Source organism: Amycolatopsis samaneae (genome assembly GCF_039541975.1).
GTDB classification, from domain to species: Bacteria; Actinomycetota; Actinomycetes; order Mycobacteriales; family Pseudonocardiaceae; genus Amycolatopsis; species Amycolatopsis samaneae.
In genome coordinates, this window is sequence record NZ_BAABHG010000001.1 from 747999 (window position 1) to 805669 (window position 57671).

Genomic DNA, 57671 nt, shown 5'->3' on the forward strand with positions numbered 1-57671 from the left:
CGTACAGCTCACCGACGATCCCCGGCGGCACCGGAAGCAGGAACGCGTCGAGCACGTAACACCGGCCACCCGCGATCGGCGTCCCGATCGGGACCACGTCCCGGCCCGCCACCAGCGGCGTACTCATCGCCGCGCACACGGTGGCCTCGGCCGGGCCGTAGGCGTCGACCATCCGCCGCCCCGCCGACCAGCGATCCACGAGGTTCGGCGGACAGGCCTCCCCCGCCACCACCACCGTCTCCAGCCCGTCCGGCAGGGCGTCGGCGGTGCCCAGCACCGACGGCGGCACCGTCACGTGCGTGACCTGCCACCGTTCCAGCGCCTCGGCCAGCGACACCCGCGGCGGCAGGTCCGCCGCCGGCGCCATGACCAGTGTCGCCCCGGACAGCAGCGCCATCAGGACCTCCGACACCATGGCGTCGAAGCCCAGCGCCGCGAACTGCAGGACCCGCGACGACGGCGTCACGGCGAACCGGTCGATCTGCGCCGCGGCCAGATTGCCCAGCCCCGCGTGGGAAACGACGACACCCTTCGGCGCCCCCGTCGACCCGGACGTGTACATCACGTACGCCGCGTGACCCGGGCCCACCGGCGGCAATTCCGTGCCCGGATCCCCCGCCAGATCGACCTCGTCGGCCACCACCAGCCGATCCGCGAACTCCGCCGGCACCGCGGACCGGCTGCTTCCCACACACAGCACCGAAACCGGGTCGGCGTCGGCCAGCATCCACCGCACGCGTCCGGCCGGATACGCGGGATCCACCGGCACGAAGGCGGCACCCGCCAGCGTCACGCCCAGGATCCCGACGACCCACCACGACGACCGCTCCACCACCACGGCCACCCGGCGCTCCGGCCCTGCCCCGCGAGCCCGCAGCACGGCGGCCAGGCCCACCGCCCGCTCCCACACCTCCCCGAACGACAGCTCACCCTCGCCGTCCACCACGGCCACGTCGTCCGGCCGCTCCGTCACGACCCGCTTCACCAAGGCGGGCAACGACTTCCCCGTCACCAGCGCCGGAGCCGGGTCGTGCGGGCGGCCCGCGCGCACACCGGCCCGCCCCACCGGCCCGGACGGATCGGCGACCAGCGCGGCGAGCGCGTCGACGAACCACCGCAGCGCCGAACCGGCGACGTCCTCCCGGACCTGCCCGCGCCAGTAGCTGAGCTGGACGCGGAACCGCTCTCCCGGGATGACGCCGAGGGTCAGCGGGTAGTGGGTTCCCTCGATCGTGCCCAGATACGCGAACGGCCCGGCGAAGTCGCGCGGGTAGTTCTCGAACACCAGCAGCGTGTCGAACGTCGCGCCGGGCCCGGCCGCCTTCTGGATCTCCGGCAGTCCCAGATGCTGATGCGGCATCAGGGCCGACTGCCGGCGCTGGAGGCCGGAGAGCATGTCCAGCACCGTCTGCCCGCCGTCCAGTGGCACCCGGACCGGCACCGTGTTCATCATGAGGCCCGGCATCGACTCCACCCCGGCGAGTACCGCGGGACGGCTGGCGGCCGTGGCGCCGAAGACCACGTCGGTCCGCCGCAGCAGCCGCGCCAGCACCATCGCCCACGCGCCCTGCACCACCGTGTTCAGCGTCAGCCCGTGGTCGCGGGCCAGCCGCGTCAGCCCGGCGTACAGCTCCGGCGGCAGGTGGTCGACATGGTGGTCGTAACCCGCCGCGGCGGCCGCCGTCGCGACCAGCGCGGGCTCGTCGAGTCCGGACAGCTCCGCGCGCCAGGCCACCCGTGCCGCGTCTGCGTCCTGCCGGTCCAGCCAGGCCAGGTAGTCCCGGTAGGAGGCGACGTCCCCGCGTTCGGGGAACCGCCCCCCGGCCGCGTAGGCCTCGGACACCTCGTTGAGGATGACCGCGATCGACCAGCCGTCGATCAGGGTGTGGTGGATGACGACCAGCAGGCGGTGCCGGTCCTGGCCGATCCGGGCCAGCACCAGCCGGGCCAGCGGCGCCTCGGCGAGATCGAACCGCTTTTCCTGCTCTTGGGCGGCCAAGGCGTCGACGGCCGCGTCGACGTCGCCCGCCCCCGACAGGTCCACCTCCCGCCACGGCAGGGTGACGCGCTCGTGGACGACCTGCACCGTCCGGCCCGACGGAAGCCGGTGGAAGCTCGGCCGGAGCTGGGCGTGCCGGGCGAAGACCGCTTCCCAGGTGGCCCGCAGCCGGGCCACGTCCAGCGGTCCGTTCAGCTCCAGGACCCAGTGCACCTGGTAGATGTCGAGACCCCGCTCGTCGAGCGTCGACTGGAAGAACAGCCCCTCCTGGAGCGGCGCCAGCGGCCAGACCTCCGCCGCCTCCGGGACGACGCGCGCCAGCTCCGCCTCGTCCTCCGCGGTCAGGGTGATCAGCGGCCGGTCGTCGGGCCGGTCGGCCGGCACGGCACGCGCCACGGCCGCCAGCCGGGCGGGGGTCTGCTCCTCGAGGATCTGGACGGGGCTCAGCAGCAGCCCGGCCTTGAACGCCCGTGCCGCCAGGCGCATCGCGACGATCGAATCCCCGCCCACCTCGATCAGGCCGTCGTCGACACCGACCCGGTCCAGGTCGAGCAGCTCCGCGAAAAGCTCGCACAGGACGCGCTCCGCCTCGGTCACGGGTGCGCGACCGGCCGCGTTCGCGGCGAACTCGGGCGCGGGCAACGCCGCCCGGTCCACCTTGCCGTTGGCGGTCAGCGGCAACGCGTCCAGCACGATCACCACGGCCGGGACCAGGTGCTCCGGCAGGACCGCCCCGAGCCGCTCGCGGACGAGCACGGGATCCACGTCCCGATCCGCCACCACGTAGCCGATCGGGCGCTCGTCGATCGCCACCAGCACGGCGTCGTGGACACCCGGCTGGGCGATCAGCGCGGCCTCGATCTCGCCGGGCTCGATCCGGAACCCGCGGATCTTCACCTGGTTGTCGGCCCGGCCCGCGAACAGCAGCTCACCGTCCACGGTCCACTGGGCGAGGTCCCCGGTCCGGTACATCCGCCCGCCACCCACCGTGTCGCCGGGTGCGAACGGATCGGCCACGAACCGCCCCGCCGTCAGGCCCGCCGCGTTCAGGTAGCCGTCCGCCAGCCCGGCACCGGAGAGGTACAGCTCACCGACCACCCCCGGGCCCACCGGCCGCAGCGACGCGTCGAGCACGTGCACCCGGCGGCCCGACAGCGGCTGTCCGAGCGGCAGCACCGGACCCGCCACGTCACCGGGTTCGAGTAGCTGCCACGTCGCCCACACCGTCGCTTCCGTCGGGCCGTACAGGTGCCGGACCCGCACCCGGGGGCAGGCCGCCCGCACCCGCTCCACGGCGTGCGCGGGCACCAGGTCACCGCCGGTCTGCACCTCACGGAGTCCCGCGAACGATTCCGGCGCGTCCTCGGCCACCGCGCGGAAGAGCCCCGCGGTCAGGTACACCCGCGTCACCCCGGCCGCGACCAGTTCCCGCAGGCGCCGGGCGTCCACCGGTCCCGGTCCGGCGATCACCACCCGGGCACCCCACGCCAGCGGCACCCAGATCTCGAACATGGACGCGTCGAAGGCGTACGGCGCGTGCATGAGGACCGCCTCGCCGGGATCCATCGCCCAGCCGGAACTCGTCACCAGTTCGGTCAGGCTCCGGTGCGGGATGGCCACCCCCTTCGGGGTACCCGTCGAGCCGGAGGTGTACATCACGTACGCCAGGTCGCCCGGACTCGCGGTGACGGCCGCCGCTTCGCCCGCGTCCTCACCCGGGGCGGTGTCCGGCTCGATCGACTCGATCCCCTCCGGTACGCGGTCGCGCGCGGCGGCCGAGCACACCATCAGGGACACCCGCGCGTCCGCGACCATGAACGCCACCCGAGGGGCGGGATAGGAGACGTCCACCGGCACGTACACCGCCCCGGCCTTCCCGATGGCGAGCAACGTCACCAGCAGGTCCGCCGAACGGTCCATCATGACCGCGACGCGATCACCACGGCGGACACCGCGGCCGGCCAGCCGCCCGGCCAGCCGTCCCGCGAGCTCGTCGAACTCCCGATAGGTGAGCACCCGGTCCCCGTCGACCACGGCCACCGCGCCGGGTGTACTGGCCACGTGCCGGGCGAACAGGTCCAGCACGGTCGGGGTGGTCTGCGCTGCCGCGGAATTCATCGTTCTCCTTCACGAACCAGGTGGTGCACCAGCCCAGGCCCGGTGCCGTTCGGTTCGGCCCCGTTGCTTCCCGGCGTGACGAACTGCGTGTGGTAGAGCTCGGCGTAGAGACCGCCCCCGGCCAGCAGCTCGTCGTGCGTCCCGCGCTCCCGCACCCCGCCCCCGTCGATCACGAGGATCTGGTCGGCCTCGCGGATCGTGGACAACCGGTGGGCGATCACCAGCGAGGTACGGCTGCGCAGCGCGGTCTTGAGCGCCCGCTGGACGGCGGCCTCCGATTCGGAGTCCAGGTGCGCGGTGGCTTCGTCGAGGACGACGATGGTGGGTTCCTTCAGCAGCAGCCTGGCGATGGCCAGCCGTTGTTTCTCCCCGCCCGACATCCGGTAGCCGCGATCGCCGGTGACGGTGTCCAGCCCGAGCGGGAGAGAGTCGATCAGGTCCCAGATCTGGGCACCCCGGCACGCCTCGATCAGCTCGTCCTCGGTGGCGGAAGGGCGGGCGTAGAGCAGGTTTTCCCGGATCGTGTCGTGGAAGAGGTAGGCGTCCTGGCTGACCACGCCCACCGTTTCGCGGAGCGAATCGAAGGTGAGGTCCCGCAGGTCGTGTCCGCCGACGCGCACGCTCCCGGCGTTCGGGTCGTACAGCCGCGACACCAGGTGGGTGATGGTGCTCTTCCCCGCGCCGGACGGGCCGACGAGCGCGGTGAGGGTTCCGGCGGGCACGTGGAAACTCACGTCGCGCAGGACGTCCGGCGTCACTTCCCCGCGCTCCCGCTCGGCCCGCAGATGCTCCAGCGACGCCAGCGAAACCTCGTCCGCGGTGGGATAGCGGAACGACACCGCGTCGAACTCGATGTCCGGCGCCTCGTTCCTCGCGAGCCCGACCGCGCCGGGGCGTTCCTGGATCAGCGGTTTCAGATCGAGCAGCTCGAAGACCCGGGAAAAGCTCACCACGATGGTCTGCGCGAGTTCCTGCATCCCGGACAGCTGGGTGATCGGCCCGAACAGCCGTCCGAGCAGGGTGGCGATGGCGACCAGCGTGCCGAGCTGGAACGCGCCGGCGAGTACGAGCCCGCCCCCGATGCCGTAGACGAACGCCGTGGCGAGCGAGGCCACCAGCGCCATCATGACGAACGCCAGCCTGCCGTAAACCGCGAGACTCACGCCGATGCCCCGGATCTTCCTGGCGCGATCGGTGTATTCGGCCATTTCCTCGGACGGCCTGCCGAAGAGCTTGGAGAGCATCGCCCCCTGGACGTTGAACCGTTCCTGGAGAAGGCCGCCGAGGCCGGCGTTCGCGTCCATCAGCCGTCCGGTGCGCCGCTGGATCACCCGGCCCGCGTGGATCCAGGGCACGAGGAACAGCGGGATCAGCACCAGCGTGATGACGGCGACGAGCCACGAAAGGACGAACAGCTCGATCAGCACCACCACGACCACGACCAGGCTGGTGACCGCCATGAGCAGGCCGGTGAACTGCTGCCGCGCCATGATCAGTTCGGTGTGCAGCCTGCCGACCAGCACCCCGGTCTGGGTGCGGGTGAAGAACGCGATCGGCAGCCGCCGGACGTGGTCGAGCGCCTGAACGCGGAGATCGTAGGTGACCCCCTCCCCGATCCGCCCGGAGATGTAGCCGGACACCAGCGCCAGCGCCGCGCTCAGCACGGCGAGCCCGGCGGCGAGGGAGGCCGTCAGTATCACCACCCCGAGATCGTTCTTCGCGATTCCGCTGTCGACGAGTTCCTTCAACAGCAACGGAGTCGTGACGACGATCAGCGCCTCCAGCACGGCGACGAGAACGAAGAGCGTCACCTTGCCGACGTGCGGGCGGAAGTAGGCGAGCACCCGGCGCACCGTCCCCTTGCGGACCTTGGTCACCCAGGGGTCGGGATCGTCGGCGCTCCTCTTCACACCCCCGTAGCGCAACACAACGTCCATCCGGGCCACCTCTCTCGCACGCCGAGCCGGTGATCTCCATCGTGCTGAATCGCACCGGTGTCCACGAGTGGGTCCAAGCGAACATTCTTGGCACTTGGACGTATTCGCCCGCACCGGCGCCGCAGCACGGGTGTCCACTACGGACACAACGGGTTCGGCCGCCGTCCCGGTGGCGATTCGCGCGCCGCCACCGAGGTGTTTTCCGGGAATCCGGCCGGATCAGCCGGGAATTGTCATCGGGAACGCGTCGCCCCGGCCGGTGACCGCTTCGGCCCCGATCTCGTTCGTGCCCGTACGACGCCGGATCTATGGCTTCGCGGGACCCGCCGGATTCCGGCCGGGAACGGGCGGGACGTGCCAGCCGTGGAACCGGAGTGTCCCGGCGAGCCGGTCGGCGTCCTCCGGGCGCACGGACAGTTCGGCCACCCCGAGCGGCTGCCCCGTCGAGTGTTCCAGCCGGACGTCCTCGATGTTGATCTCCGCCAGTCCGGCCGCGTCGAACACCCGGGCCAGCTGCCCCGGCCCGTCCCGCAGCACCACCTGGACCACGGCGTAGTCGCGCACCGGCCCGCCGTGCTTGCCGGGGATGCGGCCGTGGCCGTGCACGCCGCGCCGCAGCAGGTCCGTCACCCCGTCCGGATCACCCGAGCGCAACGCCGACGCCGCCGCGGCCAGATCGGCCGCGATCTCGTCGAGCACCGCGGCCACCGGCCGGGCGTTCCCGGCGAGAATGCTCCGCCACAGCAAGGGATCCCCGGCGGCGATGCGCGTCACGTCGCGCAGCCCCTGCCCCGCGAGGCCCAGCGCGACGCCGCCGGCGCCGGCCAGGCGCGCGGCCACCGCCGACGCCGCCACGTGCGGGGCGTGCGACACCAGCGCCACCGCCGCGTCGTGCTCGGCCGGGTCCACGGTGACGGCCTCCGCCCCGCACAGCGACACCAGTTCCCGCGCCAGCCCGAGGGCGCCCGCGTCGGTCCCGGGACCGGGGCAGAGCGCCCACGGCCTGCCGAGGAACAGGTCGGCGCGGGCGGCGGCGGGGCCGGAGCGTTCCCGCCCGGCGAGCGGATGCCCCGGTACGTAGGAGCCCGGATCGCACCCCAGCCGCTCCGCGTCGGCGATCGGCCCGGCCTTGACACTGGCCACGTCGGTGTAGGCCCGCGCGACCCCCCGTTTCTGCAGGTCGGCCAGCCGCTGTCCGATCAGGTGCGGCGGCACGGCGAGCACCGCCAGGTCCACGGTCTCGCCGTCCCACTCCCGGCCCGCGCCCAGTTCCGCCGCCAGCCCGGCGGTGGGCGGGTCGATGTCGGAGAGGTAGACCGTCACGTCCATCTCGCGCAGGGCCAGCGCGGCCGAGGTACCGATCAGCCCGGTGCCGACGACGAGCGCCTTCTCGATGGTCACCGCTTCTTCTTAGGCCGCGTACCGGGCGATGTCCAGCCGACGGTCCTGAGCAGGTGGACAGGGGAACCCACGCGCGAACGACCGCGGCGAAGAGGTTCGGTGGTGGGGTGGACCAGGGGAATTCCCCGGCGGGCGAGCGGGCCGGGCCGGATGTCTGCTTTGGCGGAATATCCCCAAAAAACGGTACTTAGCGACCGCTCACCTACAATGGTGGGGATCACCGGGCCTGTCAAGCCCGTCCGGTGACACGCTTTGTTCGGGAAGGATCCGCGGATGACCATGTCCCTGTCGGCCGAGCTGTGGCCGGACGTGCAGCCGGAGACGGCGCGCCGGCTCATGCTGGCCGGCGTCGAGTCCTTCGCCGAACGCGGATACCACGCCACCACCACCCGGGACATCGCCGGCGCCGCCGGGATGAGCCCCGCGGCGCTGTACGTGCACTTCCCGTCGAAGGCGGCGCTGCTGTTCGCGATCAGCCGCAGCGGCCACGAGCAGACGCTGTCGCTCGTGCGGAGCGTCATGGCGAGGACCGACGACCCGGCGGAGCGGATCCGCCGGATCGTGGAGGACTTCGTCGCCTGGCACGCCCGGCGGCACCGGGTCGCGCGGGTGGTGCAGTACGAACTGCACGCGCTGCCGGACGAGGAGTACCAGGTCGTCGCCGGGCTGCGGCGCGAGATCGAACACATCGTCCGCGACGTGATCACCGCGGGCGCGGCCACCGGCGTCTTCACCGTCGGCGACCCGAGGACCGCGGCCAGGGCCGTGCTGTCCCTCGGCGTCGACGTCGCCCGCTGGTACACCGAGCGCTCCCGCAAGAGCCCGAAGGCACTCGGCGAGGAGTACGGGGAGCTGGTGCTCCGCATGCTCGGCACCGACCCCGCCTGACCTGCTCGACGGTCCGTGGGGGCCTCCTTGAGGGACCTGGAGTCCCTCAAGGAGGCCCCCACGGACGATCAGCGGTCAGCGCACGCCGGCGAGTTCCTTCGGCGCACCGGCCCGTCCCCGGACCGCGGAGCAGACGGCGGCGAGCGCCATGATCCCCGTCATCGCGTAGAACGCCGCGCGCAGACCGTCGGTGAACGCCGTGGCGAGGTCCCCGTGCAGGCTGCCGGTGCCGACGAAGATGGCGAACGCCAGCTCACGCGGGATGGCGGCCGAGGCGACCAGGATCGCGGTGGTGAACGAGAACACCATGCCGATGCTGGAAAACGTCCGGAGTACCCCGGAGGCGATCCCCAGCGACTCCGGCGGGGCGGCCGTCATCACCGCGGAACTGTTGGCGGGGTAGAAGAAACTGCCCCCGACCATGATCACCACGTTGCCGATCGCGGGCAGCCAGAGGCTGCTGGACGGGGTCATCCGCGCGAAGATCACCAGCGCGACGACGGAGATCCCGAGCCCGGCGGTCGCCGGGATCACCGGCCCCAGCCGGTCGGTCAGCCGTCCGGCGAGCGGACCCGCCGCCGCGCCGAGCACATACCCGGGCACGAGCAGCAGGGACGCCTCGACCGGGTCGAGTCCGCGCGGCCCCTGCAGGTACATGATCACCAGGAACAGCACCGCGAAGCTGCCCAGCCCCTGCAACAGCGCGGCCAGCAACGACGGCGCCATGCCGGGCACGCGGAACAGGGACAGGTCCAGCATCGGTTCCGGATGCCGCAGCTCGACGACCACGAACACCACCAGCAGCACGGCGCCGCCCGCCAGGCACGCGAGCGTCGTCGCGTCCGGCGGCCCGGCGGCGAGCCGGGTCATCGCCCACAGCACCCCGAACAGGCCGGCCCCCAGCGTGATCCCGCCCAGCGGGTCGAACCGCCGGTACCCGCGCCCGCCCCGGTCGGACAGCACCCGGAACGCCAGTACCAGCGCGACGACGCCGATCGGCACGGTGCTCCAGAAGATCCAGCGCCAGGACACGGAGGTCACGAGCACGCCGCCGAGCAACACCCCCGCCACCGAGCCCAGCGAGAAGCCGACGGCGTTGAGGCCGTAGGCGCGGCCGCGTTCGGACGGCGGGTACAGCTCGGCGATCACCGCGCCGCTGTTGGCGGCGATCAGCGCGGCGCCGACGCCCTGGATCACCCGGGACACGATCATGCTCGGCGCGTCCCAGGACAGCGCGCAGCACACGGAGCCGAGCACGAGGATCACGAACCCCGCCTCGTACATCCGCACCCGGCCGAACAGGTCGCCGAGCCTGCCCAGCTGGGTGGCGAGCACGGTGACCACCAGCAGGTAGCTGACCACCACCCAGGTGACCGAGGCCAGCGAAATGCCGAGACCCGCCTGGATCGCGGGCAGCGCGAGGACCACGATCGTGCCGTCGACGCCCGCGATGAGCACCCCGGCCAGCACCACGGCCATGCCGAGCCCGCGCCGCGCCGCCGTTTCCCCCATGGACGCGCTCATTTCGCCAGTGGCGCTTCGACACTCCACTGACGGCCGTCCGGATCGCGTACGACCATCCGCTGGGTCCCCCAGTGCGTTTCCTCGAACGGGCTGACCACCTCGACGATCGGGTCCGGGCGGAACGCGGCGGCGTCCTCGACCCGCAGCACGAGCTGCGCCTCGGGCTCCTGGTCCTGGGGCACCTCGGCGACGACGAAGTACGGCCCGTTCTCGTGCCGCAGCGTCCCCGACCCGTGGTCGGTGGTGAACTCGATCTCGTATCCCAGCGCCTCCAGGAACTTGGCGGTCTTCCCCCAGTTGCGTGTGTGCAGGTAGACGCCTTCGACACCCTTGGTCGTCATGCTTTCTGCTCCCCTTTCACGAACGTTCTTCGTCCTGTTGGTGGGCGGCGAGATGCGCACGCAGCGCTTCGGTGACGAGCGCCGACAGCGACATCTCGTGGTCGATCGCGAAGTGCTTCACCTGCCTGATCAGGTCGACCGGCAGGTAGACGTTGAACTGCTTCACTTCGGCACCCATGTGAGCATGCTAGCAATCTAGATTGCTCGCCGCCAGTGGCCCCCGGCATCCGCCTCCGCAGTCCACTGTGGACAGCCGGCGGCCGGGGAGACGTTGACCGTCCGCTGCCGGGTCACTACCGTCGGCCCGGAGGTCTCCAGCGAGGAGCGCGATGCGGGCGAAGCTCACCAGCGGCCAGTTCCGGGACTGCTTCCCCATGCTCGCCGACACCGTCCACCTGGCCAGCTGCAGCCAGGCCCCGCTGTCCGCCGAGCTGACGGCCGCCCTCACGGAGCTGACCGGCCGGATGCGGGAACACGGCGCGCCGTGGGCGGCCTGGATGGCGGAGGTCGAGCAGGCCCGGCGCCGGTTCGCCGAGCTGGTCGGGGCCACCCCGGACGAGGTCGCGGTGCTGCCCTGCGCCTCCGACGGCGCCGCCCAGATCGCGTCCACAATGGACTGGTCGGCGCGGCCAGTGGTCGTCACCACGGACATGGAGTTCCCGTCGATCGGGCAGGTCTGGCTGGCCCAGCGGGCCCGCGGCGCCGAGGTCACGCACGTGCCGGTGCGGGGCGCCACGGTCGAGGAGGACGAGCTGACCGCCGCGATCGGCGAACGCACCGGGCTGGTGTCGATCCCCCTGGTTTCCTACCGCAACGGCGCGCGGCTGCCGGTCGAGGCGGCCGTCGCCAGGGCACGGGAGGTCGGCGCCCGGGTGTTCGTCGACGCGTACCAGGCCGCCGGCGTCCTTCCCCTCGACGTGCGCGCCCTGGACTGCGACTACCTCGTCTCCGGCGCGCTGAAGTACCTGCTCGGCCTGCCCGGCGTCGCATTCCTCTACGTCCGCGCGGGCGTGGCCGACGACGTGCCCCCACAACACACCGGCTGGTTCGGCCGGGTGGACCCGTTCAACTTCGACCCGCGGGCCCTCGACCACCCCGCGCAGGCCCGCAGGTTCGAGACCGGCACGCCGGGGATCCCGGCGGTCTACGCCGCCAACGCCGGGATGCGCCTGCTGTCCCGAGTGGACCCGGCACAGGTCGCCCGCCACGTCACCGCGATGGCGAGCCGGACCGCGGAACGCCTGCGGGCCATGGGAGAACGGCTCTGGGCACCCGCGCCGCCCGCCGCGCCCGGCCCGCAGGTCGCGCTCGCCGACGACGAGCCGGAGCGGCTCGCCGCCTTCCTCGCCGGGCGCCGGATCTTCACCGCGCCACGCGGCGAGCTCCTGCGGCTGTCGTTCCACTACTTCACCGACGAGTCCGATGTGGACGCCGTCTGCGCGGCGATCGCGGACTACCGCGCCGCACCGGGATCGGGAAAGTGAGGCGGGGTAACTAGACTTCGCCGGTGTCACGCCGACGAGGAGAGAGTGGCCGATGACGGATACGGACGGGCAGAGCCCGCGAGAGCGTTACCGGGCGCTGGTGCGCGCGGAGATCAAGGAACGCGCGTGGGAGCAGATCGCCACGGCCGGGGTGCCCGCGCTGTCCCTCAACGCGATCGCCAAGCAGGTCGGCATGAGCGGCCCCGCGCTGTACCGGTACTTCGCCAGTCGTGACGATCTGCTCACCGAGCTCATCCGCGACGCCTACCGCAGCCTCGCCGACACCGTCCGGGCGGCCGCCGCCTCCGGCACCGACCCGGCCGGGCTGGCCCGCGTCTTCCGGGACTGGGCACTCGCCGACCCGCAGCGGTACTTCCTCATCTACGGCACGCCGGTGCCCGGCTACCAGGCGCCCGCGGAAACCACCGCGATCTCGGCCGAGGTGATGGCCGTGCTGCTCGAAACCTGCGGCGCCGTGGCCACCGGCGGGCCCGCCACCCCGTTCGACACCCACCTGGAGACCCACCGCGACTGGGCGGGGGACAGCGAACTGCCCGCGACGGCGCTGCACCGGGCCCTGTCCTTCTGGACCCGGCTGCACGGCGTGCTCTCGCTCGAACTCGCCGGGCACTTCACCGGCATGGACATCGATCCCGCCCTGCTGTTCGAGGACGAGGTGACCAGCCTGCTGACACCGTGACCGCCGCGAGCGTGCTCGCCCGATCCAGCCATGAAACGAGCCCCGCCGGACTTCCCCGGCGGGGCTCGTTCGCGCGGGCAGGCTCTCGACAGTTATAGGTTCTCACTTTAACTATTGACACTCACCTGGCATGGTTATAGGTTCTAACCATAGCAAGGAGCACTCACCAGTCACTCGTCCAGGAGGAATCCATGTCCACCGCCCCGAACCCCCGCCGCCGCGCCGCCCTGTTCGCGCTCCCGCTGGCCGTCGCGGGTCTCCTCGGCACCGCGGCCGCCGTCCCCGCCCAGGCCGCCACCACCGGCCAGGACGGCCGCGCGTCCTCGCTGACCTGCCAGGGACAAGGCGTCGACCCGGCCGCCAAGGTCCGCTACCGGACCGAGACCCTCGTCAAGGCACCACTGCGCACCATCTGGAACCTGCAGACCGACGTCGAGGGCTGGCCGTCCTGGCAGGCGCCGGTCGCCACCATGAAGCGCCTGGACCCGGGCCCGCTCCACCGGCACTCGCGGTTCCGGTGGACCACCCCGATCCCGGCGAACCCGGCGGGCCCGGCCACCACGATGGTCATCACCTCGACCGTCCAGCAGCTGCAACGCGGCCAGTGCGTCCGGTGGACCGGACCGGCGGACGCCGACGGGATCCACATCGACGGTGTCCACGTCTGGAACTTCACCCGGGTCCGCGACGGCGTCCTCGTCCGCACCGAGGAAACCCACACCGGCCCCCAGGTCGACGCGAACGTGCCCGCGGCCACCGAGATCCTCAAGACCGGCCTCGAATCCTGGTTGCGGGATCTCAAGGCCGCCGCGGAGAACAGCCCCTGCGCCTCCTCCGACGAGGGCTGACCGGGGGAGCCGCATCGGGTCCGATGTGGACGGAGAGCGGCTATCCACTGTGGATAGTGCCGCAGTGACCCTCCCGGTCTCCGATGACGCCGTGAATCCAGTCCAGTTGCCGGGAAACGTCTCCCGCGGCCGCGATGCTTTCCCGGTCCGATTCGTCGAAAACCCCGACAAGGGTGTCTTCGTCGGCTCCCGTGCCCATGACCGGACCGCCGGAGTCCCCGCCCGCGGGAATCCCGGAGAAGCTCCCCGCGCAGAAATCGGTTCCGCCGGGGACGGCGTACCGCGCGCATCGCTTGTCCCCGGCGGGAAGAACCCGCAGATCGGCCTGTTTCAACACGTCCGACTGGCACGAGTTCTCGTCGCCGGAGCAGGTGGCGCCCCAGCCGTACTGCCGGAGGAGCCGCCCCGGCGGTACCGGTTCCTGGCCGGGCAGCTTCGCGGGCGTGAGGTCCGCCGGGGGCACCTTGATCAGCATCATGTCGGCGACCGGGCTGCCCCGCCTGCTCTCGCGCACCGGGTGGACCGGGGTGCCGGATCGCTGGTCCAGGCTGCCGATCCGGAATTCGATGCGGGCGTCCGCGACGGGCGCGGCCTGTTCGAAGAAGCAGTGCGACGCGCTGAGGATCCACTCGCGAGTGATCGCGGTTCCGGTACAGAGGGGCTTGCCGTCGACGAGCATCCGCACCGCCCACGGACCGCGGGTACTCACCGAGCCACCGATCACGGCGGAGGCCGTGGGCACCGGCGCGAGCACGGCCAGCGCCAGCAGCGGCAGCAGTACGGCCGCCCGGCGAAGACGAGTGGTCATGGTCGCTCCTTTCCCGGAGGCGATCGGGCCCGTCGCGGGACACGCCCGTCGCTCCCCCACCCACTTTCACCGAACCGGGCCGCGTCGGCAGAGCCGATACCGCGTTTTCCGGACGATTCACTCCGAAGACTGCCCGTTGTTACTCCCCCGGCTGACAGGGATGACACCGCCCCGCGGTTCTCCGAGGTCACGAGCCCGAAGCGCGACGCGCTCATGGCGGCCCCTTCGGGCATCTCCTGCCTTTTCGGGCAACCGGGCATGTACTACAGGCAGTGTCCGGTCGCTGTTCTATTTCTCGCCGCCGCCGACGGGATACGCTCCTCACGAGCATCGAAACGGGGGTAAAGAGGTAGCCGGAATCGCACGTCCAATGCGGGGAACCAATCGGATCGCGCACGCACCGGCAGCCATCGTCACCCCTTTCTTCCTGAAACGCACCCGCCGATTCGCCCGTGAACGGCGGCCATTCTCACGAAAAGGAACAGTCACTGTGCGAAAGACCCTGAAGCGGATCACCGTCGGCGGCGCGGCCGCCGCCGCCCTGTTCGTCGCCGTCCCGGCGAGCCCCGCCTTCGCCATCAACTCGGTCGCCTGCGGCAACCGGACCGACCTGGTGAAGCTGGACATCTCGTTCGGCAACGGGATGGGCACCAACCGGTGCTTCGCCAACGCCGGTGTCACCGCCGTGAACTTCGGTGGCGTCTACAACGTTTCGGCGGGCAACAACAAGGTGACGGTCAACTTCGAACGCAACGGCCGCTACGAGACGCGCACCCTTGGCAAGCACGCGGGCATCGGTTTCCAGGGCACCGTCCGGGTGTACGAAGTGCGCATCTGGTGACGACCTGAGCCGGTGACCCGCCGGAGGCCGGGTGGCACACCACCCGGCCTCCGGCTTCGTTTCCCCGTCCGGCGGGCTCAGCCGAGGACCGCGGTCGCCTCGACCTCGACCAGGAGGCCGGGACCGGCCAGCGCGGCGACGCCCAGCCCGGTGAACGGCGCGGCCGGGGTCACGCCCAGTTTCGCGGCCGCGCGGGAAATCCCGTCGGCCAGCGCGGGCATCTTGTCCGGCGTCCAGTCGCGGACGTAGACGGTCAGCTTGGCCACGTCGTCGAAGGTGGCGCCGGCTTCGGCGAGCGCGGCGGCGACGTTGAGATAGCACTGTTCGACCTGGGCGGCCAGATCGCCCTCGCCGACCAGACGGCCTTCGGCGTCCACCGCGACCTGTCCCGCGGTGAACACCAGTTTCGTTCCGGTGGCGACCGCCACCTGCCGGTAGAGGTCGACCTTCGGCAGTGCTTCCGGGTTCGCCAGTGTGACGGCCATCGCGTTCTTTCCCTTTGTCCTGAATCGTTTTTCGCTGCCTTCACGACGCTAGAAGAACGACGGACGCCACGGAAGAACGCACTTTTTCGTGACTGGGTAACCTTTCGGTGACCCAGCACCTCACCGCGCGTTTCCGGCGGCGCGTGTCCGCGATCACCACGGGTGCGCACCCTCACCGGACCGCTCGCGCGAACCGGTCGGCGACCAGCCGCAGCCGCTCGGTGAGTCCGGGCGGCGCCTGTTCCACCACGAAGTCGAAATCCCACTGGGCGAGGTGGAACGGCACCGGGTCCAGCCCCTGCGCCCCGGTCCGCACCCGGCAGCTGTGCTCGTCGATCGCCTCGACCGACCCGGCCAGTGGCCCGACGCGCTCGGCCACCACCGCCGCCGGCGCGGACACCCGCAGCACGAGCTGGTGCGGGTACGGCGCCGAGCTGATCGCCCGCCGCACGTAGGTGGCGAGGTCCTCGTCGGGCGGTTCGCGCGGGGTGAACCGGAACCCCGGCACCGGGACGCCGTCGACGCGGTCCACCCGGAACGTCCGCCAGCCCTCCCGCGTCCGGTCGAACGCCACCAGGTACCAGCGCCGCCCGGTGTGCACGAGCCGTAACGGCTCGACCTCCCGTTCGGTGACCGCGCCGTCGCGATCGCCGTAGCCGAAGCGCAGCCGCTGGTGGTCGCGGCACGCCGCGGCGACGGTGGCCAGCACCTCGGCGTCGACCACCGGCCCTCCCCCGCCCAGCGCCACCGTGGCCTCGTGCAGCCCGCTCACCCGCTGCCGCAACCGGGCCGGGAGCACCTGTTCGAGCTTGGCCAGCGCGCGCACCGACGTCTCCTCGATCCCGGCTACCGTGCCGTTCGCGGCCGTGCGCAGGCCCACCGCGACCGCCACCGCCTCGTCGTCGTCGAGCAGCAGCGGCGGCAGCGCGGCACCGGCCCCCAGCCGGTACCCGCCCGCGACACCGGACGTGGCGTGCACCGGATAGCCGAGACCACGCAGCCGCTCCACGTCCCGGCGGATGGTGCGGACGTCGACGCCGAGCCGGGCGGCCAGCTCCGAGCCCGGCCAGTCCCGCCTCGCCTGCAGGAGGGACAGCAGGCGCAGCAACCGCTCCGAGGTCGTGTACATCCCCGCATTCTGACAGCACGGCGCCGCCGGGGAAGCGGCCTCATTCCCGGCGGTGCGCGTATGAAGGACGCCCTCAGTGCGGTGAACGCGCTGAAGGCGTCCTTCACCACGCCCAGTGCACTGAAGGCGTCCTTCAGCACCCCGGCCCGGACACTGCCCATTTCCTTTTTATCTGACTTTCTTCATATTTCGTGAAGGGTTATCGGAAAGCATGCCGTCGCCGCCACGTCAAATCCCTTAGATCCAGTGTGGACGGAGCGGAATACGCACTTGGAGTCGGCGCGACGGTGTTCGACCAGCCGAGCTATGGTGCGCGGCACCTACGAGCCGCACTTCGGCAGCCCGGCGTGGACCACCCGCACCGAGCAGGCGAACGCCCACTGCCGAGCCGGCGCCGTGCCCCGCGCGTGCGGGGCACGGCTTGCCAGCGGCGCTCGCACCCCGGAGAGTGGGCCCATGCAGGAATTCGACCCCGCACCGCTGCTCGCCGTCGCCAGGGAGGAGGCCCTGCTGGGCAGGGCCGAGGGCGGCGTGCCCATCGGCGCCGCCCTGTTCGACACGCACGGCGGGCTGCTCGGGCGCGGGCACAACCGGCGCGTCCAGGACGGCGACCCGTCGGCGCACGCCGAGACCGCGGCGTTCCGCGCGGCCGGGCGGCGTCCGCACTACCGCGACACGATCATGGTCACGACGCTCTCGCCGTGCTGGTACTGCAGCGGGCTGGTCCGGCAGTTCGGCATCGGCCACGTCGTCATCGGCGAGGCCACCACGTTCCACGGCGGCCACGACTGGCTCGCCGGGCTCGGCGTCGGGATCACCGTGCTGGACGATCCGGACTGCACGGCGCTGATGACCGCGTTCATCGCCGAACGCCCGGAACTGTGGTTCGAGGACATCGGCGGCGAAGACCCCGCCGCGTCCACTTCGGACAGTCACTGAGGAGCCGCCATGCCGTCCTCCGTCCCGCTCGTCGACCTCGCCCCCTGGTTCACGGGTACCCCGGCGGGCCGCGCCTCGGTCGCCGCGGAGATCGACCGCGCGCTGCGCGAGTCGGGCTTCCTGCTCGTCACCGGCCACGGCGTCCCCGAGGAACTGCGGGCCAGGACCCGGGAACTGGCCCGCCGGTTCTTCGCGCTGCCCGAGGACGTCAAGCGGCGATACGCCGTGACGGTCGGCGGCCGGGGCTGGTTGCCCCCGGGAGCCGAGGCCAACGGCTACGCCGAGGGCACCGAAACCCCGCCGGATCTCAAGGAGTCCTACGCCTCCGGCGCCGATACCGGTGTCGGAGACCCGGAAATCGACGGTTTCTGGTTCCAGCGCAACATCTGGCCGGCGGAGGTACCGGAACTCGAAGCGGCCGCGACCGAGTACCTCGCGCGGATGCGGTCCCTGTCCGACGAGCTGCTGACGATGTTCGCCGTGGCGCTTTCCCTGGCGGAGGACTACTTCACCCGGCACACCGGCCATCCCACCTACACCTTCAACATCAACCGGTACCCGCCGATGACGCACGTCGGGCCACCGGCGCCGGGCCAGTTCCGGATCGGGCCGCACACCGATTTCGGCACCGTGACCGTGCTCGACCGCCAGGCCGGGGTCGGCGGGCTCCAGGTCTGCACGGCCGAGGGCCGCTGGGAGGACGCGCCGTTCGACCCGGCGGCGCTGACCGTCAACATCGGCGACCTGATGGCCCGCTGGACCGGCGACCGCTGGCGCTCCACCCGGCACCGCGTCCTCCCGCCCGACGCGCACGCGCCGGAGGAGGACCTGGTGTCGCTGATCTTCTTCTACGAGACCGACCACGACGCGCGCATCCGCTCGCTCGGCCCGCCGATCGGCCACACCGTCCATCCGGACGTCATCGCCGCCGACTACCTGCGCGCCAAACTCGACGCCATCACCATAACCTGATCCCCCGGCCCGCTACCCCACGGACGAGCGCCCCAATGTGGCGTTCGGTGCGCTCAACGCACCGAACGCCACATTGGGTGCGTCCAGCGCACCCAATGCCACATTCGGGCGTTGGGGCCCCGCCCCGCGCCGCGCCGGGACCGGCGGTCAGGTGACCGGGCCGCCCTCGGCGCACACCGTCCGGTTCCGCCCGGCCCGCTTCGCCCGGCCCAGCGCCGTCCGCGCCGCGGCGACGACGTCGTCGAAGGTGTCCCCGTCACCGGGAAGCGCGGCGACCCCTACCGACACGGTCGTCCCGGCGAACTGCGGCGCGTCACCGGCCGGTTTGAGCGAGACGGCGGTGGCCGCCACCCGCAGCCGGAGCCGTTCCGCGATGGCCAGCGCGTCGAACCGGCCGGTGGCCGGCAGCAGGACGGCGAACTCCCCGCCGCCGGAACGCCCGACGAGATCGGCCGAACGGACCTCGGCGCGCAACGCGTCGGCGACCGCGCGCAGCACGGCGTCACCGACGCCGCGGCCGTGCCAGTCGTTGAGCTGGCCGAAGCGGTCGAGGTCCAGCAGCAGCGCCGCCGCGCCGGGACCACGCCGCAGCCGGGCGGCCTCCGCCTTCGCGGCCTCCCGCCAGGACTCGGCGGTGAGCACCGCGGTGAGCGGGTCGAGCGCGACCTCCCGGCGGGTGCGGGCCAGCGAGCCGCGGTGCAGCACCACCACGGCGGCAACGAGCAGCGGCACCACCAGCGGGGCGGCGGCCAGCAGGACGGCGAGCACCACGCCCAGCGCGACCATCGCGGCGTCGAACACGTAACCGGCCGGACGCGGCGCGCCGAGCACGCGCAGCAGAGCGGCGTTGACCAGGAAGAACAGCAGCCCGGACACGAACAGCAGCCCGCTGGCCCTGGAGTCGGCGCCGATCCCGCGGAGCGGATCGCCCGTGGTGAGGCCGAGGAACGCCGCCGAGAGCACCGCCGCGCAGAGCGTCGCCGCCACCCCGAAGACCTGGCGGTGCGGCGGGCGACGGCGTACACGCAGCCAGCGGTACGCGCCGGAGACCACGATCAGCCCCGCGACGGCCTGCGGCGGCAGGATCAGTACCCCCGCGAAGATCCACGGCAGGTCGATGCCCGGATCGAGCGCGTCCACGCGATTCCGTTCGACCGCGCGACAGAATTCCGCGCACAACAGCAGCCCGGCCAGGAGCACGAGGAACGGCAGCAGCACCGGCCGCGTCGGCGGCAGCCGGACCGCGGCGAACGCGGTACCCGCGAGCGCCGCGACGTCGACGGCGAGGAGGTACCAGGCGAGCCCGCGGCGCGGCAGCCGCCACAGTGCCCAGTCCGCCGGGGCGGTGCGCACCGAGACCCGGCCGCGACCGTTCCCGGCTGTCGTCGCGGACTCCCCCATCATCACGGCAAAGTAGCCGGTCACCCCGGTCGGTGTCACTCCGCCTTCAGGGCTATGCGCCCGCACCGTGTCGCCACCCGCCGCGACCGGCCGAGCACGGGTGGTGCCCCCGTCCCTCTGATCGGGAGCGTTGACAGGCGCATTGGTCTAGTCCACGGTGTGTGAGCACACAGTGACCTCCTGCTGATCCCGCCGCATCAGGCACCGGAGGCGCTCCACCCCAGCACGCCCCGCCCCGGTGCGTGAACTCGTTGGAGGGCCTATGAAACCCCTGCGTCGCCTGGCCACCCTCGCGGCCGCCGCCGGTGCGGCGGCCGCCAGCATCGTCGGCCTCGCCCCCGCCGCGAACGCGGCACCGGATCCCGTGCTCGCCTCGCCCTACCTCTACCAGTGGGGCGGCCAGACGAGCGCTTCCGCGGCCATGTCCGCGACGGGCGTGAAAGCGTTTACTCTCGCGTTCGTGCTCTCTGACGGCGGGTGCGCCCCCAAGTGGGACGGCACCCGCGCGCTCAGCGGATCCGACGCCACGCTCATCAAGCAGATCCGGTCCGCGGGCGGGGACGTGATCCCCTCGTTCGGCGGCTGGTCCGGCACCAAGCTCGGCGCCAAGTGCTCCTCGGCGAGCGCACTGGCCGGCGCCTACCAGAAGGTGATCGACGCCTACCAGCTCAAGGCCATCGACCTCGACATCGAGAACACCGACGAGTTCGAGAACGCGACGGTGCAGGACCGCATCCTCAACGCGGTCAAGCTCACCAAGCAGAAGAACCCCGGGCTGCGCGTGGTGATCACCATCGGCACCGAGACCACCGGCCCCAGCACCTGGGGCAAGCGGCTCATCGACCAGGCCAAGAAGATCGGCGCGAACGTCGACGCCTGGTCGGTCATGCCCTTCGACTTCTCGAACGGCGGCGACATGGCCGCGCACACGAAGAGCGCGGTCGACGGCCTGAAGAACCAGCTCAAGGCGACCTTCGGCTGGAGCGACGACGTCGCCTACCGGCACAGCGGACTGTCCTCCATGAACGGCAGGACCGACAACGCCGGGGAGACCGTCACGGTCGCGAACTTCAAGGCCATCCGGGACTACGCGGCGAGCCATCACCTGGCGCGCTTCACCTTCTGGGCCACCAACCGCGACTGCTCCGGCGGCGGCGAGTGCAGCGGGATCTCGCAGGGCAAGTACGACTTCACCAGGATCGTGGCCGGCTACACCGGTTGAGCGCCCGTCACGGGGCCGTGCATGGCGTGTCGCCCGGCACGCCATGCACGGCGGCCACGTGTTCTTGATCACAGTCACGGCGAAGATCACGGGCCACAGTGGACACCGTGCGTGCACGACCGGGCCCCACGGCGCGGGCCGCCGGGTCCACTAGCGACAGTTCGGCATTCTGTCCAGATGATGTTCAGGTGAATCCGCCGGGCGGGACACACGCTGGGGAACCACGTGATCATGCCGACGTCCTCGCCGCGGGGGTAGCGCCGAGGAGAATGCACCGTTTAACCTTCGTGCTGACCTTGAAACCGCGCCACCGGGTCTCGATGACGCGATCCGGGCCGACAGCACGAATGAGCGGTGAGCGCACTACCATGGCAGCAGCGGGTGTGTCGACAACGGATTTGTCACTGTACGAACACATCGGCGGACAACTCGATCGGCTCTGCCGGGTAGCCGGTTTCGACGGAAACGACCGGCGGCCTCTGGAACTGCTCGAAAGCATGCTCGGAGCGGCCGGGGAGAACAGTCTCGCGGCGCCACCACGATGGAAATCGAACGTGGCCGACGACACGACTCCAGTGGAATTCTCACTCGCTTTCGACGCGACCGGCGAATACGCGGTCCGGGTACTCGGGGAAAGCGTCGGCGCGCGAACACCGGTCGAGTTCCTCCAGAACGTCGCGGAACCCTACCGGCTCGACACCCGCAGGCTGGACGCCGTCACCGACCTGTTCCTCCCGCACGAGGAGCGACAGGGCCCGTTCACGATGTGGTACTCGCTGATCTTCCGGCCTGGCCGCGATCCCAAGATCAAGGTGTACCTCAATCCGCAGATCAGCGGCGCGACGATGGCCGATTCACTGGTCAACGAGGGTTTTCGGCGGCTCGGAATCGAGGCCGCGTTCGACCCGGTGATCCAGCACGCGCTCCCGCGCGGCGAACTGGACAACTTCTCCTTCTTCGCGCTCGACCTCGACCGCGGCCCGCTGTCGCGGGTCAAGGTGTACGTGTCGCACGAGGACGCCGAGTGCGCCGACGTCGAGCGGGCCGCGGCGCTCGTGCCCGGCGTCGACCCGTTGCACATCCGCGAATTCTGCGCCGTCCTCGGCGGTGGAAAAGGCCCGTTCGAGGGCCGCCCGCTCATTTCAAGCTATTCCTTCGTCGAAGGGGACGAGGGCAGACCCAGCAATTACAGCCTCTATCTCCCCATTCGCAGTTACGTGCCCGACGACGAGGTCGCCCGAGCCAGGGTCCTCGCCATCATGGCACAGTACGATCTCGACGGCGCGATACTGGACGAAGCCATCGCGGCGGTCGCGGACCGTCCATTACGAAACGGCGTCGGCCTGATCGCGCACGTTTCACTGCGTTTGGGAGACCTCGGTTCCGGAATAACCATCTATCTGTCCTCCGAGGCTTATCAGGTCATGCCCGCCGGTAAACGCACTCTGCTCAGCGAGTTGCGATGACAACGTTGCCAAAGGAAACCGCATTGCGCACCTTCCCGCCCTATCGCGCCCAGGTCGTCACCGAAATCCCGATCACCACCCGCGCGGAGCGGGAACGCGCGCTCGCCGCCGCCGGGTACAACGCGTTCAACCTGCCGGCCAACATGGTCACCATCGACTTGCTCACCGACTCGGGCACGGGCGCGGTCTCGGCCGCGCAGGAGGCCGCCGCGACGGCCGCGGACCGCTCCTACGCCGGCTCCGACTCCTTCCACCGGTTCCGCGCCGCGCTGAGCGAGCTGACGCGCTACCCGCACATCCTGCCGGTGCACCAGGGCCGGGCCGCGGAACGCATCCTGTTCTCGAGCGTGCTCGAAGCGGGCAAGATCTCGCTGAGCAACACGCACTTCGACACGACGCGGGCGAACGTCGAACTGCTCGGCGCCGAGGCGCGGGACCTGCCGTGCGCGGAGTTCGGCGATCTGGACAGCTCCGAACCCTTCAAGGGCAACATCGACCTCGACGCGGTGGAACGGCTGCTGACCGGCCCGGAGCGGGAGCGCGTCGGCATGGTGCTGCTCACCATCACCAACAACGGCGGCGGCGGGCAGCCGGTGTCGATGGCGAACCTCGCCGCGGCGAGCAGGCTGTGCCGCGCGCACGGCGTGCCGATCTTCCTCGACGCCGCGCGGTTCGCCGAAAACGCCTGGCTGGTCGTCCAGCGAGAAAGCGGTTACCGGGACAAGACCCCGCGCGAGGTCGCCGAAGAGGCGTTCGGTCTCGTCGACGGCTGCGTCGCCAGTCTCAAGAAGGACGGCATCTCCCCGATGGGCGCCTTCATCGGGCTGAACGACCCCGAACTGGCGCAACGCTGTGAAACGAACCTCATCGCCACCGAGGGGTTCCGGACCTACGGCGGGCTCGGCGCCCACGACCTGGACCGCGTCGCCAGGGGCGTGCACGAGGTGCTGGACCCGAACTACCTCGCCGCCCGCGCCGCCGACGCCGCCCGCCTGGCCGACCGGGCGGCCGAGGCGGGCGTCGACATCGTGCGCCCGGCCGGGATCCACGCGCTCTACCTCAACGCCGGCCGGCTGCTGCCGCACATCCCGGCGAGCCGGTTCCCCGGCCACTCACTGGCCTGCGAGCTCTACCTCCAGGGCGGGATCCGGTGCGTCGAACTGGGTTCGCTCTACCTCGGCACCCTGGACGAGGACAACGAACTGGTGACACCCGCGCCGTTCGAACTGGTCCGGATCGCCCTGCCGCGCCGGGTCTACAGCCAGGCCCACTACGACTACGTCACCGACGTGCTCGCCGACATCGCGAAGAACCCGGAAAGCGTGCCCGGCTACCGGATCGTCGACGCGCCGAAGATCCTGCGCCACTTCAACCTGCGGATGGCCCCCGCCTGACCACCCGCACCCGCACGGCTGGACCGCCACACGAAGCGTGGCAGTCCAGTTGTGCGAAGGTGGCTATGGACGGGAAACGGGCCGACCGGCCACGGTGTCGGGGTGGTGATTTCGGCGACCGCCGCGGCGGGCATGGCGTTGACGGCGTTGGGCATGGTGCTGACCCCGGGACCGAACATGGTGTACCTGGTCTCCCGCAGCATCAGCCAGGGACGGATGGCGGGCCTGCTCTCGCTCACCGGGACCGCGGTGGGATTCCTGGTGTACATGACGATGGCGAACCTCGGCCTCGCCGTGGTGTTCGTCGCCGTGCCGTGGCTCTACATGGGATTCAAGGCGGCGGGCGCCGGGTACCTCGGCTACCTGGCCTGGCAGGCGCTGAGGCCGGGCGGGCGCGGGCTGTTCGAACCGCGGGCGCTGGCACGGGACTCCGCCGGGCGGCTGTTCCGGATGGGACTGCTCACCAACCTGCTCAACCCCAAGGCCGCGATCATGTACCTGGCGCTGATCCCCCAGTTCGTCGACCCGGGCCGGGGGCACACCACGGCGCAGGGATTCGTGCTCGGCGGTGTGCAGTTCACCGTGAGCATGGCGGTCAACGCGACGATCGTGGTCGCCGCGGGCGCGGTCGCGTCCCTGATCGCCCGCCGGCCCTCCTGGGCGGTGTGGCAGCGGCGGATCACCGGCACCCTGCTGGGCGCGGTCGCGGTGCTGCTGGCCAAGGAGGTGCCCGCCCGGGCACGGGTGTGACCGGGCGGGACTTCCGGGAAACGCCCTAGGCACGCACCGGGGACGCGGCCATCGCGTGCTTCACCAGCCGAATCAGCACGATCTTGCTGGAGTCGCGGTCGCGGGCGTCGCACATCACGATCGGCACCCGGTCCGGGACGACGAGCGCCTCACGGACCTCGTCGGCGCTGTAACGCGGCGCGCCGTCGAAGCAGTTCACCGCGACGATGAACGGGATCTTCCGGCGTTCGAAGAAGTCGATCGCGGCGAAACTGGACTCCAGCCGCCGGGTGTCCACCAGCACGATGGTGCCGATCGCGCCGCGCGCCAAGTCGTCCCACATGAACCAGAAACGCTCCTGGCCCGGGGTGCCGAACAGGTACAGCACATGCCGCGTGGAGATGGTGATGCGGCCGAAGTCGAGCGCGACCGTGGTGGTCTTCTTGCGGTCCAGCCCGGACAGGTCGTCGACGCCGTCACTGGCCTCGGTCAGCACCTCTTCGGTGGACAGCGGCGGGATTTCGCTGACGGAGCCGACCAAAGTGGTCTTCCCCGCGCCGAACCCGCCGGCCACGATGATCTTGACCGGGTCGGGGATCATGTCCATCCCCGTGCCCTCAGAGCTTGATGAGTCCATCGAGCACCGCCTGGAGAGTCTCGTGGTCGGGCGCCTGCAACGGCTGCCGGGACGGGGAACGGGTGAGGACGAGCCCGCGTTCGATCAGGTCACCGCAGAGCACCCGGACGACACCGAGCGGCAGCTTCACGAAGGCCGCGATCTCGGCGACCGACAGCGGATCGCGGCACAGCCGCACGATGGTGCTGTGCTCGGGGCCCAGCCCCACCGGTTCCTGCGCGGACTTCAGCGTCATCACCTGGGTGGACAGGTCGAGCCGCGCGTGCTCGGCCGGGGTCCGGCCGCTGGTGATGGTGTAAGGCCGCACCAGCGGCCCGGCGGCCTCGTCGTACCAGCTGATCTCGCCACTCATGCGATCGCCTCGCTCCGCGAGACAGTGTTGAATCCTTTTAGGCGCATGACATCCATGGTTCGCTCGCAAGCGTCGCTCACGTGGCCTCCCGAAGCACCGTCGCGGTCTCGCGGGGACCGATGGTCAGGTAGTCGCCGACCCGTTTCACCAGACGGCTCATCTCGTAGGCGATCATCTCGACGTCGGTGTTCTCCCCGGCGAGCACGGCGAGACAGGCACCGTGCCCGGCGGCGGAGACGAAGAAGTAGCCACGCTCCATCTCGATCATGTTCTGCAGCACCTGCCCGCGGTTGAACTGCCTGCTCACCCCCTTGGCCAGGCTCTGCAGGCTCGACGCGATTGCCGAGAGCTGGTCCGAGTCGTCCTTGCTCATCCCCGCCGACTTGCCCATCAGCAGCCCGTCGGCGGACAGCACGATGGCGTTCTGCACGCCGACGACACGGCTGACGACGTCGTCGAGAAGCCAGTTGAGATCGGGTTTGGAGTTCCCGTGCTCATTCATGCGAACAGACCTTGACTTTCCTCTGTGGACGTTCCTCTGTGGACTTCGGGTGCTCGCACCGCTCACTCGTCGCCGGGTTCGGCACGGCCCCGGCGGCTTCCCTTGTGGAAGGCGGTCAACGTGCGCGCCGTCGCCTCCCCGGAGCCGTTCCCGGCGAACAGGCCGCCCTCGTCGGGGTCGTCCTGCAACTGGGCGACGAGATTCTGCTGCGGCTCGCGGCGGGGCAGCCGGGGCCGGTCGTCGACCGGCTCCGCTTCGGCGGCGACCGGGACGGCGGTTTCCGGCGGCTCGGCGACGGGCACGTCCGGGACGCTGTCGGACGGGGTCAGCGCGCGTGCCGGATACGGCCGCGGCTTGCCCTCCCCCACCACCGGGATCTGCCCGGTGAACGAATGCGATTCGCTGGCGTGCCGCCCGCGTGCCCTCGGCACCGGGCTCGGGGCGCCCACCGGCTCGACGACCACGGTGTCCTCCTGCGTCGGTCCGCTCCGCGGGTCCTCCTCGGCCTGCTCCCCCCGCTGCTCCCCGGCCAGGTGCCGGGTGGGGACGAGCACCGTGGCCCGGGTACCGCCGTACCGCGACACGTCGAACGTGACGGTGATGCCCAGCCGGGAAGCCAGACGTGCCACCACGAACAGGCCGAGGCTGGAGTCCGCGCGCAGCGCCATCGCGTCGAACTCGGGGGCTTCGGCCATCATCGCGTTGGCCCACTCCCGGATGCCCTCCTTCATGCCCAGCCCCTGGTCGGAGACGTCGACCACGACGCCGCGCGCGACCTCCCGGCTGGTCACCTCGACCGGGGAACCGGGCGGCGAGAACGACGTGGCGTTGTCGACCAGCTCGGCGATCAGGTGAATCGTGTCCGCGACGGCCGACCCGACGATCGCCACGTCGGCGACCTGGTCCACCTGGACCCGGGAGTACTGCTCGGTTTCCGACACCGCGGCGCGCAGGACCTCGATCAGGGAAACCGGCTTGCGCCACCGGCGGCCGGGCTGCTTGCCGCCGAGGATGATCAGGTTCTCGGTGGTGCGGCGAGCCCGCGCGGCGAGGTGGTCCAGCTGGAACAGCGAGGCCAGCTGGGTCGAGTTCTCCTCGCGGCTCTCCATCTCGTCGAGGATCTGGAGCTGCCGGTGAACCAGGACCTGGTTGCGGTGCGCGATGCCGAGGAACACGTTGTGCACACCGCTGCGGGCCTTGGCCTCGCTCGCCGCCGCGTTGACGGCGGTCAGCTGCGCGACGTTGAACGCCTCGGCCACCTGGCCGATCTCGTCCCGGCCGTGGTCGAGACGGGGCAGCTCGTCGTTCAGGTCGACGGGCTCCCCGTTCTTGAGCCGGTCCACGATGCCCGGCAGCCGGTTGCGGGCGAGGTCGAGCGAGTCGGCGCGGAGGCGTTCGAGACGCGTCATCAGCGCGCGGTCGACCAGCGAGCGGGACACCCGGACCGCGACGATGATCGCCGCGAGCGAGGCGAGCAGCGCGACCACACTGCCGATGATCGCGTTGCGCAGCTGGGCGTTCCCCGAGTCGATCGCCGCGGCCGAGACCTTGTCGGCCTGCCCGATGGTCAGCTCGGTGAGCGAGCGCGACACCTGTGCGGTGACGGCGTCCCAGTCGGCTTCGGTGACCGGCACGGAGTTCTGCTCGCCGCGTGTCCACGGGCCGTGCTTGACCAGGAGGTTTTCGTTGTTCTCCAAGCGTTTCCAGGCGTCACTGGCGATCAGCGCCTGGTACCGGTCGCGCATGTCCGGTTCGAGGAACGGCGCGATCTGGCTCAGCTGGGTCCGGTAGAACCCGGTCAGCTGGCTGAACTGGAGGAAGTCGTCGGGGGCGAAGGTGCCCGCCGCGAACGCCGAGGACACCAGCGAGGTCTCGCGCGACATCAGGTCGGCGGAGCGGAACACCGAGGTCGCCGAGATCGCGCCCTGCACCGCCGTGGCGTCGGGCACCACGCGGGCCTGGGTGTCGAACAGGTTCGCCGCGGTGTCCAGCACCCCGTTGTAGTAGCCGTTGACCTGGGCGCGGTCGATGCTGCGGAAACCGACCTGCGAGCGCACCACCGGCAGCTGCTCGAACTGCCGCTTCAGCGCGGTGACCTTCGTGGCGATCTCGTCGGGCGCGGTGGAGATGGCCGCGTCCAGCGCCGAGCGCAGGCCGTCCAGCTTCTCGTCGGTGCTCTTCTGCTGCGTCTGCAACCGCGACAGACCGGCGGCGGGCGTGTCCAGGTAGCGCAGGGCCGACTGGCGTTCCTGTTGCAGCGCGGACAACGCGGTGACCGCGGGGATCGACACCTCGCGCACGGACACCGCGACCAGCCGCACGTACAGGCCGTTGATGAAGAAGTACGAGGAGACCGCGGTCCACAGCACCAGCAGCGTGACACTGGGAATAAGGACGGTGCGGGTCAGCCTCTTGCGGATCGACTTGTCATACGCCTTGCCGGATTCATCCGCCTTGCCGGACTCATCTTTACTCTGCACGAAGGCTCACGAACTCCTGAGTCACGGTCGGCGAAAAGTCGGTGCGCGGCCGGGGAATCCGGGCACCACGGCGGACGAGGGCTGCCGTTGTCACGACTCTCGCCTCACCCTTCGCCTTGCCACGGAACAGATCGGGGGCCCGATTTTTATCATGATCCACGGGGCGGTGGTGGTCCGGTTCCCGCGCTGGGCCTGCGGACGAAGGCCTCCGCCGACAATCCCTGTCCTGGTGGCGCCCGCGTTTCCGGTGGTACCGAAGCTGAACAGAAAAGTACGGCCCCAAACGAATGGGCTGAACGAGTGAGGCCCAAATCACTGTTGCTCCATCCGGCGGGTCGCGGTGCGGAAGTCCGGCGGTATCACCGGACCAGGCCGGGCCCCCGAACGCCCGGGGTGCCCCGGAAAGCGCTTACGGCGATCAGCTCAGGCCGCCGTCCACCGCGATGCTCTGCCCGGTGACCCAGCGGGCCCGCTCGGACGCCAGGAAGCCGACGACCTCGGCGATGTCCTCGGGTTTTCCGATCCGGCCGAGCGGCGTCCGCTCGGCGAGCCAGGCCACCGGCGCCGCGGAGGCGGCGAAACCCTCGGTGTCGGTGGGACCGGGCAGCACGCTGTTGACGGTCACCCCGCGCGGCCCCATCTCCCGCGCGAACACGCGGACGAGCTGTTCACCGGCGGACTTGCTGGCCGCGTACAGGCCGTTGCCGGACGGGCTCATCCGGGTCGCCACGGAGGACACGAAGATCAGCCGCCCGCCGTCGCGGACCCGGCTCGCCGCGGTGCGCAGCGCCAGGAAGGTCGCCCGGCTGTTGAGCGCGAACACCTGCTCGTAGTCCGCGTCGGCGGCGTCGGCGATCGGGCCGCCGACGTAGCCGGCGGCGTTGTGCACGAAGATGTCCAAACCACCGAAGCGCTGCTCCGCGACGTCGAACAGCGCGCGCAACTGCGTGGCGTCCGCGGCGTCCGCCCGCGCGGCGACCGCTTCCCCGCCCGCCCCCTCGATGGCCGCCACCACCTCGGCGGCGGCGTCGGCGGCGCGCTGGTAGTTGACGATCACCCTCACCCCGGCGTCCGCGAGACGCAGGGCCGTCGCCCTGCCGATCCCCCGCGAACCGCCGGTGACGATCGCGACCTTGCCCGATGCGGTGGAAAGCATGATCCGTCCCCCAGTAGTCGATGACCTCGATAGTTGGTACTATCGACTATATAGTCGAGGGTGTCAACTGTTCGGGTAGACTCACTCTCGTGCCCCCCACTCGCGACGACCACGACCTCACCGATGCCCTGCTCCGGCTGAGCTGCGTGCTCGAAGGCATCAAGGGCGAGCTGTGCAAGGGGCTGGGGCTGACGTCCCAGCAGGCCCAGCTGCTGACCATGGTGGAGACGGGCGAACGCACGCACGGCGAGCTGGCGAGCCTGCTGTACTGCGACAAGACCAACGTCACCGGGCTCGTCGATCGTCTCGAACGCCGTGGTCTGGTCCGCCGGGAACCGGACGCCCGGGACCGCCGGGTGCTCAGGGTCTTCCTCACCGAGCGGGGGCGGGAAGTGGTGACCCGGTTCCGTGACGCGGTCGGCACGGCCGTCGCCGATCACCTGGGCTCCTGGCCCGCCGACCGGCGCGGCGAACTCGCCGGATTCGCCAGGGCCGCCGCGGAAACGCTGCGCGGCTAGCCGGAGCCGTCGAAACGGCCGAGGCGCGTCGGCGATGTCCCGAACGCTCCGTTCGGGACGCTCAACGTCTCGTACGCGTCGTTCGGGACACGCCCGCGCGCGGGAAAGCGGAAGGTCAGGCCGCGGCCTGGACCGTGATGGCGGCCTCGCCGGCCTCGGTGAGCGCGGCGGGCACCGCGCCGGTCGCGGCCTCGGCCGCCGGGCGGATGTACCCGGCGCGGGCCAGCGCGTGCGCGGTCATCTGATCGCAGCAGGCGAAACCGTCGATGAACAGGTCCGGCTCGCAGCTACAGGACATCATCGCCCGTCCGGCTGCCACCGCCTTCAACATCGCGATCGCGCGGTGGGTGAGCTCGACTGTTTCCCCAGATCCGGACACCGGACTGACCTTCCTCGTGTGGCACTTACCCTGAGTTATCGCCCGTTGGGCCATTGGTGTTAGCCATTTTCTCGGACGTTTCGGGGAGCGGTCCGGTTCCGGCCAGCTTCTCCTCCAGGGTGTGTGCCCATTCCCGGGCGACGCGGCGGCGCCTGCGGGTGTCGTCGGTCAGCAGGTTCGCCAGGCCGAGCCCGCGCCCGAGGTCGAGAGTGGCCTGGACCAGTTCCCGGACGCCGGGCCGCGACTCGTCGACGCCGAGCAGCTCGACGGTCACCCGGTGCGCCTCCCGGCCGACCCTCGCCTCCAGCGGCACCAGGATCGCGCGCAGCGCCTCGTCGGTGGAGGCCACCACCCACAGCTGGAGCGCGGCGCGGAACATCGCCCCGGTGTAGATGTTCAGCACCATGTCGACGACGTGCTGGAACCGCGATGCCCCTTCGGGCACGTCGGCGGCCTGGGCGCGCAGCTCGTCGATCTGCGCCTCGCCCAGCGTCTCCACCGCGGCGGTGACCAGGTCCTCCCTGGTCCGGAAGTGGTGTTGCGCCGCGCCGCGGGAGACACCGGCCCGTTCGGCGATCACGCCGACGGTGACGCCGTTCCAGCCCCGCTCGGCCAGGCAGCCTACGGCGGCCTCGACCAGCCGACGCCGCGTCGTCCGGCTGCGCTCCTGCTGGGGTTCGCGCGGTGCCTCGCGCTGGGGCTCCCGCAGCATCAGGACGGCTCGACCCAGAAGTCGAGCTGCAGGTCCGCCTCCGACCCGCCGACCCGGTACTTCGCGAAGTCGGTGACGCCCTCGGCGGCCAGCACCTCGTCGTCGAGAAAGAAGTTTCCGGTCACCTCGCGGCTCGGTTTGGTCAGGACCACGTACGCGGCGTCGGCCATGATCTCCGGCGTCCGGCTGCGCGAGGCCAGTTCGGCACCGACGACGTTGCGGATCGCGGCGGTGTCGATGGTGGTGCGCGGCCACAGCGAGTTCGCCGCGATGCCGTCCTCGCGCAGCTCCGCCGCCAGGCCCACGGTCACCAGGCTCATCGAGTACTTGGCGATGCTGTAGGCCAGGTGCCCGGCGGTGAACCACTTCTCGTCGAGGCTGATCGGCGGCGACAGCGTGAGCACGTGCGGGTTCGCCGCCGCGCGCAGGTGCGGGATGGCCAGCTTCGAGAGCAGGAAGGTGCCGCGCGCGTTGATGTCCTGCATGAGGTCGTAGCGCTTCATGTTGACGGACTCGGTCGGGGTCAGATCGATCGCGCTCGCGTTGTTCACCACGATGTCGATCCCGCCGAACTGCTCGGCGGTCTTCGCCACCGCCGCCGCGACGCCGTCGTCGTCGTCGCGGACGTCGCCGACGATGGGCAACGCGTGCCCGCCCGCCTCCTCGATCGCCCTGGCCGCGGTGTGGATCGTGCCGGGCAGTTTCGGGTGCGGTTCGGCGGTCTTCGCCAGCAGCGCGACGTTCGCGCCGTCACGGGCCGCGCGCAGCGCGATGGCCTCGCCGATGCCCCGGCTGCCGCCGGACATGATGATGGTCTTGCCGGCCAAAGTGGACACGGCTTCCTCCTAATAGGACTTGGGAAGGCCGAGGCTGTGCTGGCCGACGAAGTTGAGCACCATCTCTCGCGAAACCGGGGCGATCCGGCCCAGCCGCACGGACGTGAGCAGCGTGCCCAGCCCGTACTCGGTGGCCAGCCCGTTGCCACCGTGGGTCTGCACGGCCTGGTCCACGGCGTGGATCGCGGCCTCGGCGGCGGCGTACTTCGCCATGTTCGCCGACTCCCCCGCGCCGAAGTCGTCGCCGGAGTCGTACAGCGTCGCGGCCTTCTGCGTCATCAGCTTCGCCAGCTCCAGCTCGACCTTGATCTCGGCGAGCGGATGCGCGAGACCCTGGTGGGACCCGATCGGCACGCCCCAGACCTGCCGCTGGTTGGCGTAGCCCACCGCCTTGTCCAGCGCGTAGCGGGTGATGCCGAGGGAGAACGACGCGCCCATGATGCGTTCCGGGTTGAGCCCGGCGAACAACTGCGCGATCGCCGCGTCCTCGTCGCCGACCAGCGCCTCGGCGGGCAGGTGGACGTCGTCGAGGAACAGCGAGAACTGGTTCTCCGGCGCCACGATGTCCATCGGGATCTTCGTGTACTCGAACCCGGGCGCGTCCGTGGGGAGGATGAACAGCGCGGGCTTGAGCTTGCCGGTCTTCGCGTCCTCGGTGCGCCCGACCACGAGCACCGCGTCGGCCTCGTCGACGCCGGAGATGAACACCTTGCGGCCGCTGAGGATCCAGCCGTCGCCGTCGCGTTTGGCGGTGGTGGTGATCCGGTGGGAGTTCGACCCGGCGTCCGGTTCGGTGATCGCGAAGACCATCCGCCTGCTGCCGTCGGCGATCCCGGGCAGCCACGTCTTCTTCTGCTCCTCGGTGCCGAAGCGGGAAATCACCGTGCCGCAGATGGCCGGGGACACCACCATGAGCAGCAGCGGGCAGCCCGCCGCGGCCAGTTCCTCCAGCACCGCGGCGAGATCGGCGATGCCGGCGCCCCCGCCGCCGTACTCCTCGGGCAGGTTGACGCCGAGATAGCCGAGGCGGCCCGCCTCCTGCCACAGCTCGTCGGTCTTGGCGCCGGCGCGGGCCTGCTTCAGGTAGTACTCGCCGCCGTACTTCTTTCCCAGTTCCGCCACCGCCGCGCGGAGCTGGGTCCGCTCCTCGGGTTCGGTGAAGTTCATCGTCATGCTTCGTCTCCCACCACTGCCAGCACCGTGCCCACTTCGACCTGTTGTCCGACCGTCACCGGAAGTTCGGTCACCACCCCGTCGGCGGGCGCGGCGATCCGGTGTTCCATCTTCATCGCCTCCAGCCACAGCAACGGATCGCCCGCCGCCACGGTGTCCCCGACCCGGGCACCCAGCCGCACCACCGTGCCCGGCATCGGCGCGACGAGCGAGCCCGCCGCCAGCGCCGCGTCCGGGTCGGCGAAGCGCGGCGCGACCGTGAGCGTGACCGGACCCAGCGCGGAATCCACACAGGACGTTCCGTCGTACCGGGCGACGTCGAAGGCACGCCGCACCCCCGCGACGTCCAGCACCACGTGGCCGGGTTCGGCACTGACGAGCGCGACGTCGTCGTATCCCTCGGCACGCAGGCCGTCCCTGGTCAGCGTGTAGACGACCTCGTACTCGTCGTCCCCGGCGAAGAATCGCTTACGCTGCCCCGCCGAACGGACGTTGCGCCAGCCGCTGGGCAGCCGCCCGAGCGTCGTCGCGGCGGCCCGGTTGCCCGCCGCGTCCGCCAGTGCCGCGGCGAGTGCGGACAGCCGTTCGGTGTCCACTGTGGCCAGTGGTTTCGCGAGGACGTCGAGACCGTGCCGATCGAAGAACGCCGTGTCGGTCTCCCCGGCGAGGAACGCCTCGTGCCGCAGGATGTTCACCAGCAGGTCGCGGTTGGTGACCACGCCGTGGATCTTCGCGCCTTCCAGTGCCTTCGCCAGCCGCCGGGCCGCCGAGGCGCGGTCCGGGGCCCAGGCGATCACCTTGGCGAGCATCGGGTCGTAGTGCACGCCGACGACGGAGCCGCTCACGAAGCCGGAGTCGAGCCGCAGCCCGGGCCCGTGCGTGAACTGCGCTGATGCGTTCTCGGCGGTAAAGAGTGCCTCGAACTGGCGGTCCACATCGGACAGTTCGAACCGGTGCAGGGTGCCGCTCTGCGGCTGCCAGCCCGCGGCCGGGTCTTCGGCGTACAACCGGACCTCGATGGCGTGGCCGGTGGCCGGCGGCGGATCGGCGGGCAGCCGGGCTCCCTCGGCGACGCGCAGTTGCAGCGCGACGAGGTCGGTGCCGGTGACGCATTCGGTCACCGGGTGCTCCACCTGCAGCCGGGTGTTCATCTCCAGGAAGTAGAACCGGCCGTCCGGACCGGCGAGGAACTCGACCGTCCCGGCACCGACGTAGTCGACCGCCTTCGCCGCCCTGCGGGCCGCGTCGAACAGTTCCCCGCGCATCGTGGCGTCCACGAACGGCGAAGGCGCCTCCTCGACAACCTTCTGGTGCCGGCGCTGGATCGAGCACTCCCGCTCCCCCAGCGCCCACACCGTGCCGTGTGCGTCGGCGAGCACCTGGACCTCGATGTGCCGCCCGGTCTCCAGGTACCGTTCGCAGAAGACGGTCGAATCCCCGAAGGCCGACCTGGCCTCGGCGCGGGCGCTCTCGACGGCTTCGGCCAGCTCGTCCAGTTTCCGGACCACCCGCATGCCGCGTCCGCCACCGCCCGCGGACGCCTTGACCAGCACGGGAAGATCGTCTTCGGTGATCTCGGCCGGGTCCAGTTCGGACAGGACGGGCACCCCGGCGGCGGCCACGACGCGTTTCGACTCCACTTTGGAGCCCATCGTCGCGATGGCCCCTGGCGGCGGCCCGACCCAGGTCAGCCCCGCGTCGAGGACGGCGCGGGCGAACGCGGCGTTCTCGGAGAGGAAGCCGTACCCGGGGTGGATCGCGTCCGCGCCACTGTCCGCGGCGGCCTTGACGAGCAGTTCCGCCCGCAGGTATGTCTCGGCGGGGGCGTTGCCCGGCAGGTGGACGGCGACGTCGGCCTCGGTCGCGTGCGGTGTCCCGGCGTCGGCGTCGGAGAACACCGCGACGGTGCCGATGCCGGCGTCGCGGCAGGTGCGGAACACGCGGCGGGCGATCTCGCCGCGGTTGGCGACCAGCAGGTTCTGGATCACTTTTCAGCGCCGCCCTTTACATCCGGAAGACGCCGAAGCCCTCGGCGCCCTGCACAGGTCCGTTGTGGATCGCGGAAAGACTGAGCCCGAGCGCGGTCCGGGTGTCACGGGGATCGATGATGCCGTCGTCGTAGAGCATGCCGGACAGGAACATCGGCAGCGACTCCGCCTCGATCTGTCCCTCCACCATCGCGCGCATGGCCTTGTCGTTGTCCTCGTTGTACTCCTGGCCGCGGTTCTCCGCGGCCGCGCGGGCCACGATGGACAGCACACCGGCCAGCTGCGCCCCGCCCATCACCGCGGACTTCGCGCTCGGCCAGGCGAAGAGGAACCGCGGATCGTAGGCCCGCCCGCACATCCCGTAGTGCCCGGCACCGTAGGACGCTCCCATGAGGACGGACAGGTGCGGCACCTTCGAGTTCGACACCGCGTTGATCATCATCGCGCCATGCTTGATGATGCCACCCTGCTCGTACTCCTTGCCGACCATGTAGCCGGTGGTGTTGTGCAGGAACAGCAGCGGGGTGTCGATCTGGTTGGCCAGCTGGATGAACTGCGCGGCCTTCTGCGACTCCTCGCTGAACAGCACACCCTGCGCGTTCGCGAGGATCCCGACCGGGTACCCGTGGATGCTCGCCCATCCGGTGACCAGGCTCGATCCGTACAGCGCCTTGAACTCGTCGAAGTCCGAACCGTCGACGACGCGGGCGATCACCTCGCGCGGATCGAACGGGACCTTGAGGTCGGTGGGCACGATGCCGAGCAGGTCTTCGGTGTCGTGGACCGGCTCGGCGTAGTCCGGTTTCGGCGTCGGGCCGCGCTTCGTCCAGTTGAGCCGCTTGATGATGTTACGGCCGAGGCGGATCGCGTCGGCCTCGTCATGGGCGAGGTAGTCGGCGAGCCCGGAGGTACGGGCGTGCATCTCGGCACCGCCCAGCGACTCGTCGTCGGACTCCTCGCCGGTGGCCATCTTGACCAGCGGCGGCCCGCCGAGGAACACCTTCGCGCGTTCCTTGACCATCACGACGTAGTCGGACATGCCCGGCAGGTAGGCACCACCCGCCGTCGAGTTGCCGAACACCAGCGCGACCGTCGGGCAGCCCGCGGCCGAGGCCCGCGTGATGTCGCGGAAGATCCGGCCGCCGGGGATGAAGATCTCCTTCTGGGTGGGCAGGTCCGCGCCGCCGGACTCGACGAGGTTGATCGTCGGCAGCCGGTTCTGCGCGGCGATGTCCGCCGCCCGGTAGCTCTTCTTGGCGGTCCAGGGATTGCTGGTGCCGCCCTTCACCGTCGGATCGCTCGCCGAGATCATGCACTCGACGCCCTCCACGACACCGATCCCGGTCACCAGGCTGGCGCCGACCCGGTAGTCCGAGCCCCACGCCGCGAGCGGGGACAGCTCCAGGAACGGCGAGTCCTCGTCCAGCAGCAGTTCGACCCGCTCGCGCGCCAGGAGCTTGCCGCGCCTGCGGTGCCGCTCGACGTACTTCTCGCCGCCGCCCGCCACCGCCTTCGCCTGCTCGGCTTCGAGCTCGGCGAGTTTTTCCAGCATCGCTTCGCGGTTGGCCGCGAACTCGCCGGTTCGTGTGTCCACTGTGGAACGCAAGGTCGTCATGCGGTGTACCCCAATCGCTTCGCGGCGAGGCCGGTGAGGATTTCCGTAGTGCCGCCGCCGATGCCGAGGATGCGGACGTCGCGGTAGTGCCGTTCCACTTCGGACTCCCGCATGTAACCGAGCCCGCCGTGCAGCTGGACCGCCTCGTGCACCACCTGCTCCGCTGCCTCGACCGCGGTATTCTTGGCGAAGCAGGCCTCGGCGATGACCTCCTCGCCGGAAACGTGCCGCACGGCGGTCTGCCGCGTGTAGGTCCTGGCGACATCGATCTTCCGCGCCATCTCGGTGAGCTTGTGCTGGACGAGCTGCCGCGAGATCAGCGGCCGCCCGAACGTCTCGCGCATCCGGCACCAGTCCAGCGTCAGGTCCAGCGCCCGCTGCGCGTGTGCGTAGGCCTGCACCGCCAGGGAGAGCCGTTCGACGACGAACTGGGTGGCCACCTGGGCGAATCCGCTGTTCTCCGCGCCGATCCGGTTCTCCACCGGGACCCGGACGTCCGCATAGGACAGTTCCGCGGTGTCCGAGCAGAGCCAGCCCATCTTGTCCAGCTTGCGCGACACGGTGAAACCCGGTGTCCCACGCTCGACGACGATGAGCGAAAGGCCGTGCGCGCCCTCGCCACCGGTGCGCACGACGGTGGTCACGAAGTCCGCGCGGCAGCCCGAGGTGATGAAGGTCTTGGCTCCGTTGATGACGTACTCGTCGCCTTCGCGGACCGCGCTGGTGCGGATGCCCGCGACGTCGGAACCACCGTCCGGTTCGGTCACCGCGAGCGAGCCGATCTTCTCCCCGGCCAGTGTCGGCCGGACCCAGCGCTCGATCTGCACCGGGTCCGCGGCCTCGGCGATGTGCGGGACCGCGATGCCACAGGTGAACAGGGACGCGAACAAACCACCCGAACCACCGGCGTAGTGCATCTCCTCGGCCACGACGAGCGAGTCGAGGTAGTTGCCGTCGCCACCGCCGGCGGACTCCGGGAAGGAGACGCCGAGCAGGCCGAGCTCTCCGGCCTTCCGGTGCAGTTCGCGCGGCAGTTCGCCGTCGCGTTCCCAGCCGTCGAGACGCGGCAGGACCTCCCGCTCGACGAACGCGCGCACGGTCCGGCGCAGCTCGTCGCGCTCGGGGGTCCGAAAAGGATCGAGGGTCACAGCAGCGCCTCCGGAATGTCGATCTCCCGTGACCGCAGCCATTCGCCGAACGCCTTGGCCTGCGGGTCGAACCGCGCCTGCGACGCGACGCCCTCGCCGAGGATCCCCTCGACGACGAAGTTGATCGCCCACAGGTTCGGCAGCAGGTGCCGGGTCACCGGCAGGTCCGCGGTTTCGGGCAGCAGCAGGCGGAACTCGTGCACGGTCAGGCGGTGTGCCAGCCACCGCCACGCTTCTTCGGACCGCACCCAGACACCGAGGTTGGCGTTGCCGCCCTTGTCCCCGCTGCGCGCGCCGAGCACCCGGCCCAGCGGGGCGCGGCGCACCGGCCCGTCCGGCAGCCGCTCGGGTAGTCCTGGCTCGTCCACTTCGGACAGAGTGAGCGTCTCGGAGGCGGGCGCGATGTCCACCCGCGATCCGTCCGGCAGCACCGCGACGTGCGGCACCTCTTTCGCGTCCACATAGGACGCTGTGTAGAGCCCGTACGGCGAGGCGTCCGAAGGCGGCCCGGTGACGTGGAAGCCGGGATAGCTGGCCAGCGCGAGCTCGATCGCGGCGCCGGTGAAGGCCCGGCCCGCCACCTTCGGGTCGGCGTCCTTGACCGCGACGTGCAGCAGCGCGCTCGCCCGCTGCTCGGTGTCCGCGTCCGGGTGCTCGGTGCGCGCGAGCGTCCACTTCACCTCGGCGGGCCGCTTCTTGAGCGCGCCCTCCAGCTGGTCCCTGACCAGCGCGGCCTTCGCCTCGATGTCCAGTCCGGTGAGGACGAACGTCGTCTCGTTGCGGAACCCGCCGAGACTGTTGAGGCACACCTTGAGCGTGGGCGGCGGCGCCTCGCCGCGCGCCCCGCCGATCCGCACCCGGTCCGGCCCGTCCTCGGTAAGGCTCAGCGTGTCGAAGCGGGTGGTGACGTCCGGCCCGGCGTAGCGGGCGCCGGTGATCTCGTAGAGCAGCTGCGCGGTGACGGTGCCGACGTTCACCACACCGCCGGTGCCGGGGTGCTTGGTGATGACACTGGAGCCGTCGGCCTCGATCTCGGCGATAGGGAAGCCGGGGACGCCGATGGCGTGCTCGGTGAAGAAGGCGTAGTTCCCGCCGGTGGCCTGGGTCCCGCATTCGATGACGTGCCCGGCGGCGACCGCGCCCGCGAGCGCGTCGTAGTCGTCACGGGCCCAGCCGAAGTGCGCGGCGGCGGGCCCGACGATCACCGAGGCGTCGGTGACCCGCCCGGTCACCACGACGTCGGCACCGGCCTTCAGGCACTCCGCGATCCCCCACGCGCCGAGATAGGCGTTGGCGGTCAAGGGCTTTCCGAGATTCAGCTCCTCGGCCCGCGCGATGAGATCGTCACCCTCGACGTGCGCGATCGACACGTCGACACCGAGTTTCGCGGCCAGCTCACGCAGCGCGTCGGCGAGCCCAGCCGGGTTCAGCCCGCCCGCGTTGGCGACGATCTTGACGCCCTTTTCCCTGGCCAGCGCGAGGTTTTCCTCCATCTGACGCAGGAACGTCTTGGCGTAGCCGCGGTTCGGGTCCTTCAACCGGTCCCGGCCGAGGATGAGCATGGTCAGCTCGGCGAGGTAGTCCCCGGTCAACACGTCCAGCGGACCGCCGGTGAGCATCTCGCGCACGGCGGAGAACCGGTCGCCGTAGAACCCCGAGGCGTTCCCGATCCGCAGCACGTCCGCATTCATGCGATCGCCTCGCTTCGCGAGACAGTGTTGAATCCCTTGTGGCGCATGACATCCATGATTCGTTCGCAAGCTTCACTCATGAAAACTGTCCCGGTTCGCGTCCGGCCCCGGGCGGCCCGGCGAACGCCTGCGCGATGCCCAGCCACTCGTCGACGCCGTCCCCGGTGGCGACGAGATCCGTGTCGTCGCGGTGCCGCCGCTGCGTGACGAGCAGGCAGAAGTCCACCGCGCTGCCGGTGAGCCGCTGCTCGGCGTCCTCCGGCCCGAACGCCCAGGTCGACCCGTCCGGCGCGGCCAGTTCGACCCGGAACTCCTCGGCAGGCGGAGCCAGCGAGTGCAGCTTGAACGCGAAGTCGCGGGTGCGCGTCCCGATCCGGGAGATGTGCCACAGCCGCGGGGTCGGTTCGCGGACCATGCCGAACGCGTCGAAGATGTCCTGGCCGTGTGCCCAGGTCTCCATCATCCGGGCGGTGGCCATCGAAGCCGCGCTCATCGGCGGGCCGTACCAGGGCAGCTTCCGCCCTTCGGGCACCGCCGCCAGCGCCTCCGCGAGTGCGGCGCGGCCCGCGCGCCAGTCTTCGAGCAGCCGCCGGGGTGGCTTCTCCGCCCCCTCGGCCGCACCCGCGTCGACGTAGTCTTCGCCGACCTGGAGCAGCTTTTCAACCTCGGCCTGCCAGTCCTCCGGATGCGCCGCCGAGATCAGCGACTTCCGGTCGGTCCAGGCCAGATGCGCGATCTGGTGCGCGACCGTCCAGCCTTTCGCCGGGGTCGGCCGCGCCCAGTCCGACGCGGGCAGCCCGGCCACCACGTCGTCGATCGTCCGTGTTTCCGCCGCGAGATCACCGAGGATCACGCCGAGGTCCGCCATCGCCCGCCTCCTTGCGTCCCGCCAAGGCTCGCACCGGCCGTCGGAAAAATCAAGCACGCCTGATTGTTTTACACACCGAGTATGACCTGGCGCACACTCTGCTAGGTTTCCAGCGGCGGCACCTCGCGAATACCGGCGGCCGCACACGCGAAGGGGAGGCCGTGTCACACAGTCAGCAATTCGTCCCCCTGTTTATCGAGCACTTGACCAAGGGTGACGTAAGCAGATTACAGTGCAGCCGAGAAGACGGTTATACCGAGACGATCGAATCAGATCCCGGCATACCATCACGCGCGCTGGCTGTCGTAATAGAACGCAAGAAGAACTCACCAATTCGCGAAAGCGAAGTTGTCGCATTCGCCATTATGACGCTCGAAAGGAAGCTGCGAAACCTGCACGAAAAAGTTGTCTACCGAATATTCGACATAGACTGGCAAGTACAGGAACGCAAGATCACCGTGGCCAGGTTTGGCGACTTGCTCCACGGAAATCAATACGACCGCCTATGCAAGGGACTAGAGGACCCAGGAAGCCTTCCCGTCAAAAGCAGCGAGAATCTCATACAATCCCTGCGCGCGCTGAATTCCGGCATCGACTCGAAAATTTCGACAGTACTCCAGGAAGGAAAATACGACAACATACCACAGACAGAGCGCGTACAGCGAGCCGAAGAACGCGACGCACTGGCTACAACCTTTGAGATCGCGGGTATCGACAGAGTCCTACTGCGAAATGTCGACATTTCTGCGGGCACACCCTTTTTGACATCGGCTTCCCGGAGCCTCCTTGAGAGCAATAGCGACGAGCGAAGCCTTCTCCGCGTCGAGATGTCGCACTTCGACGGGCTCACATCAGTAGACGGACCGACAGCGAACAGCACAGTATTCCATCATCCAGATATCGGAGAACTCACTGTCGCCAACATCGACACCAGCCCAGCGGAGACCGCGTCAGGCGTCGACCTGATCTACTATCGACACGAGACAGAGAGCTTCATTCTTGTACAATATAAGCGAATGCACAACTCGGGCCAGGGGTGGAAATACACCGAAGACCACAACCTCAGAAAACAACTGAAGGCGATGCGAAGTCTCCTGCCGGACGACGGAAACCCGGATGAACCAAAGCCCGGCGATCCATCGAGCCCCTGGGACTTTCGTCTCGCTCCCAACCCCGGATACTTCAAGTTCGTACGCAGCGTCGACTACCTTCCGCACAGTTACGACCTCATGCCTGGGATGCATATTCCCGCGGAACTGATGGAACTTCTTCTCTCCCACGATCAGTACACCACAGCGTCCGGAAAGCTCGCCATCGGGCTCGATACCGACAAAAAGCGAAACAGGGAGAGCACTTTTCAGCCACCCTATATGAGCAATACAGAGTTCCTGACATTGTTCCGCGGCGGCTGGGCGGGTTCCCGCGGCACGACAACCGAACGAATCATGGAAATCATCGAACATCACGCCCGGGACGGGCGGGCGCTCGTCGTGGCCTTGCATCGCGGAGGCCCGGCGACTGTCCGCCCCGGCTGGCGAAACCCGGTTGGGCGACGCTGAGACCGGCCGAACACTATTGACACCTTGCCAGTAGTGGTGATCTGGCTTACCGTCACGGATATGGCCGACTACGCCGACATCACCTACGCGGTCGCCGAGCGGATCGCCACCGTGACACTGAACCGTCCGGAGGCCCGCAACGGCTACACGATCCGGATGGCCGACGAACTCGGCGACGCGATGGACAGGGCCGACCGCGACGAGGAGGTCCGGGTCGTGGTCCTCACCGGCGCGGGCAGGGACTTCTCGGTGGGCGCGGACCTTTCCCAGGGCGGCTTCGACTTCGACCCCGAGTCCGGACCGGACGCCGCGTGGCAGGAACCCGCCGGGCGGTGTTCCAAGCGGATCTTCACGATGCACAAACCGGTCATCGCCGCCCTGCGCGGCGCGGCCGTCGGCGGCGGGATCACCATCACGCTTTCGTGCGACTACCGGCTCGCCGCCGAGGACGCGCGGTTCGGGTTCGTGTTCACCCGGCGGGGGATCTACCCCGAGGGCGCGTCCGCGTGGTTCCTCCCCCGGCTCGTCGGCATGGGCACCGCACTCGACTGGATGATCAGCGGTCGCCTCGTCGACGCGGCGGAAGCGCTCTCCGCCGGGCTCGTGCACCGGCTGTACCCGGCGGACACCGTGCTCGAAGAGGCGTACGCGCTCGCGCGGGAGATCATCGCCACCACCGCGCCGGTCTCGGTCGCGGTCACCCGCCAGCTGCTGTACCGCATGGCGAGCGCGCCGTCCCCGTTCCCCGTGCACGAACTCGACTCCCGGCTGATCGGCGGCCTCGGCAAGAGCTCCGACGCCGTCGAGGGTGTCGTGTCGTTCCTGCAGAAACGCCCGCCGGAGTTCACCATGCGTGTCGACAGGGACCTCCCCGACTACCTGCCCTGGCTCCATGACTCCATCTGATGCCGCCGCCGCGGGAAAAAGTACGTCGGCGGATTACCCGCCCGAGCCGTGGCACCTCGCCGGGGACGCCTGGCTGTCCGTCTGGCGCGTCCCACTCGATGAGATACCGGCGCTGCCCGAAGGTGCCCGCCCGCTCGTCTGGCGCGGGCACGCGACGGTCGTCACCGCGTGGATCGACTACCGGCCGCCGGGTCAGCTGAGCTACCACGAACTGCTCGCCACGGTCGCCGTGCACGGCCGCCGCGCGGCCGCGTCGATCACCGCCATCTGGGTCGACAGCGAGACGTCACTGGCCGGTGGCCGCGCGTTGTGGGGCATCCCGAAGGACCTCGCCGCGTTCGAGTTCACCGGCGGCCACGCGTTCACCGCGACCGCGGCGACCGGAGACGACTGGATCGCGACCGCCGCGTTCACCCCACGTCTCGGCCTCCCCCTCGCCGTGCCCGCGGCCTTCGAAGTCGTCCAGACCCTCGACGGCCGCCCCAAGCGCAGCCCGGTGGTCTCGAAGGCGCGCGCCCGGCTGGCCTCCTCGGACTGGCAGATCAACCCCGAGGGCCCGCTCGGCCACCTCAGCGGGCGCCGTCCCGCGGCCAGTGCGAAGCTGACCGGTTTCGCACTGCGATTCGGCGGCTGACGACCTCCGCCGAGTGTCCCGCAGACCGGTGATCAGGGCGCTCTGCGTGATCACCTAACCCGCCAGGGTGAGTGCGCGACACGCCACCCATTGGGGCACGTGCGGCCCCCAACCCCTACATGTAGTCTCTGGGAGCCGGTGACGCCCAGCAGCGCTCTCCCTGGAGAGTTCGCACCAGGAGCATTGCCGGACAACGCTTTGCCCGACCAGCAGCGCTTCGTCCGGGGGACGATGCGCCGATCCGACGCGCCCTTGGGGAGTCACGCATATGTCAGTGGACACCAGCCATCGCCCGCCCGCTTCTCCGGACAACAAGCCCGCCGGAGTCCGGGTGATCCGGCGCGACGGCAGTGTGTCGCCGTTCGACGCCAACAAGATCTCGGTGGCGCTCACCAAGGCCTTCCTCGCGGTGGAGGGGGACGACGCCGCCGCGTCCTCGCGCGTCCACCACGTGGTCGCCGAGCTGACCGCGCAGGTCGAGACCTCGCTGCTGCGCCACGCCGGCACCGAGGCCGCCCTGCACATCGAGCAGATCCAGGACCTTGTCGAGCTCGCGCTCATGCGCGGCGAGCACCACAAGGTCGCCCGCGCGTACGTGCTCTACCGCGACGAGCGCGCCAAGGCCCGTCAAGCGAGCACCCCGGCCCCGGCCGAGGCCGCGCTCAACGTCAAGGGCGTCGACGGTTCGCTGCGCCCGCTCGACTGGGCCCGCGTGTCCCACGTGGTGGGAGAAGCCGTCGCCGGGCTGGACGACGTCTCCGCGGAGCCGGTGCTCGCCGAGGCCAAGCGCAACCTCTACGACGGCATCAGCGCCGACGAACTCGCGCTCGCGCAGATCATGGCCGCCCGTGTGCTCGTCGAGCAGGAGCCGAACTACTCCTTCGTCTCCGCCCGGCTGCTGCTGGACAAGCTGCGCGGCGAGGCGCTGAGCTACCTCGCCGGCGCGCCGCGCCAGGCCAGCCAGGACGAGATGGTCCAGGAGTACGCCCCGTACTTCCGCGCCTACCTGCGCCGCGCCATCGAGCTGGAGCTGGTCGACGCCGAGCTGACCTCCTTCGACCTGGACAAGATCACCGCGGCGATCCGGCCCGAGCGTGACCTCGACTTCGGGTTCCTCGGCCTGCAGACGCTGTACGACCGGTACTTCCAGCACCACGACGGCGTCCGTTTCGAGCTGCCGCAGGCGTTCTTCATGCGCGTCGCGATGGGACTGGCGATCCGCGAGGACAACAGGGAATCTCGTGCCATTGAGTTTTATGAGCTGCTGTCGAGCTTCCACTTCATGGCGTCCACCCCGACGCTGTTCAACTCGGGCACCACGCGCCCGCAGCTGTCGTCCTGCTTCCTGACCACTGTGGACGACGACCTCGACTCGATCTTCCAGGCGTACAAGAACAACGCGCTGCTGGCGAAGTACTCGGGCGGTCTCGGCAACGACTGGACCCCGGTCCGCGGCCTCGGCGCGCACATCAAGGGCACCAACGGCCAGTCCCAGGGCGTCGTGCCGTTCCTCAAGATCGCCAACGACACCGCGGTCGCGGTGAACCAGGGCGGCAAGCGCAAGGGCGCGGCCTGCGCCTACCTCGAGACCTGGCACGTGGACATCGAGGAGTTCCTCGACCTGCGCAAGAACACCGGTGACGACCGGCGGCGCACGCACGACATGAACACCGCGAACTGGGTGCCGGACGAGTTCCTGCGCCGCGTCGAGGCCGACGGGCAGTGGACCCTGTTCTCCCCCAACGAGACGCCGGACCTGCACGACCTCTACGGCAACGCGTTCGCACAGCGCTACCGCGAGTACGAGGCCGCCGCCGACCGCGGCGAGATCAAGGTGTTCCGCAAGGTCCGCGCGGTCGACCTGTGGCGGCGCATGCTGACCATGCTGTTCGAGACCGGGCACCCGTGGATCACCTTCAAGGACCCGTGCAACCTGCGCTCGCCGCAGCAGCACATCGGCGTCGTGCACTCGTCCAACCTGTGCACCGAGATCACGCTGAACACCAGCAGCGACGAGGTCGCGGTCTGCAACCTGGGCTCGGTCAACCTGCTCAAGCACGTGACCCCGACCGGCCTGGACACCGAGCGGCTCGAGAAGACCGTGCGCACCGCGGTGCGGATGCTCGACAACGTGATCGACATCAACTTCTACACGATACCGGAGGCACGCCGCTCGAACCTGCGTCACCGCCCGGTCGGCCTCGGCCTGATGGGCTTCCAGGACGCGCTGTTCGAGCTGGGCGTTCCGCTGTCCTCCGAGGCCGCCGTGCGGTTCGCCGACGAGAGCATGGAGCACATCTCCTACTACGCGATCTCGGCCTCGACCGACCTCGCCGAGGAGCGCGGGCAGTACCAGAGCTTCGAGGGTTCCCTGTGGAGCAAGGGAATCCTGCCGATCGACTCGATGCGGCTGCTCATCGACGCGCGCCGCGGTGACGCGCTCGACGTCGACCTTTCGTCCACTATGGACTGGGGGACGCTGCGCGAGCGGGTCAAGACCGTCGGCATGCGCAACTCCAACGTGATGGCGATCGCGCCGACCGCGACGATCTCCAACATCTGCGGTGTCGGGCAGTCCATCGAGCCGCTGTTCCAGAACCTGTACGTCAAGTCGAACATGTCCGGCGACTTCACCGTGGTGAACCCGCACCTGGTCCGTTCCCTCAAGGAGCGCGGGCTGTGGGACGAGGTCATGGTGAGCGACCTGAAGTACTTCGACGGCAGCCTCGGCCGGATCGACCGCGTTCCGGACGACCTGAAGGCGTTGTACGCCACCGCGTTCGAGATCGAGTCGAAGTGGCTGGTGGACGCCGCGTCCCGGCGGCAGAAGTGGATCGACCAGGCGCAGTCGCTGAACCTGTACATCGCGGCGCCGAGCGGCCGCAAGCTCGACGAGCTGTACCGGTACGCGTGGCACAAGGGCCTCAAGACCACGTACTACCTGCGGGCGCAGTCCGCGACGCACGTGGAGAAGAGCACCCTGCGCGGCACGGACGGCAAGCTGAACGCCGTCTCGGCCACCCCGGCCCCCGCCGCTCCCGCGGCGTCGCCCTCGGCCGCGGTTCCGGCGGCTTCCCCGGCGGCCTCGCCCGCGCCGTCGCCGTCGCCCTCGCCGGAGGCGGCCGTGCCGGTGACGCCGCCCGCGGCCGAGCCGAAGGAGATGCCCAAGGTGGAAGACGTCGACTTCGCCGCCGTCGAAGGCGCCGCCTGCCGCATCGACGACCCCGACTGCGAAGCCTGCCAGTAGTCCCCCGTGATCCGTGGGGGCCTCCTTGAGGGACCTGGAGTCCCTCAAGGAGGCCCCCACGGACCTGCCCCGAACCTCCCTGGAGCCCCTGAGATGACCAACCTGGAAACCACGGACGCGACCGGTCTCGGCGAGATCGAGGTCGGCGCCGCCCGCATCAACGTCGACGACAAGCGGATGATCAACGCCCGCGCCGACGTCAACCAGCTGCTGCCGATGAAGTACCGCTGGGCGTGGGAGAAGTACCTCGCCGGCTGCAACAACCACTGGATGCCGACCGAGGTCGCCATGCAGGCCGACATCGCGCTGTGGAAGTCGGCCGACGGGCTGACCGAGGACGAGCGCACCATGCTCAAGCGCAACCTCGGCTTCTTCGCGACGGCGGAGTCGTTGGTGGCCAACAACATCGTGCTCGCCGTGTACCGCCAGATCACCAACCCCGAATGCCGCCAGTACCTGTTGCGCCAGGCGTTCGAGGAGGCCGTGCACACGCACACCTTCCAGTACATCTGCGAAAGCCTCGGCCTGGTCGAGGGCGAGCTGTTCAACATGTACCGCGAGGTCCCGTCCATTTCGGACAAGGACGCGTGGGCGCTGAAGTACACGCAGAACCTGGAGAACCCGGACTTCGAGACCGGCACCCCGGAGGCAGACCAGGCGTTCCTGCGTGACCTCGTCGCGTTCTACGTGATCTTCGAGGGCATGTGGTTCTACACCGGCTTCGCGCAGATCCTCTCGCTGGGCCGCCGGAACAAGATGGTCGGGATCGCCGAGCAGTACCAGTACATCCTGCGCGACGAGTCGATCCACCTGAACTTCGGGATCGACTGCATCAACCAGATCAAGATCGAGAACCCGCACCTGTGGACCGAGGAGTTCCAGGCCGAGGTGCGCGGGATGCTGACCGAGGCGTGCGCGCTGGAGGTCGCCTACGCCCGCGACACCATGCCGCGCGGCATGCTGGGCCTCTCGCACGAGCTGTGCGAGCAGTACATGCACTTCATCACCGACCGCCGCGCCCAGCAGATCGGCCTCGCCCCGATCTTCGGCGAGACCGAGAACCCGTTCCCGTGGATGTCGGAGGCGATGGACCTCAAGAAGGAGAAGAACTTCTTCGAGACCCGCGTCATCGAGTACCAGTCCGGCGGCGCCCTCGACTGGGACTGAGCACGTAACTCGCGTGATCGAGCACGTAACTCGCGTGATGGGAGGCGGTCCGTCTCCCATCACGCGAGTTACGTCTCCAGTCACGCGAGTCTCGTCTCTGGTCACGCGTGGTACGGGTTCTGTAGGCTCGTCGGTGCCATGGGTTCTCCCGGGGGCGGCGCGCCGTGTCCGGGAGAGGCAAGAGGGAACCCGGTGGGAATCCGGGACTGCCCCGCAGCGGTATGTGGGAACGAAAGCCGTCACCGTGCGAGACACGGTAAAGCACTGGACGCGGTGTCCGGGAAGCGACGGCCGGTAGGCGCGAGCACGACGCCCACGAGTCCGAAGACCTGCCCGTGGTACGTGCGCCGAGGGCGTGCGTGAGTCCGGGCCTCGCGGGATGGGCACGACCGAAGGGCGGTCACTCCCGCGCGCACGGGCTCCTTCGACGAGCTCGCGAGGAGAGAGCTGTGCCTGACCACCGCGTCACCGAAAATCCCGTCGGCAGCACCGTGCTGGGTTACCCACGTATCGGCCCGGACCGGGAACTCAAACGCGCTGTGGAGCGCTACTGGTCCGGGAAGATCGACGAAGCCGCGCTCGCCGAAACCGGCCGGGCCCTGCGGGCCGCCACCTGGCGGGAACTGGCCGCCGCCGGGCTGGACTCGATCCCGTCGAACACGTTCTCCCACTACGACCAGGTGCTCGACACCGCCGAACTGTTCGGCGCGCTGCCCGCCCGGTTCACCGGACTGGGCCTTTCCCCGCTCGACACCTACTTCGCCGCCGCCCGCGGCGTCCAGGACGCGCCCGCGCTCGAGATGACCAAGTGGTTCGACACCAACTACCACTATCTCGTCCCGGAACTGGGCCCGGACACGACGTTCACCCTCACCGGCACGAAGCCGCTCGACGAATACCGCGAGGCGAAGGCCGCCGGGTACGAGACCCGGCCGGTGCTCGTCGGCCCGGTGACCTTCCTGCTGCTGTCGAAGGCCGCCGGCGACGCGCCCGAGGGCTTCCGGCCGCTGGAACTGCTCGACCGGCTGCTGCTGCGCTACGCCGAGCTGCTGGAACAACTGCACGACGCCGGGGCGGAGTGGGTCCAGCTGGACGAGCCCGCGTTCGCGGCGGACCGCGGCGAGAAGGAGCTGAACGCCCTCACCCGCGCCTACCACGTCCTGGCGAAGGCGACCGCCCGGCCGAAGCTGCTGGTCGCCGGGTACTTCGGCGGTCTCGGCCGCGGTCTGGGCGTGCTGGCCCGCTCCCCCATCGACGCGCTCGCCGTCGACCTGGTCACCGATCCGTCCACTGTGGACGCCGTGGCCGCGGAGGGGGCGTTGCGGGACAAGGAGGTCCTGGCCGGCGTGGTCGACGGCCGCAACGTGTGGCGCACCGACCCCGAGCAGGCGCTCGCCCGCGCGGCGACGCTGCTGGGCACCGCGGCGCGGGTGAGCGTCTCGACGTCGTGCTCGCTGCTGCACGTGCCCTACGACGTCGAGCGGGAAACCGCCCTCGACGCCCGACTCAAGAGCTGGCTGGCGTTCGCGCGGCAGAAGGTCGACGAGGTCGTCCTGCTGGGCAAGGCTTTGCGTCAAGGTCCCGGGAACGTCGACCTCACGGCCGCGCGCGCCGCGGTGCGGGATCGTGCCACGGCGGCCGAACTGCTCGACGTCCGCGTCCGGTCGCGGCTGGCCTCGCTGCGTCCCGAACACGCGCTCCGCTCGCCCTTCGCGCGGCGCGCGGCGGCACAGCAGGCCGCGCTGGGCCTGCCCGCGCTGCCGAGCACCACGATCGGCTCGTTTCCGCAGACCACCGAGCTGCGCAAGGCCCGCGCGGCGCACCGGGCGGGCACGCTCGACGACGCGGGCTACACCGCGGCGATGCGCGAGGAGATCGAACGCGTCATACGGCTGCAGGAGGACCTCGGCCTCGACGTCCTCGTGCACGGCGAGCCCGAACGCAACGACATGGTGCAGTACTTCGCCGAGCAGCTGGCCGGGTTCGCCGCCACCGAGCACGGCTGGGTCCAGTCCTACGGCTCCCGCTGCGTCCGGCCGCCGATCCTGTACGGCGACGTGTCGCGGCCCGAGCCGATGACGGTCCGGTGGGCCACCTACGCGCAGCGGCTCACCGACCGTCCGGTCAAGGGCATGCTCACCGGGCCGGTGACGATCCTGGCCTGGTCGTTCGTCCGCGACGACCAGCCCCTGTCCGAAACCGCGGCGCAGGTGGCGCTGGCGATCCGCGACGAGGTCCACGATCTCGAAGCCGCAGGGATCCGGGTCGTCCAGGTCGACGAGCCCGCGCTGCGGGAGCTGCTGCCGCTGCGCGCGGCCGGGCACGAGGCGTACTTCGCTTGGGCGGTAAGGGCTTTCCGGCTCGCGACCTCCGGGATCGCCGACGCCACCCAGATCCACACGCACATGTGCTACTCGGAGTTCGGCGAGGTGCTGCCCGCGATCGACGCGCTCGACGCCGACGTGACCAGCATCGAGGCGGCGCGGTCGAAGATGGAGGTGCTGACCGATCTCGGCGAAGCCGGGTTCGGCCGGGGTGTCGGACCGGGTGTCTACGACATCCACTCGCCGCGCGTTCCCGACGTCGACGAGGTCGGCGGGCTGCTGCGGACCGCCGTGGGCGCGGTGGCGCCCGACCGCGTCTGGGTCAACCCCGACTGCGGCCTGAAGACCCGGGGATACGCCGAGGTCGAGCCCGCGCTGCGGAACCTCGTCGCGGCGGCCCGGCAGGTCCGCGCCGAACTGGGCTGACACCGGGGCCAAAGCGCCCCAATGTGGCATTGGGTGCGTCCAACGCAGCGAATGTGGCATTGGGTGCGTCCAACGCAGCGAATGTGGCGTTCGGTGCGTCCAACGCACCGAACGCCACATTGGGGCGCACTTTCCGGCGAAACTGACCGCAGGTGTTGTCAACTCGTCAACAAGGGAGGACGGTAGGGCTACCCGGTCTCGGCGAGGAGATGGTGACGATGGTGAACACGGTCGGAAAAGTCACCGAGGCGCTGCGCGAGCGCGTACCACCGCTGACCTCGATTCCCTTGCCCCGCACCGTGGACGAGCGCTGGCTCGGCGCGCGCTGGCCGGTGCGCGAGCTGGCGACTCCGCCCGCGGGCAGCGGCCTGAAGCCGGTGCTCGGCGACGACGGCCCGCCGCTGGTCGGGCACGTCCCGGAGATGATGCGCTTCGGTGTCGAGTTCGGCCTGCGCCGCCACGAGCAGTACGGGCCGGTGTCGTTCATGGGCGGCTTCGGCCGCCGCATCGTCGCGTTGTCGGGGCCGGAGGCCACCCAGATCGCCCTGGTGAACAAGGACAAGGCGTTCTCGCAGGAGGGCTGGCGGTTCTTCATCGAGCACTTCTTCGAACGCGGGCTGATGCTGCTGGACTTCGGCGAGCACCACCTGCACCGCCGGATCATGCAGCAGGCCTTCACCCGGCCCCGGCTGAGCGGCTACGTCGACCAGATGGGGCCGGCACTGCGCGCGGGCGTCGCGGCCTGGTCCGGCCGGTACCGCCCCCGGCTGTACTGGGCGCTCAAGCAGCTCACGCTCGACGTCGCGACGCGTGTCTTCATGGGCATGCGCGGCTCGGACGACGCCGCGAGGATCAACCGGGCCTTCATCGCCGCCGTGCGCGCCGGGAGCGCGATCGTGCGCTACCCCGTGCCCGGCGGGCGGTGGGCGGCCGGGCTGCACGGCCGCCGGGTGCTGGAGCGCTACTTCGCCGAAAACCTCCCCGCCAAGCGGAAAGGCGACGGGGACGACCTGTTCTCCGCGCTGTGTCACGCCACGACCGACGACGGCGACCGGTTCACCGACACCGACATCGTCAACCACATGATCTTCCTGATGATGGCCGCGCACGACACCTCGACGATCACCAGCAGCGCCATGGTCTACTTCCTCGCCAAGTTCCCCGACTGGCAGGACCGCGCCCGCGCGGAGTCACTCGCCCTCGGCGACGACCTGCCCGGCATCGAGGCGCTGGACCGGCTGGAAACCCTGGACCTGGTGATGAAGGAGGCGCTGCGGCTGGTGGCGCCCGTGCCGTCGATGGCGCGCAAGACGGTCAAGGACACCGAGGTGCTCGGCCACTACCTCCCGGCGGGCACGCTGGTCGGGATCTCCCCGACGGTCAACCACTTCAGCCCCGGCTGCTGGACCGACCCGGCACGGTTCGACCCGGAACGCTTCGCCGAGCCGCGCCGCGAGGACCGCTCGCACCGGTTCGCCTGGATGCCCTTCGGCGGCGGGGCGCACAAGTGCGTCGGGCTGCACTTCGGCGGGCTGGAGGTCAAGGCGCTGCTGCACGAGATGCTGCGCGCCTACCGGTGGTCCGTGCCCGAGTCCTACACCGCGCGCTGGGACTACACCGCCCTGCCGGTACCCGCCGACGGGCTGCCGGTCCAGCTGGACCCGCGTTCCTCGCCGGCGCGGTAGCGGAGGCCGAACGCATCGGCACACATGGTGACGAATGGTCACCAGTTGTGTAGTACCGTTCACTCGTTCAGCCGGTAGACAGCCGGTTTCCCACATGATGCCGTGGCATCGATCCCGGCTGACTCGTGCCCGGTGTGGGCCCTGGACCACCCACACCCGCGCTGAGCTGGCCTTTGTCCGTGCAAGAAGAGGTGGAGTGTGCTTGAGCCTGGTGACTCACCAGGGTTGGTGAGTCTCGCGCGCCGATGGGCCGCGAAGCTGGCCGACACCGAAGGAGTAACGCTTCCCCCGGACGAGCTCGAGCCGCTGCTGCTCGAGTTCGCCCGCGAGGCCGCACCGCACCTCGACCCCGCGCACGAGGGCGCGCTGCTGCGCTTCACCACGCTCTACGCGGCCTCGCCGACGGGCATCGCGCTCGCCGACCGGGAGGGTGTCGTCGTCGAGGCCAACGCCGCGCTCGGCAAGCTCCTCGGCACGAGCCCCGAGCTGGTGCGGGGCAGGCACCTCACCGAGCTCGGCGCCGGTGAGCACGACGCCACGCGGCTGCGCGCCGGCCTCCTCCAGCTCCGCGCCCCCGACGGCGAGCAGTACACCGAGCGCCTGCGGCTCGACCACGCGCAGGACGGTCCACTCTGGACGGACGTGAAGCTCATCCGGCTGCCGGGCGACCGGCCGGGCACGGCGTACCCGGTGCTGATGGCCACCGACGCCAACGAGAACCAGCTGCTGCAGGAACGCCTGCGGCACCAGAACGTCCACGACGCGCTGACCGGCCTGGCCAACGGCACCGCCTTCCAGACGAAGCTGGGATCCGTCGTCGAAACCGGTGCCGGGGAACAGATCGCGCTGGTCTACCTCGACATCGACGGCTTCAAGGTGATCAACGACGGCCTCGGCGCCGGCGTCGGCGACCAGGTCCTGCGCGGGATCGCGCACAAGCTCTCGGCGGCCTTCGCCGGCCGCTTCGACGGCGAGGTCTTCCGGCTCGCCGGCGACGGGTTCGCGATCCTGCTCCACGGCGAGCTGACGTCGAACTCGGTCTCCCAGCTCGTCCAGCAGGCGCTGGACGAGCTGAACGAGCCGATCTACCTGGACGGGCACGGTATCGGCGCCAGCGCGAGCGCCGGGATCGTCGTCCGGTCGGTCCGCGGTTGCGAGGCGTCCGATCTGGCCCGCGCCGCGGAGATAGCGCTGCACCGCGCGAAGGAGGCGGGCAAGGCGCAGTGGATGCTGTTCGATCCCGAGCTCGACGCGCGGGACCGCGGCCGCTACCAGCTGGGCGCGGTGCTCGCGGGCGCGCTGGAGAACGGTCAGTTCTCGCTGATCTACCAGCCGACCGTCAAGCTCGCCCGGCCCGACCAGCTCGCCGCCGTCAACGCCGGGCTGCGCTGGAACCACCCGGAGCGGGGCGAGCTGGACTCCGACGAGTTCTACCCGCTCGCCGAGACCACCGGGATGACCATCCCGCTCGGCAAGTGGCTGCTGGCCGAGTCCCTGGCGGCGACCGCCCGCTGGCGCGACCGTTTCGGTGAGGCCGCGCCGGACGTCTGCGTCCGGCTCCCGAACCGGCTCGCCATCGAGCCCGATCTGGTGCGGCTGGTCAAGGAGCAGCTCGACCGGCACGGCCTGCCCGCGAAGGCGCTGCGGCTGTGCGCCGACCCGGCGTCGGTGCTCGACCAGCACGGCGAGGTCCTCGATTCCTTCGCCGTGCTCGCCGACCTCGGCGCGCAGCTCGTGCTCACGGTGTCCGGCTCGGCCGACCTCGAACTCATCCCCCACCACCGGCTGCCGGTCCACCACGTCATCCTCAGCGGTCCCGTGGTCGACGTCCTCGCCGAGGACGCGGCGGAGACCGACGCCCGGCACCTGCGGCAGCTGGTCTCCAGGGCGAAGGAGCTGAAGCTGCGGATCGGCGCGGAGGGCGTGCGCACCGACGAGCAGGCCGCCCGGCTCCGCGAACTCGGCGTGCTCGCCGCCCGCGGGCCGTTCGTCACCGAATCGGCCACCGGGGACGAGGTCGACGAGCTGATCGCGCGGCACGCGAGCTGAGCGGTACGTTCCCAGGCCACGCTGGGGCGCCTCAGATCCCCGCGCCACGCTGAAGGACGCCTTCAGTGCATCCAGCGCACTGAAAGCGTCCTTCAGCGCGCCCAACGCACCGAAGGCGTCCTTCAGCTCGTCGTCGCCGGATTTTCGCGTGGCTACTTCATGATCACGTCGGCCGGGATCTCGGTGTCCCCGCGCAGCGCGTCGAACAGCTGCTGGGACTTCTTCTTGTCCCAGTGCTCGGCCGTCCCGCTGGTGACCGGCACGGTGGTGGTGACCACCCCGTCCGAGGAGATCCCGCGCATCGCCATCGCGAGCCCGACGAGGTTGTGCACGTGGTCGCCGGAATCCATGGTCAGCGCGTCCGGCGCCGAGGACAGCAGCGGGAAGAAGTGGAACGGGTTCAGCAGCGTGCCGGGGCTCGCCATCTGGCTGACCAGCGCGCCGATGAACTTCCGCTGGTTCGCCACCCGGTCCAGGTCCGACCGCGGGGTCGCCTCGGCGTAGCGCGTCCGGACGAACCCGAGCGCCGAGCGTCCGTCGAGCGACTGGCAGCCCGCCTTGATGTTGATGCCGGTCATCGGGTCGTTCATGTCCTTGTCGACACACATGTCGACCCCGCCGATGCCGTCGACGATGTTGGCGAACCCGCCGAAGCCGATCTCGGCGTAGTGGTCGATCCGCAGCCCGGTGGCGCCCTCGACGGTCCTCGCCAGCAACGGCGCGCCCCCGATCGAGAACGCCGCGTTGATCTTGGTGGTGCCGTGGCCGGGAACGGTGACCTGCGAGTCGCGCGGCAGGCTCAGCAGCGTCGGCTTGGTGCTGTTGTCCGGGATGTGCGCGACCATGATCGTGTCGGTCCTGGCCCCGCCCGCGTCAGACTTGTCCCCGGTGGCCAGGCGCGCCTCGTCCTCCTTGCTCAGCCCGTCCCGGCTGTCCGAGCCGATGATGAGCCAGTTGGTCCCGGACGCGGCGGCCGGGCGGCCGTCGTAGTTCGCGAGCGCGTCGATGCGCTTGATCGAGAACTCCAGGTAGACCCAGATCCCGGCCAGGAACACCACGAACACGAGCAGCAGCGTCAGCAGGATGCGCCCGATACCCCAGCGGCGGCGGCGCCGGGGACGCGGCGACGCGCCCTCCGGCTGCCGCGGCGGTGCCTGCCGAGGGGGTGGCGGGGGCGGCTGTTCACCCCGCGACCCCATCGGCCGGGTGCGCTCGTCGTACGGGCTGCGCCCGCGCCCCGGCAGCGGCATCATCTGGGCGGGCTGGTGCCCCCGCGAGCGCCCAGGGGGCTGGGGGCGGCCAGAGGGCTGGGCGGGCCTCGGCGGTACCCACCGCCCGCCGCCGTCGCCTCCGTACGTCATCTCGCATCACCCGTCCCCGATACCCGGTGGAGAAGTTCACCAGTCCTGTCGTCCGCACTCCCTGCAGACAAAGACGTGCGACACGCTATCGGGTTGTCTCCGGCGCCGCCGCGCGACCGGTCACCCGGCGGCGAACCCGAACTGGTGCACCTTGATGTACCGCGCGCGGAACCCGGCCTCGAAGTAGGACAGGTAGAACTCCCACATGCGGCGGAAGACCTCGTCGAAGCCGAAGCTCGCGATCTCGGTCCAGCGGCCGAGGAACCGTTCCCGCCACAGCCGCAGCGTGCGCGCGTAGTCCAGCCCGAACTCACGCATCCCGGTCATCGTGAGCCCGTTCTCGCGCATCCCCTCGTCGATCACCTCGACCGACGGGATGATGCCGCCGGGGAAGATGTACTTGTGGCTCCAGCTGTAGGCGGTGGCCGTGGCCAGCATGTCCTCGTGGCTCTTGGTGATGGCCTGGAGCCCGAACCGGCCACCCGGCCGCAGCCGCTGCCCGACGGCGGCGAAGAACGCGGGCCAGTACTCGGCGCCGACCGCCTCGATCATCTCGACGCTCACCACGGCGTCGTACTTCCCGGTGGCGTCGCGGTAGTCGCACAGCTGGACGTCGACGCGGTCGGCGAAGCCCGCCTTGGCGATCCGCTCGGTCGCCAGCGCCTTCTGTTCCTCCGAGATCGTCAGCGAGGTCACCCTGGCACCCCGCGCGGCCGCGCGGATGGACAGCTCGCCCCAGCCGGTGCCGATCTCCAGCACGCTGCTGCCCTCGCCGACCCCGGCGTAGTCCAGCACGCTCTCGACCTTGCGGCGCTGGGCGGCGGCGAGGTCCTCCCCCGGCCCGAACAACGCCGAGGAGTACGTCATCGACTCGTCGAGGAAGGCACCGAACAGGTCGTTGGACAGGTCGTAGTGCCGGTGGATGTTCGACCGGGCACCCTCGATCGTGTTCTCCTCCGACTTCGGCTGGGTGCGCTCGGCGAGGCGGCGGAACTTCCGCAGCACCGGCGGCACCAGCGAGGACAGCTGCTCCGCGAACGCGGTCAGCACGCCGGCGAGGTCGTCGGAGGACCAGTCACCCGCCATGTAGGCCTCGCCGTAGCCGAGCCTGGCGTCGGCGCCGAGGCGGTGGAAGAAGTCCGCCGGGCGGTGGATACGCATCTCCGGGGCGTCCGGGCCGCCCCCGCCGAGCACGGTGCCGTCGGGGAAGCTCGCGCGGATCGCGACGCGGCGCACCAGCCTGCGGAACAACGCCTCGGCGATGCGGGCGCGCACCGCCGAGCGCGGCGGCGTGAACAGCCCGGGCCAGCGGGACTCCCTCGACTCGTGAAGCGGGTTCGAAACCTGGTCGGCGCTAGTGGTGGTCAAGACACTCCCTCCGATCGGCCGGATCGGCCGGTGAACCGTTGGTAATTCGCGCGGGGCGGGTGGTCGCGCGGGCAACGCGCCGCGGACGACGCGACGCTCACACCGGCACCCGCAGCCGTTCGGGCGCGGGCTTTTCCCACGCGCTCCGAAGAGTCTCGTCCCTTGCCACGTCGGTGATGATCTCGAGTGTAAAAGCACACATGAGCCGGGTCCAGATCGCGGCACGGCGGACCATCGCGTGTCCCTCATTCGTGATCTCGAACC

48 protein-coding genes and 1 riboswitch (2 of these 49 cut by a window edge) are annotated in these 57671 nt (G+C 70.3%); of the genes, 20 read left to right on the forward strand and 28 right to left on the reverse strand.

Annotation, left to right across the window (positions count from 1 at the left end; genetic code table 11):
• The 3 genes from ABD987_RS03195 to ABD987_RS03205 all read right to left on the reverse strand — a co-directional run.
• Positions 1-4117 carry the 5' portion of an amino acid adenylation domain-containing protein gene (locus tag ABD987_RS03195; RefSeq protein ID WP_345386643.1) on the reverse strand. Its footprint begins 5264 nt before the window's first position, so only the first 4117 of its 9381 coding nucleotides appear in the window; the start codon lies at positions 4115-4117; its stop codon lies beyond the left edge, outside the window.
• Positions 4114-6054 carry an ABC transporter ATP-binding protein gene (locus ABD987_RS03200; RefSeq protein WP_345386645.1) on the reverse strand — a complete coding sequence of 647 codons (1941 nt, stop codon included), beginning with the start codon at positions 6052-6054 and terminating at the stop codon, positions 4114-4116. Before ABD987_RS03200 ends, ABD987_RS03195 begins: the two co-directional genes overlap by 4 nt.
• A 306-nt stretch (positions 6055-6360) precedes the next feature.
• Positions 6361-7455 (reverse strand): prephenate dehydrogenase, encoded by a 1095-nt coding sequence (locus tag ABD987_RS03205; protein ID WP_345386647.1) that lies wholly within the window; start codon positions 7453-7455, stop codon positions 6361-6363.
• A gap of 273 nt (positions 7456-7728) precedes the next feature.
• Here ABD987_RS03205 and ABD987_RS03210 point away from each other — a divergent pair, with 273 nt between their 5' ends.
• Positions 7729-8343: a TetR/AcrR family transcriptional regulator gene (locus ABD987_RS03210; RefSeq protein ID WP_345386649.1), complete on the forward strand. Its 615-nt coding sequence runs from the start codon at positions 7729-7731 to the stop codon at positions 8341-8343.
• Between the two features lie 75 nt (positions 8344-8418).
• Here the strand turns inward: ABD987_RS03210 and ABD987_RS03215 are convergent, their stop codons facing one another.
• The 3 genes from ABD987_RS03215 to ABD987_RS03225 are packed head-to-tail and all read right to left on the reverse strand — an operon-like array spanning position 8419 to position 10386.
• The gene (locus tag ABD987_RS03215; RefSeq protein ID WP_345386651.1) at positions 8419-9855 is read right to left on the reverse strand and encodes an MFS transporter; all 1437 of its coding nucleotides are present in this window, start codon (positions 9853-9855) and stop codon (positions 8419-8421) included.
• Between the two features lie 8 nt (positions 9856-9863).
• A complete protein-coding gene (locus tag ABD987_RS03220) occupies positions 9864-10208 on the reverse strand; it encodes a VOC family protein (protein ID WP_345386653.1) in 345 nt (114 codons plus the stop codon).
• A 16-nt stretch (positions 10209-10224) separates the two neighbouring features.
• A complete protein-coding gene (locus tag ABD987_RS03225) occupies positions 10225-10386 on the reverse strand; it encodes a ribbon-helix-helix domain-containing protein (RefSeq protein ID WP_345386655.1) in 162 nt (53 codons plus the stop codon).
• A gap of 151 nt (positions 10387-10537) precedes the next feature.
• Here ABD987_RS03225 and ABD987_RS03230 point away from each other — a divergent pair, with 151 nt between their 5' ends.
• The 3 genes from ABD987_RS03230 (at position 10538) to ABD987_RS03240 (ending at position 13240) form a co-directional block, all read left to right on the forward strand.
• The gene (locus tag ABD987_RS03230; protein ID WP_345386657.1) at positions 10538-11692 is read left to right on the forward strand and encodes an aminotransferase class V-fold PLP-dependent enzyme; all 1155 of its coding nucleotides are present in this window, start codon (positions 10538-10540) and stop codon (positions 11690-11692) included.
• 52 nt (positions 11693-11744) lie between these two features.
• Positions 11745-12392 (forward strand): TetR/AcrR family transcriptional regulator, encoded by a 648-nt coding sequence (locus tag ABD987_RS03235; protein WP_345386659.1) that lies wholly within the window; start codon positions 11745-11747, stop codon positions 12390-12392.
• 191 nt (positions 12393-12583) lie between these two features.
• Positions 12584-13240: an SRPBCC family protein gene (locus ABD987_RS03240; RefSeq protein WP_345386661.1), complete on the forward strand. Its 657-nt coding sequence runs from the start codon at positions 12584-12586 to the stop codon at positions 13238-13240.
• Between the two features lie 40 nt (positions 13241-13280).
• Here ABD987_RS03240 and ABD987_RS03245 read toward each other — a convergent pair whose 3' ends face one another.
• Positions 13281-14048, reverse strand: a complete 768-nt coding sequence (locus ABD987_RS03245; protein ID WP_345386663.1) for a S1 family peptidase — start codon at positions 14046-14048, stop codon at positions 13281-13283.
• A gap of 490 nt (positions 14049-14538) precedes the next feature.
• Here ABD987_RS03245 and ABD987_RS03250 point away from each other — a divergent pair, with 490 nt between their 5' ends.
• Positions 14539-14889 carry a beta/gamma crystallin domain-containing protein gene (locus ABD987_RS03250; protein ID WP_345386665.1) on the forward strand — a complete coding sequence of 117 codons (351 nt, stop codon included), beginning with the start codon at positions 14539-14541 and terminating at the stop codon, positions 14887-14889.
• Positions 14890-14966: 77 nt separating this feature from the next.
• Here ABD987_RS03250 and ABD987_RS03255 read toward each other — a convergent pair whose 3' ends face one another.
• The 3 genes from ABD987_RS03255 to ABD987_RS03265 all read right to left on the reverse strand — a co-directional run bounded on the left by ABD987_RS03255 (position 14967) and on the right by ABD987_RS03265 (position 16961).
• Entirely contained in the window at positions 14967-15374 is a 408-nt protein-coding gene (locus ABD987_RS03255; RefSeq protein ID WP_345386667.1) for a RidA family protein, read from the reverse strand.
• A 172-nt stretch (positions 15375-15546) separates the two neighbouring features.
• A complete protein-coding gene (locus tag ABD987_RS03260; RefSeq protein WP_345386669.1) occupies positions 15547-16503 on the reverse strand; it encodes a helix-turn-helix transcriptional regulator in 957 nt (318 codons plus the stop codon).
• Positions 16504-16823: 320 nt separating this feature from the next.
• Positions 16824-16961, reverse strand: coding sequence for a hypothetical protein (locus ABD987_RS03265; protein ID WP_345386671.1), 138 nt, complete (start codon positions 16959-16961; stop codon positions 16824-16826).
• Here ABD987_RS03265 and ABD987_RS03270 point away from each other — a divergent pair.
• Both ABD987_RS03270 and ABD987_RS03275 read left to right on the forward strand, forming a co-directional pair.
• Positions 16960-17442: a nucleoside deaminase gene (locus ABD987_RS03270; RefSeq protein WP_345386673.1), complete on the forward strand. Its 483-nt coding sequence runs from the start codon at positions 16960-16962 to the stop codon at positions 17440-17442. The two genes, ABD987_RS03265 and ABD987_RS03270, sit on opposite strands and share 2 nt — an antisense overlap.
• A 9-nt stretch (positions 17443-17451) precedes the next feature.
• Positions 17452-18414 carry an isopenicillin N synthase family dioxygenase gene (locus ABD987_RS03275; RefSeq protein ID WP_345386675.1) on the forward strand — a complete coding sequence of 321 codons (963 nt, stop codon included), beginning with the start codon at positions 17452-17454 and terminating at the stop codon, positions 18412-18414.
• A gap of 147 nt (positions 18415-18561) precedes the next feature.
• Here ABD987_RS03275 and ABD987_RS03280 read toward each other — a convergent pair whose 3' ends face one another.
• The gene (locus tag ABD987_RS03280) at positions 18562-19818 is read right to left on the reverse strand and encodes a GGDEF domain-containing protein (RefSeq protein ID WP_345386677.1); all 1257 of its coding nucleotides are present in this window, start codon (positions 19816-19818) and stop codon (positions 18562-18564) included.
• 259 nt (positions 19819-20077) lie between these two features.
• On the opposite strand from ABD987_RS03280, the gene ABD987_RS03285 reads away from it, so the two are divergent.
• The 4 genes from ABD987_RS03285 to ABD987_RS03300 all read left to right on the forward strand — a co-directional run bounded on the left by ABD987_RS03285 (position 20078) and on the right by ABD987_RS03300 (position 24647).
• Positions 20078-21037, forward strand: coding sequence for a chitinase (locus ABD987_RS03285; RefSeq protein ID WP_345386679.1), 960 nt, complete (start codon positions 20078-20080; stop codon positions 21035-21037).
• Between the two features lie 188 nt (positions 21038-21225).
• Complete coding sequence (locus ABD987_RS03290; protein ID WP_345386681.1) at positions 21226-22503, forward strand: tryptophan dimethylallyltransferase family protein; 1278 nt, start codon at positions 21226-21228, stop codon at positions 22501-22503.
• Between the two features lie 23 nt (positions 22504-22526).
• Positions 22527-23897, forward strand: coding sequence for a tryptophanase (locus ABD987_RS03295; RefSeq protein WP_345386818.1), 1371 nt, complete (start codon positions 22527-22529; stop codon positions 23895-23897).
• Between the two features lie 102 nt (positions 23898-23999).
• Entirely contained in the window at positions 24000-24647 is a 648-nt protein-coding gene (locus ABD987_RS03300; RefSeq protein WP_345386683.1) for a LysE family translocator, read from the forward strand.
• A 25-nt stretch (positions 24648-24672) separates the two neighbouring features.
• Here the strand turns inward: ABD987_RS03300 and ABD987_RS03305 are convergent, their stop codons facing one another.
• The 5 genes from ABD987_RS03305 to ABD987_RS03325 all read right to left on the reverse strand — a co-directional run bounded on the left by ABD987_RS03305 (position 24673) and on the right by ABD987_RS03325 (position 29753).
• Positions 24673-25227 carry a GTP-binding protein gene (locus ABD987_RS03305; protein ID WP_345386685.1) on the reverse strand — a complete coding sequence of 185 codons (555 nt, stop codon included), beginning with the start codon at positions 25225-25227 and terminating at the stop codon, positions 24673-24675.
• A 16-nt stretch (positions 25228-25243) separates the two neighbouring features.
• Positions 25244-25615 carry a DUF742 domain-containing protein gene (locus ABD987_RS03310; RefSeq protein WP_345386687.1) on the reverse strand — a complete coding sequence of 124 codons (372 nt, stop codon included), beginning with the start codon at positions 25613-25615 and terminating at the stop codon, positions 25244-25246.
• A gap of 76 nt (positions 25616-25691) precedes the next feature.
• The gene (locus ABD987_RS03315) at positions 25692-26117 is read right to left on the reverse strand and encodes a roadblock/LC7 domain-containing protein (RefSeq protein WP_345386689.1); all 426 of its coding nucleotides are present in this window, start codon (positions 26115-26117) and stop codon (positions 25692-25694) included.
• Between the two features lie 62 nt (positions 26118-26179).
• Positions 26180-28597 (reverse strand): sensor histidine kinase, encoded by a 2418-nt coding sequence (locus ABD987_RS03320; protein ID WP_345386691.1) that lies wholly within the window; start codon positions 28595-28597, stop codon positions 26180-26182.
• Between the two features lie 418 nt (positions 28598-29015).
• Complete coding sequence (locus ABD987_RS03325) at positions 29016-29753, reverse strand: SDR family oxidoreductase (protein WP_345386693.1); 738 nt, start codon at positions 29751-29753, stop codon at positions 29016-29018.
• An 89-nt stretch (positions 29754-29842) separates the two neighbouring features.
• On the opposite strand from ABD987_RS03325, the gene ABD987_RS03330 reads away from it, so the two are divergent.
• Positions 29843-30271: a MarR family winged helix-turn-helix transcriptional regulator gene (locus ABD987_RS03330; protein ID WP_345386695.1), complete on the forward strand. Its 429-nt coding sequence runs from the start codon at positions 29843-29845 to the stop codon at positions 30269-30271.
• Positions 30272-30386: 115 nt separating this feature from the next.
• On the opposite strand, the gene ABD987_RS03335 is transcribed toward ABD987_RS03330, so the two are convergent.
• From ABD987_RS03335 to ABD987_RS03375, 9 genes are all read right to left on the reverse strand, one after another.
• Positions 30387-30650 (reverse strand): hypothetical protein, encoded by a 264-nt coding sequence (locus ABD987_RS03335; protein WP_345386697.1) that lies wholly within the window; start codon positions 30648-30650, stop codon positions 30387-30389.
• A gap of 25 nt (positions 30651-30675) precedes the next feature.
• On the reverse strand, positions 30676-31362 hold the full coding sequence (locus ABD987_RS03340; protein ID WP_345386699.1) for a TetR/AcrR family transcriptional regulator: 687 nt from the start codon (positions 31360-31362) through the stop codon (positions 30676-30678).
• Positions 31362-32198 carry an SDR family oxidoreductase gene (locus ABD987_RS03345; RefSeq protein ID WP_345386701.1) on the reverse strand — a complete coding sequence of 279 codons (837 nt, stop codon included), beginning with the start codon at positions 32196-32198 and terminating at the stop codon, positions 31362-31364. Before ABD987_RS03345 ends, ABD987_RS03340 begins: the two co-directional genes overlap by 1 nt.
• Positions 32199-32207: 9 nt before the next feature.
• A complete protein-coding gene (locus ABD987_RS03350) occupies positions 32208-33365 on the reverse strand; it encodes an acyl-CoA dehydrogenase family protein (RefSeq protein ID WP_345386820.1) in 1158 nt (385 codons plus the stop codon).
• 2 nt (positions 33366-33367) lie between these two features.
• On the reverse strand, positions 33368-35359 hold the full coding sequence (locus tag ABD987_RS03355) for an acetyl/propionyl/methylcrotonyl-CoA carboxylase subunit alpha (protein ID WP_345386703.1): 1992 nt from the start codon (positions 35357-35359) through the stop codon (positions 33368-33370).
• Positions 35360-35375: 16 nt separating this feature from the next.
• Positions 35376-36974, reverse strand: coding sequence for an acyl-CoA carboxylase subunit beta (locus tag ABD987_RS03360; protein WP_345386705.1), 1599 nt, complete (start codon positions 36972-36974; stop codon positions 35376-35378).
• On the reverse strand, positions 36971-38122 hold the full coding sequence (locus ABD987_RS03365) for an acyl-CoA dehydrogenase family protein (protein WP_345386707.1): 1152 nt from the start codon (positions 38120-38122) through the stop codon (positions 36971-36973). The genes ABD987_RS03360 and ABD987_RS03365 overlap by 4 nt, the downstream gene beginning before the upstream one ends.
• On the reverse strand, positions 38119-39813 hold the full coding sequence (locus ABD987_RS03370; protein ID WP_345386709.1) for an acyclic terpene utilization AtuA family protein: 1695 nt from the start codon (positions 39811-39813) through the stop codon (positions 38119-38121). The genes ABD987_RS03365 and ABD987_RS03370 overlap by 4 nt, the downstream gene beginning before the upstream one ends.
• A gap of 76 nt (positions 39814-39889) precedes the next feature.
• A complete protein-coding gene (locus tag ABD987_RS03375) occupies positions 39890-40681 on the reverse strand; it encodes a TIGR03084 family metal-binding protein (protein WP_345386711.1) in 792 nt (263 codons plus the stop codon).
• A gap of 161 nt (positions 40682-40842) precedes the next feature.
• Here ABD987_RS03375 and ABD987_RS03380 point away from each other — a divergent pair, with 161 nt between their 5' ends.
• The 8 genes from ABD987_RS03380 to ABD987_RS03415 all read left to right on the forward strand — a co-directional run bounded on the left by ABD987_RS03380 (position 40843) and on the right by ABD987_RS03415 (position 54678).
• Entirely contained in the window at positions 40843-42240 is a 1398-nt protein-coding gene (locus ABD987_RS03380) for a hypothetical protein (protein WP_345386713.1), read from the forward strand.
• Positions 42241-42300: 60 nt separating this feature from the next.
• The gene (locus ABD987_RS03385) at positions 42301-43146 is read left to right on the forward strand and encodes an enoyl-CoA hydratase-related protein (protein ID WP_345386715.1); all 846 of its coding nucleotides are present in this window, start codon (positions 42301-42303) and stop codon (positions 43144-43146) included.
• The gene (locus ABD987_RS03390; protein WP_345386717.1) at positions 43133-43780 is read left to right on the forward strand and encodes an acetoacetate decarboxylase family protein; all 648 of its coding nucleotides are present in this window, start codon (positions 43133-43135) and stop codon (positions 43778-43780) included. Before ABD987_RS03385 ends, ABD987_RS03390 begins: the two co-directional genes overlap by 14 nt.
• Before the next feature lie 268 nt (positions 43781-44048).
• A complete protein-coding gene (locus ABD987_RS03395; protein ID WP_345386719.1) occupies positions 44049-47027 on the forward strand; it encodes a ribonucleoside-diphosphate reductase subunit alpha in 2979 nt (992 codons plus the stop codon).
• A 93-nt stretch (positions 47028-47120) separates the two neighbouring features.
• A complete protein-coding gene (locus tag ABD987_RS03400) occupies positions 47121-48194 on the forward strand; it encodes a ribonucleotide-diphosphate reductase subunit beta (protein WP_345386721.1) in 1074 nt (357 codons plus the stop codon).
• Between the two features lie 123 nt (positions 48195-48317).
• Positions 48318-48545, forward strand: a riboswitch (cobalamin riboswitch).
• Positions 48546-48643: 98 nt separating this feature from the next.
• Entirely contained in the window at positions 48644-50944 is a 2301-nt protein-coding gene (metE, locus tag ABD987_RS03405; RefSeq protein WP_345386723.1) for a 5-methyltetrahydropteroyltriglutamate--homocysteine S-methyltransferase, read from the forward strand.
• A gap of 209 nt (positions 50945-51153) precedes the next feature.
• A complete protein-coding gene (locus tag ABD987_RS03410; RefSeq protein WP_345386725.1) occupies positions 51154-52629 on the forward strand; it encodes a cytochrome P450 in 1476 nt (491 codons plus the stop codon).
• A 225-nt stretch (positions 52630-52854) separates the two neighbouring features.
• Positions 52855-54678: an EAL domain-containing protein gene (locus ABD987_RS03415; protein ID WP_345386727.1), complete on the forward strand. Its 1824-nt coding sequence runs from the start codon at positions 52855-52857 to the stop codon at positions 54676-54678.
• A 152-nt stretch (positions 54679-54830) separates the two neighbouring features.
• Here ABD987_RS03415 and ABD987_RS03420 read toward each other — a convergent pair whose 3' ends face one another.
• The 3 genes from ABD987_RS03420 to ABD987_RS03430 form a co-directional block, all read right to left on the reverse strand.
• The gene (locus tag ABD987_RS03420; protein WP_345386730.1) at positions 54831-56039 is read right to left on the reverse strand and encodes an LCP family protein; all 1209 of its coding nucleotides are present in this window, start codon (positions 56037-56039) and stop codon (positions 54831-54833) included.
• Positions 56040-56159: 120 nt separating this feature from the next.
• Positions 56160-57407: a class I SAM-dependent methyltransferase gene (locus tag ABD987_RS03425; protein ID WP_345386732.1), complete on the reverse strand. Its 1248-nt coding sequence runs from the start codon at positions 57405-57407 to the stop codon at positions 56160-56162.
• A gap of 97 nt (positions 57408-57504) precedes the next feature.
• Positions 57505-57671, reverse strand: partial view of an alpha/beta hydrolase gene (locus ABD987_RS03430; RefSeq protein ID WP_345386734.1) — the end only. 529 nt of this gene lie beyond the right edge of the window; only the last 167 of its 696 coding nucleotides appear in the window; the start codon falls outside the window, past its right edge; the stop codon is at positions 57505-57507.

What these genes read in the sequence shown, in the direction of transcription:
- ABD987_RS03200 (WP_345386645.1), bottom strand. Translation starts at nt 6,054, where the DNA reads ATGGACGTTGTGTTGCGCTACGGGGGTGTGAAGAGGAGCGCCGACGAT.
- ABD987_RS03210 (WP_345386649.1), top strand. Translation starts at nt 7,729, where the DNA reads ATGACCATGTCCCTGTCGGCCGAGCTGTGGCCGGACGTGCAGCCGGAG.
- ABD987_RS03215 (WP_345386651.1), bottom strand. Translation starts at nt 9,855, where the DNA reads ATGGGGGAAACGGCGGCGCGGCGCGGGCTCGGCATGGCCGTGGTGCTG.
- ABD987_RS03220 (WP_345386653.1), bottom strand. Translation starts at nt 10,208, where the DNA reads ATGACGACCAAGGGTGTCGAAGGCGTCTACCTGCACACACGCAACTGG.
- ABD987_RS03225 (WP_345386655.1), bottom strand. Translation starts at nt 10,386, where the DNA reads ATGGGTGCCGAAGTGAAGCAGTTCAACGTCTACCTGCCGGTCGACCTG.
- ABD987_RS03230 (WP_345386657.1), top strand. Translation starts at nt 10,538, where the DNA reads ATGCGGGCGAAGCTCACCAGCGGCCAGTTCCGGGACTGCTTCCCCATG.
- ABD987_RS03235 (WP_345386659.1), top strand. Translation starts at nt 11,745, where the DNA reads ATGACGGATACGGACGGGCAGAGCCCGCGAGAGCGTTACCGGGCGCTG.
- ABD987_RS03240 (WP_345386661.1), top strand. Translation starts at nt 12,584, where the DNA reads ATGTCCACCGCCCCGAACCCCCGCCGCCGCGCCGCCCTGTTCGCGCTC.
- ABD987_RS03245 (WP_345386663.1), bottom strand. Translation starts at nt 14,048, where the DNA reads ATGACCACTCGTCTTCGCCGGGCGGCCGTACTGCTGCCGCTGCTGGCG.
- ABD987_RS03255 (WP_345386667.1), bottom strand. Translation starts at nt 15,374, where the DNA reads ATGGCCGTCACACTGGCGAACCCGGAAGCACTGCCGAAGGTCGACCTC.
- ABD987_RS03260 (WP_345386669.1), bottom strand. Translation starts at nt 16,503, where the DNA reads ATGTACACGACCTCGGAGCGGTTGCTGCGCCTGCTGTCCCTCCTGCAG.
- ABD987_RS03270 (WP_345386673.1), top strand. Translation starts at nt 16,960, where the DNA reads ATGCAGGAATTCGACCCCGCACCGCTGCTCGCCGTCGCCAGGGAGGAG.
- ABD987_RS03265 (WP_345386671.1), bottom strand. Translation starts at nt 16,961, where the DNA reads ATGGGCCCACTCTCCGGGGTGCGAGCGCCGCTGGCAAGCCGTGCCCCG.
- ABD987_RS03275 (WP_345386675.1), top strand. Translation starts at nt 17,452, where the DNA reads ATGCCGTCCTCCGTCCCGCTCGTCGACCTCGCCCCCTGGTTCACGGGT.
- ABD987_RS03280 (WP_345386677.1), bottom strand. Translation starts at nt 19,818, where the DNA reads ATGATGGGGGAGTCCGCGACGACAGCCGGGAACGGTCGCGGCCGGGTC.
- ABD987_RS03285 (WP_345386679.1), top strand. Translation starts at nt 20,078, where the DNA reads ATGAAACCCCTGCGTCGCCTGGCCACCCTCGCGGCCGCCGCCGGTGCG.
- ABD987_RS03305 (WP_345386685.1), bottom strand. Translation starts at nt 25,227, where the DNA reads ATGATCCCCGACCCGGTCAAGATCATCGTGGCCGGCGGGTTCGGCGCG.
- ABD987_RS03310 (WP_345386687.1), bottom strand. Translation starts at nt 25,615, where the DNA reads ATGAGTGGCGAGATCAGCTGGTACGACGAGGCCGCCGGGCCGCTGGTG.
- ABD987_RS03315 (WP_345386689.1), bottom strand. Translation starts at nt 26,117, where the DNA reads ATGAATGAGCACGGGAACTCCAAACCCGATCTCAACTGGCTTCTCGAC.
- ABD987_RS03325 (WP_345386693.1), bottom strand. Translation starts at nt 29,753, where the DNA reads ATGCTTTCCACCGCATCGGGCAAGGTCGCGATCGTCACCGGCGGTTCG.
- ABD987_RS03340 (WP_345386699.1), bottom strand. Translation starts at nt 31,362, where the DNA reads ATGCTGCGGGAGCCCCAGCGCGAGGCACCGCGCGAACCCCAGCAGGAG.
- ABD987_RS03350 (WP_345386820.1), bottom strand. Translation starts at nt 33,365, where the DNA reads ATGAACTTCACCGAACCCGAGGAGCGGACCCAGCTCCGCGCGGCGGTG.
- ABD987_RS03360 (WP_345386705.1), bottom strand. Translation starts at nt 36,974, where the DNA reads ATGACGACCTTGCGTTCCACAGTGGACACACGAACCGGCGAGTTCGCG.
- ABD987_RS03370 (WP_345386709.1), bottom strand. Translation starts at nt 39,813, where the DNA reads ATGAATGCGGACGTGCTGCGGATCGGGAACGCCTCGGGGTTCTACGGC.
- ABD987_RS03375 (WP_345386711.1), bottom strand. Translation starts at nt 40,681, where the DNA reads ATGGCGGACCTCGGCGTGATCCTCGGTGATCTCGCGGCGGAAACACGG.
- ABD987_RS03385 (WP_345386715.1), top strand. Translation starts at nt 42,301, where the DNA reads ATGGCCGACTACGCCGACATCACCTACGCGGTCGCCGAGCGGATCGCC.
- ABD987_RS03390 (WP_345386717.1), top strand. Translation starts at nt 43,133, where the DNA reads ATGACTCCATCTGATGCCGCCGCCGCGGGAAAAAGTACGTCGGCGGAT.
- ABD987_RS03395 (WP_345386719.1), top strand. Translation starts at nt 44,049, where the DNA reads ATGTCAGTGGACACCAGCCATCGCCCGCCCGCTTCTCCGGACAACAAG.
- ABD987_RS03400 (WP_345386721.1), top strand. Translation starts at nt 47,121, where the DNA reads ATGACCAACCTGGAAACCACGGACGCGACCGGTCTCGGCGAGATCGAG.
- ABD987_RS03410 (WP_345386725.1), top strand. Translation starts at nt 51,154, where the DNA reads ATGGTGACGATGGTGAACACGGTCGGAAAAGTCACCGAGGCGCTGCGC.
- ABD987_RS03420 (WP_345386730.1), bottom strand. Translation starts at nt 56,039, where the DNA reads ATGACGTACGGAGGCGACGGCGGCGGGCGGTGGGTACCGCCGAGGCCC.